General features: G+C 61.6%; 60 protein-coding genes and 2 pseudogenes (1 of these 62 cut by a window edge). 43 read left to right on the top strand and 19 right to left on the bottom strand.

Annotated elements, in window-relative coordinates:
- The first annotated feature begins 354 nt into the window (after positions 1–354).
- From FJ425_RS01175 to FJ425_RS01155, 6 genes are all read left to right on the top strand, one after another.
- Positions 355–1,023, top strand: coding sequence for a hypothetical protein (locus FJ425_RS01175; protein WP_246677843.1), 669 nt, complete (start codon positions 355–357; stop codon positions 1,021–1,023).
- Between the two features lie 131 nt (positions 1,024–1,154).
- On the top strand, positions 1,155–1,349 hold the full coding sequence (locus FJ425_RS01170; RefSeq protein ID WP_140547061.1) for a DUF6499 domain-containing protein: 195 nt from the start codon (positions 1,155–1,157) through the stop codon (positions 1,347–1,349).
- 10 nt (positions 1,350–1,359) lie between these two features.
- Positions 1,360–1,905, top strand: coding sequence for a DUF2285 domain-containing protein (locus FJ425_RS01165; protein WP_246677842.1), 546 nt, complete (start codon positions 1,360–1,362; stop codon positions 1,903–1,905).
- 265 nt (positions 1,906–2,170) lie between these two features.
- Positions 2,171–2,350: a hypothetical protein gene (locus tag FJ425_RS31445; RefSeq protein WP_181175747.1), complete on the top strand. Its 180-nt coding sequence runs from the start codon at positions 2,171–2,173 to the stop codon at positions 2,348–2,350.
- Between the two features lie 2 nt (positions 2,351–2,352).
- The gene (locus FJ425_RS01160) at positions 2,353–2,679 is read left to right on the top strand and encodes a DUF736 domain-containing protein (RefSeq protein ID WP_181175745.1); all 327 of its coding nucleotides are present in this window, start codon (positions 2,353–2,355) and stop codon (positions 2,677–2,679) included.
- A gap of 79 nt (positions 2,680–2,758) precedes the next feature.
- Positions 2,759–3,154, top strand: a complete 396-nt coding sequence (locus FJ425_RS01155) for a DUF2285 domain-containing protein (protein ID WP_348643146.1) — start codon at positions 2,759–2,761, stop codon at positions 3,152–3,154.
- Positions 3,155–3,339: 185 nt separating this feature from the next.
- Here the strand turns inward: FJ425_RS01155 and FJ425_RS01150 are convergent, their stop codons facing one another.
- The 4 genes from FJ425_RS01150 to FJ425_RS01135 all read right to left on the bottom strand — a co-directional run bounded on the left by FJ425_RS01150 (position 3,340) and on the right by FJ425_RS01135 (position 6,400).
- Positions 3,340–3,645 carry a hypothetical protein gene (locus tag FJ425_RS01150; RefSeq protein ID WP_140547060.1) on the bottom strand — a complete coding sequence of 102 codons (306 nt, stop codon included), beginning with the start codon at positions 3,643–3,645 and terminating at the stop codon, positions 3,340–3,342.
- Positions 3,646–4,360: 715 nt separating this feature from the next.
- A complete protein-coding gene (locus FJ425_RS01145; RefSeq protein ID WP_140547059.1) occupies positions 4,361–4,825 on the bottom strand; it encodes a hypothetical protein in 465 nt (154 codons plus the stop codon).
- Between the two features lie 180 nt (positions 4,826–5,005).
- A complete protein-coding gene (locus tag FJ425_RS01140) occupies positions 5,006–5,494 on the bottom strand; it encodes a hypothetical protein (RefSeq protein ID WP_181175743.1) in 489 nt (162 codons plus the stop codon).
- Between the two features lie 63 nt (positions 5,495–5,557).
- Positions 5,558–6,400, bottom strand: coding sequence for a PRC-barrel domain-containing protein (locus FJ425_RS01135; protein WP_140721124.1), 843 nt, complete (start codon positions 6,398–6,400; stop codon positions 5,558–5,560).
- Between the two features lie 755 nt (positions 6,401–7,155).
- Here FJ425_RS01135 and FJ425_RS01130 point away from each other — a divergent pair.
- The 9 genes and pseudogenes from FJ425_RS01130 to FJ425_RS01090 all read left to right on the top strand — a co-directional run.
- A complete protein-coding gene (locus FJ425_RS01130; protein WP_181175741.1) occupies positions 7,156–7,482 on the top strand; it encodes a DUF736 domain-containing protein in 327 nt (108 codons plus the stop codon).
- A 301-nt stretch (positions 7,483–7,783) separates the two neighbouring features.
- Positions 7,784–8,065: a helix-turn-helix domain-containing protein gene (locus FJ425_RS01125; protein ID WP_041002472.1), complete on the top strand. Its 282-nt coding sequence runs from the start codon at positions 7,784–7,786 to the stop codon at positions 8,063–8,065.
- Positions 8,066–8,082: 17 nt separating this feature from the next.
- A complete protein-coding gene (locus tag FJ425_RS01120; protein ID WP_140721121.1) occupies positions 8,083–9,138 on the top strand; it encodes a replication initiator protein A in 1,056 nt (351 codons plus the stop codon).
- Positions 9,135–9,626, top strand: a complete 492-nt coding sequence (locus tag FJ425_RS01115; protein ID WP_140721118.1) for a DUF2840 domain-containing protein — start codon at positions 9,135–9,137, stop codon at positions 9,624–9,626. Before FJ425_RS01120 ends, FJ425_RS01115 begins: the two co-directional genes overlap by 4 nt.
- Positions 9,623–10,168 carry a S26 family signal peptidase gene (locus FJ425_RS01110; protein ID WP_140721115.1) on the top strand — a complete coding sequence of 182 codons (546 nt, stop codon included), beginning with the start codon at positions 9,623–9,625 and terminating at the stop codon, positions 10,166–10,168. The genes FJ425_RS01115 and FJ425_RS01110 overlap by 4 nt, the downstream gene beginning before the upstream one ends.
- A gap of 36 nt (positions 10,169–10,204) precedes the next feature.
- Positions 10,205–10,534 (top strand): DUF736 family protein, encoded by a 330-nt coding sequence (locus FJ425_RS01105; protein WP_140721112.1) that lies wholly within the window; start codon positions 10,205–10,207, stop codon positions 10,532–10,534.
- Between the two features lie 110 nt (positions 10,535–10,644).
- Positions 10,645–11,307 (top strand): lytic transglycosylase domain-containing protein, encoded by a 663-nt coding sequence (locus FJ425_RS01100; protein ID WP_224628503.1) that lies wholly within the window; start codon positions 10,645–10,647, stop codon positions 11,305–11,307.
- A 243-nt stretch (positions 11,308–11,550) separates the two neighbouring features.
- Positions 11,551–13,290: a VirD2 family relaxase/mobilization nuclease gene (locus tag FJ425_RS01095; protein ID WP_140721106.1), complete on the top strand. Its 1,740-nt coding sequence runs from the start codon at positions 11,551–11,553 to the stop codon at positions 13,288–13,290.
- Positions 13,291–13,492: 202 nt separating this feature from the next.
- Positions 13,493–13,612, top strand: a pseudogene (locus tag FJ425_RS01090) (CopG family transcriptional regulator); the annotation flags it as partial.
- Positions 13,613–13,691: 79 nt separating this feature from the next.
- Here the strand turns inward: FJ425_RS01090 and FJ425_RS01085 are convergent.
- Together FJ425_RS01085 and FJ425_RS01080 are read right to left on the bottom strand one after the other, a co-directional pair.
- On the bottom strand, positions 13,692–15,002 hold the full coding sequence (locus tag FJ425_RS01085; RefSeq protein WP_140721103.1) for a type II toxin-antitoxin system HipA family toxin: 1,311 nt from the start codon (positions 15,000–15,002) through the stop codon (positions 13,692–13,694).
- Positions 15,002–15,256 (bottom strand): helix-turn-helix transcriptional regulator, encoded by a 255-nt coding sequence (locus FJ425_RS01080; protein ID WP_095769085.1) that lies wholly within the window; start codon positions 15,254–15,256, stop codon positions 15,002–15,004. Before FJ425_RS01080 ends, FJ425_RS01085 begins: the two co-directional genes overlap by 1 nt.
- Positions 15,257–15,548: 292 nt before the next feature.
- Here FJ425_RS01080 and FJ425_RS01075 point away from each other — a divergent pair, with 292 nt between their 5' ends.
- Positions 15,549–17,534, top strand: a complete 1,986-nt coding sequence (locus FJ425_RS01075; RefSeq protein ID WP_140721100.1) for a conjugal transfer protein TraG — start codon at positions 15,549–15,551, stop codon at positions 17,532–17,534.
- Positions 17,535–17,539: 5 nt separating this feature from the next.
- Positions 17,540–17,977, top strand: a complete 438-nt coding sequence (locus FJ425_RS01070) for a CopG family transcriptional regulator (RefSeq protein WP_140721097.1) — start codon at positions 17,540–17,542, stop codon at positions 17,975–17,977.
- A 94-nt stretch (positions 17,978–18,071) separates the two neighbouring features.
- Here FJ425_RS01070 and ehuB read toward each other — a convergent pair whose 3' ends face one another.
- A complete protein-coding gene (gene ehuB, locus FJ425_RS01065) occupies positions 18,072–18,944 on the bottom strand; it encodes an ectoine/hydroxyectoine ABC transporter substrate-binding protein EhuB (RefSeq protein WP_140721094.1) in 873 nt (290 codons plus the stop codon).
- A 326-nt stretch (positions 18,945–19,270) separates the two neighbouring features.
- Between ehuB and ligD the strand changes: the two genes are divergently transcribed.
- Both ligD and FJ425_RS01055 read left to right on the top strand, forming a co-directional pair.
- Entirely contained in the window at positions 19,271–21,040 is a 1,770-nt protein-coding gene (ligD, locus tag FJ425_RS01060; protein ID WP_140721090.1) for a DNA ligase D, read from the top strand.
- A gap of 222 nt (positions 21,041–21,262) precedes the next feature.
- Entirely contained in the window at positions 21,263–21,526 is a 264-nt protein-coding gene (locus FJ425_RS01055) for a hypothetical protein (protein ID WP_224547917.1), read from the top strand.
- A gap of 187 nt (positions 21,527–21,713) precedes the next feature.
- Here the strand turns inward: FJ425_RS01055 and FJ425_RS01050 are convergent, their stop codons facing one another.
- The 3 genes from FJ425_RS01050 to FJ425_RS31440 form a co-directional block, all read right to left on the bottom strand.
- Positions 21,714–21,998 (bottom strand): PilZ domain-containing protein, encoded by a 285-nt coding sequence (locus tag FJ425_RS01050; protein ID WP_140721087.1) that lies wholly within the window; start codon positions 21,996–21,998, stop codon positions 21,714–21,716.
- A gap of 1,219 nt (positions 21,999–23,217) precedes the next feature.
- Positions 23,218–24,477: a diguanylate cyclase gene (locus FJ425_RS01040; RefSeq protein WP_181175738.1), complete on the bottom strand. Its 1,260-nt coding sequence runs from the start codon at positions 24,475–24,477 to the stop codon at positions 23,218–23,220.
- Between the two features lie 594 nt (positions 24,478–25,071).
- A complete protein-coding gene (locus tag FJ425_RS31440; RefSeq protein ID WP_181175736.1) occupies positions 25,072–25,293 on the bottom strand; it encodes an RNA-binding protein in 222 nt (73 codons plus the stop codon).
- Between the two features lie 1,261 nt (positions 25,294–26,554).
- Here FJ425_RS31440 and FJ425_RS01025 point away from each other — a divergent pair.
- From FJ425_RS01025 to FJ425_RS01015, 3 genes are all read left to right on the top strand, one after another.
- Positions 26,555–26,794: a hypothetical protein gene (locus tag FJ425_RS01025; protein WP_140721078.1), complete on the top strand. Its 240-nt coding sequence runs from the start codon at positions 26,555–26,557 to the stop codon at positions 26,792–26,794.
- Between the two features lie 262 nt (positions 26,795–27,056).
- Positions 27,057–27,629, top strand: a complete 573-nt coding sequence (locus FJ425_RS01020) for a Crp/Fnr family transcriptional regulator (protein WP_246677858.1) — start codon at positions 27,057–27,059, stop codon at positions 27,627–27,629.
- Positions 27,630–27,644: 15 nt separating this feature from the next.
- Positions 27,645–27,884 (top strand): hypothetical protein, encoded by a 240-nt coding sequence (locus tag FJ425_RS01015; protein WP_140721073.1) that lies wholly within the window; start codon positions 27,645–27,647, stop codon positions 27,882–27,884.
- Between the two features lie 636 nt (positions 27,885–28,520).
- Here the strand turns inward: FJ425_RS01015 and FJ425_RS01010 are convergent.
- Positions 28,521–28,988 (bottom strand): Lrp/AsnC family transcriptional regulator, encoded by a 468-nt coding sequence (locus FJ425_RS01010; RefSeq protein ID WP_140721070.1) that lies wholly within the window; start codon positions 28,986–28,988, stop codon positions 28,521–28,523.
- Positions 28,989–29,114: 126 nt separating this feature from the next.
- Between FJ425_RS01010 and FJ425_RS01005 the strand changes: the two genes are divergently transcribed.
- The 3 genes from FJ425_RS01005 to FJ425_RS00995 all read left to right on the top strand — a co-directional run bounded on the left by FJ425_RS01005 (position 29,115) and on the right by FJ425_RS00995 (position 33,627).
- On the top strand, positions 29,115–31,496 hold the full coding sequence (locus FJ425_RS01005; RefSeq protein WP_140721067.1) for a transketolase: 2,382 nt from the start codon (positions 29,115–29,117) through the stop codon (positions 31,494–31,496).
- Positions 31,497–31,624: 128 nt separating this feature from the next.
- The gene (locus FJ425_RS01000) at positions 31,625–32,560 is read left to right on the top strand and encodes a kinase (protein ID WP_246677840.1); all 936 of its coding nucleotides are present in this window, start codon (positions 31,625–31,627) and stop codon (positions 32,558–32,560) included.
- A complete protein-coding gene (locus FJ425_RS00995) occupies positions 32,554–33,627 on the top strand; it encodes a PLP-dependent cysteine synthase family protein (protein ID WP_140721064.1) in 1,074 nt (357 codons plus the stop codon). The genes FJ425_RS01000 and FJ425_RS00995 overlap by 7 nt, the downstream gene beginning before the upstream one ends.
- Here FJ425_RS00995 and FJ425_RS00990 read toward each other — a convergent pair.
- Positions 33,622–34,950, bottom strand: coding sequence for a threonine synthase (locus FJ425_RS00990; RefSeq protein WP_246677839.1), 1,329 nt, complete (start codon positions 34,948–34,950; stop codon positions 33,622–33,624). The two genes, FJ425_RS00995 and FJ425_RS00990, sit on opposite strands and share 6 nt — an antisense overlap.
- 127 nt (positions 34,951–35,077) lie before the next feature.
- Here FJ425_RS00990 and FJ425_RS00985 point away from each other — a divergent pair, with 127 nt between their 5' ends.
- The 4 genes from FJ425_RS00985 to FJ425_RS00970 all read left to right on the top strand — a co-directional run bounded on the left by FJ425_RS00985 (position 35,078) and on the right by FJ425_RS00970 (position 37,728).
- Positions 35,078–35,344: a helix-turn-helix transcriptional regulator gene (locus FJ425_RS00985; RefSeq protein ID WP_140721061.1), complete on the top strand. Its 267-nt coding sequence runs from the start codon at positions 35,078–35,080 to the stop codon at positions 35,342–35,344.
- Positions 35,345–35,511: 167 nt separating this feature from the next.
- Positions 35,512–36,240, top strand: a complete 729-nt coding sequence (locus tag FJ425_RS00980) for a LuxR family transcriptional regulator (protein WP_140721058.1) — start codon at positions 35,512–35,514, stop codon at positions 36,238–36,240.
- Between the two features lie 67 nt (positions 36,241–36,307).
- On the top strand, positions 36,308–36,922 hold the full coding sequence (locus tag FJ425_RS00975; protein WP_140721055.1) for an acyl-homoserine-lactone synthase: 615 nt from the start codon (positions 36,308–36,310) through the stop codon (positions 36,920–36,922).
- A 107-nt stretch (positions 36,923–37,029) separates the two neighbouring features.
- Positions 37,030–37,728: a response regulator transcription factor gene (locus FJ425_RS00970; protein WP_140721052.1), complete on the top strand. Its 699-nt coding sequence runs from the start codon at positions 37,030–37,032 to the stop codon at positions 37,726–37,728.
- 86 nt (positions 37,729–37,814) lie between these two features.
- Here FJ425_RS00970 and FJ425_RS00965 read toward each other — a convergent pair whose 3' ends face one another.
- Genes FJ425_RS00965 through FJ425_RS00955 form a run of 3 tightly spaced genes read right to left on the bottom strand, consistent with a single transcriptional unit; the run spans position 37,815 to position 39,899 of the window.
- Positions 37,815–38,591: an amino acid ABC transporter ATP-binding protein gene (locus tag FJ425_RS00965; RefSeq protein WP_140721050.1), complete on the bottom strand. Its 777-nt coding sequence runs from the start codon at positions 38,589–38,591 to the stop codon at positions 37,815–37,817.
- The gene (ehuD, locus tag FJ425_RS00960) at positions 38,591–39,250 is read right to left on the bottom strand and encodes an ectoine/hydroxyectoine ABC transporter permease subunit EhuD (protein ID WP_140721047.1); all 660 of its coding nucleotides are present in this window, start codon (positions 39,248–39,250) and stop codon (positions 38,591–38,593) included. The genes FJ425_RS00965 and ehuD overlap by 1 nt, the downstream gene beginning before the upstream one ends.
- Positions 39,240–39,899, bottom strand: a complete 660-nt coding sequence (locus tag FJ425_RS00955; protein ID WP_140721044.1) for an amino acid ABC transporter permease — start codon at positions 39,897–39,899, stop codon at positions 39,240–39,242. The genes ehuD and FJ425_RS00955 overlap by 11 nt, the downstream gene beginning before the upstream one ends.
- Before the next feature lie 420 nt (positions 39,900–40,319).
- Here FJ425_RS00955 and trbB point away from each other — a divergent pair, with 420 nt between their 5' ends.
- From trbB to FJ425_RS00885, 14 genes and pseudogenes are all read left to right on the top strand, one after another.
- Positions 40,320–41,303 carry a P-type conjugative transfer ATPase TrbB gene (trbB, locus tag FJ425_RS00950; protein WP_140721042.1) on the top strand — a complete coding sequence of 328 codons (984 nt, stop codon included), beginning with the start codon at positions 40,320–40,322 and terminating at the stop codon, positions 41,301–41,303.
- Positions 41,300–41,632, top strand: coding sequence for a TrbC/VirB2 family protein (locus tag FJ425_RS00945; RefSeq protein WP_140721040.1), 333 nt, complete (start codon positions 41,300–41,302; stop codon positions 41,630–41,632). Before trbB ends, FJ425_RS00945 begins: the two co-directional genes overlap by 4 nt.
- A complete protein-coding gene (locus tag FJ425_RS00940) occupies positions 41,632–41,913 on the top strand; it encodes a VirB3 family type IV secretion system protein (RefSeq protein ID WP_140721038.1) in 282 nt (93 codons plus the stop codon). Before FJ425_RS00945 ends, FJ425_RS00940 begins: the two co-directional genes overlap by 1 nt.
- Before the next feature lie 10 nt (positions 41,914–41,923).
- A complete protein-coding gene (gene trbE, locus FJ425_RS00935; RefSeq protein WP_140721036.1) occupies positions 41,924–44,374 on the top strand; it encodes a conjugal transfer protein TrbE in 2,451 nt (816 codons plus the stop codon).
- On the top strand, positions 44,371–45,129 hold the full coding sequence (gene trbJ, locus FJ425_RS00930) for a P-type conjugative transfer protein TrbJ (protein ID WP_140721034.1): 759 nt from the start codon (positions 44,371–44,373) through the stop codon (positions 45,127–45,129). The genes trbE and trbJ overlap by 4 nt, the downstream gene beginning before the upstream one ends.
- 11 nt (positions 45,130–45,140) lie before the next feature.
- On the top strand, positions 45,141–45,467 hold the full coding sequence (trbK-alt, locus tag FJ425_RS00925) for a putative entry exclusion protein TrbK-alt (protein ID WP_140721031.1): 327 nt from the start codon (positions 45,141–45,143) through the stop codon (positions 45,465–45,467).
- Between the two features lie 2 nt (positions 45,468–45,469).
- Positions 45,470–46,840, top strand: coding sequence for a P-type conjugative transfer protein TrbL (gene trbL, locus FJ425_RS00920; RefSeq protein WP_140721028.1), 1,371 nt, complete (start codon positions 45,470–45,472; stop codon positions 46,838–46,840).
- A 3-nt stretch (positions 46,841–46,843) separates the two neighbouring features.
- Positions 46,844–47,533 carry a conjugal transfer protein TrbF gene (gene trbF, locus FJ425_RS00915; protein WP_140721025.1) on the top strand — a complete coding sequence of 230 codons (690 nt, stop codon included), beginning with the start codon at positions 46,844–46,846 and terminating at the stop codon, positions 47,531–47,533.
- Positions 47,530–48,585 carry a P-type conjugative transfer protein TrbG gene (gene trbG, locus FJ425_RS00910; protein ID WP_140721022.1) on the top strand — a complete coding sequence of 352 codons (1,056 nt, stop codon included), beginning with the start codon at positions 47,530–47,532 and terminating at the stop codon, positions 48,583–48,585. Before trbF ends, trbG begins: the two co-directional genes overlap by 4 nt.
- Positions 48,582–49,718: a TrbI/VirB10 family protein gene (locus FJ425_RS00905; RefSeq protein WP_140546206.1), complete on the top strand. Its 1,137-nt coding sequence runs from the start codon at positions 48,582–48,584 to the stop codon at positions 49,716–49,718. The genes trbG and FJ425_RS00905 overlap by 4 nt, the downstream gene beginning before the upstream one ends.
- A gap of 1 nt (position 49,719) precedes the next feature.
- Entirely contained in the window at positions 49,720–49,941 is a 222-nt protein-coding gene (locus FJ425_RS00900; protein WP_041002529.1) for a DUF2274 domain-containing protein, read from the top strand.
- A 147-nt stretch (positions 49,942–50,088) separates the two neighbouring features.
- Positions 50,089–50,295 (top strand): annotated as a pseudogene (locus FJ425_RS32445) (DUF3788 family protein); the annotation flags it as partial.
- A gap of 102 nt (positions 50,296–50,397) precedes the next feature.
- Complete coding sequence (locus tag FJ425_RS00890) at positions 50,398–51,315, top strand: NADP-dependent oxidoreductase (RefSeq protein WP_140546205.1); 918 nt, start codon at positions 50,398–50,400, stop codon at positions 51,313–51,315.
- Positions 51,316–51,577: 262 nt separating this feature from the next.
- Positions 51,578–51,835, top strand: coding sequence for a hypothetical protein (locus FJ425_RS00885; protein ID WP_140721019.1), 258 nt, complete (start codon positions 51,578–51,580; stop codon positions 51,833–51,835).
- On the opposite strand, the gene FJ425_RS00880 is transcribed toward FJ425_RS00885, so the two are convergent.
- The 4 genes from FJ425_RS00880 to FJ425_RS00860 form a co-directional block, all read right to left on the bottom strand.
- Positions 51,832–52,077 carry a hypothetical protein gene (locus FJ425_RS00880; RefSeq protein ID WP_140721016.1) on the bottom strand — a complete coding sequence of 82 codons (246 nt, stop codon included), beginning with the start codon at positions 52,075–52,077 and terminating at the stop codon, positions 51,832–51,834. The two genes, FJ425_RS00885 and FJ425_RS00880, sit on opposite strands and share 4 nt — an antisense overlap.
- A 970-nt stretch (positions 52,078–53,047) precedes the next feature.
- On the bottom strand, positions 53,048–53,230 hold the full coding sequence (locus tag FJ425_RS00870) for a hypothetical protein (protein ID WP_140546201.1): 183 nt from the start codon (positions 53,228–53,230) through the stop codon (positions 53,048–53,050).
- 205 nt (positions 53,231–53,435) lie between these two features.
- Positions 53,436–54,395, bottom strand: coding sequence for an ABC transporter permease (locus FJ425_RS00865; protein ID WP_140721585.1), 960 nt, complete (start codon positions 54,393–54,395; stop codon positions 53,436–53,438).
- Positions 54,379–55,261, bottom strand: partial view of an ABC transporter ATP-binding protein gene (locus FJ425_RS00860; protein ID WP_140546200.1) — the 3' portion only. It continues 59 nt past the right edge of the window; 883 of the gene's 942 nt are visible here — the last part of the coding sequence; its start codon lies off the right edge, out of view — the gene reads right to left on this strand; it ends in the stop codon at positions 54,379–54,381. Before FJ425_RS00860 ends, FJ425_RS00865 begins: the two co-directional genes overlap by 17 nt.

Genomic DNA, 55,261 nt, shown 5'->3' with positions numbered 1-55,261 from the left:
GCAACGCGTCAATGGTCACTCTGTTTGCACTTATTGGACCGGTTAGGGGCTCTAGTCGCTTGATTGTAGCGAGCGAGACCTTGGACCGCTCCGCAAGCGTCTTCTGATCCCATTGAAGCAAAGCACGTGCGGCTCGCATTTGTCCGCTTGTAATTTCATTCGTACTAAAAGTATCATTTGATGCCATAGGGCTTGATTTTTTGCCTGCGCTCACTTAAATCACCGCTAGTTGCCACCGCCTGCGGCTCACGAGAGATGATCTCCAGGTCGCTTGGGCGGCGGTGAAACGGTCGAGCAGGGTGCAGGAACACCTTGCCCGACCTGACCAAAGCCAAGCTGTGTGGAGCTCGGATCATGGCTGATTCCGACAATACCACGACTTTGCCTTCCGTCACGCTTGGACGGGAGATGCAATTTCCGTTGACCAAAAAGCGTGCCGGCCCGTCAGCCGAAGCTCGGTTGTCACCCGATCCCGCACTTCTCCTGTCCCTTGCCTGGATCGACGCCCATGTTGGTATGCTGGCATCCTGCGTCCGGGAGCAGCAGGAAGAGGAGGAGAGGCTCTTGGACCACGGCGCACCCTTGCCCACCGGCGCACTTATTGGCCGCGGGGAGGGGGCTAGCGCCGACTGCGGCGATCTCGATGCCCGGGAACAGGATGATGCCGAGAAGGCCGACACCTTACTGGCTGATCTCGTTTCGACGCCTGCTCAATCGCTGGCAGGCGTAATCGCCAAACTTGCGGTCGTGGTTCGGGAAGCGAAGGACAACACCGACATCTTCGAATTTCCGCTGCCGCACATCCGCTCCGCATTGGCCGACCTGCGGCGTCTCACGCAAGACGCGATTTGCGACCAGCCGGCCGGCTGGCCCGCAGGCGATCAGTCGATCGGAGCGCTGCTCGAGCAGCCTGCATCATCTTTCGCCGCCTGGCGCGCCTTCGATGCCTGGAGCCAAGGCGATGACGAGGCCTATCGCGCCTGGACGAACACATTCAAAACACTACACGGCGCAAGGCAGTAGCTCCCGCAAAAGTCCTAACCTGACCGCTGGGCGGTGAGATCTCCTCCTCGTCCATTCGTCAATGACGGAATCCAAGGATTTCGCTTAACACCGCGTCCCCCTATCAAATCCTTGAGAAGGGAAGGATGCGGATGAAGCCGGATACATCGCAGTGGCGTGACCCACAGGCATATGCGTTTATCAAAGGCGCCGCCGCCGATGAGATTGCCTGGGAATTCTTGCGACGCAATCCGCAATATCAGCAGGACTACGCAACCTCACGCTCGGCTAACGCGATGCGCGCATTACGCAAGCGCTGGGGTTTGCAGTTTCGCCGCCCGGCCTGACCAGTCCGCGGTGGAGCAACCCGTCTATTGGGCGCCTCAGATTAACCCTGGGGTCGTCAACCTTGTAGAGGCTCCGCCCGAACTGCGCACGGGCCAGGGCGGCACCTCCGGCGTCCAGCTGGCCACGGGCCGACGTGACGAGGCCGGCCTTCACATGCGCTCTTCGCCGGGCGGCACGCAACTGGCGCTCCTCGGCGACACCAAGCCAGGCGAACCGCTTGCCGCCATCATCCCGCTCGATGACATGGCGCACGACCGGCTGCAGGCAATCGAGCGGTTCATCCGCTCGATCCACAGGCAACACCTTCCCGACGCCCGCTTGACCGCGGCCCAGCGCCGGCGCCTTGCCCACATGCTGCGATGCCTCGATGGCCGGGAAGAGCAGGCATCCCATTTTGAAGTCGCGACCGCCTTGTTCGGTCGGCGACTGGTCAGCGCCGCCGACTGGCACGACTCGGCTTTTCGATATCAGACGCATCGCTTGGTGCGCGACGGCTTGAAGATGGTCGAGCGCGGCTATCGCCAATTGCTTCGTGCGCGACGGCGTCATTCCTGAGACGGTTCCGACACCGCCTGGTTCACTTATTGCGTGTCTGCAGGCCGAGGCCTACGATCTGGAGTGAACGGGGTTTTGATGCACTTTCTACGTCACCTGGAATCGGACATCCAGGTTAATCATAGGCGGTGGGCCTAGATTCGGTAGAATCTTTCGGCGTTGGAGCAAAGCACGGCGACGCGCTCAGATTCGGAGCGCACCAACGACCTCTCGAACGGGCTGATCTGGCCGAAGGACGGCTGAAGCCTCGACCGCCTATGCCGCAATGGCGCAACGCGCGTTTCTTCCCCTGGGCGAAGCCCATTCCTCGCGCAACCAAGAAACGCGCGCCTGCGCCATCCTGCGCTTCGCTGCGGTCGCAAGCGATGCAGCGGCGGTCGCCTCCGGCCTCACGATCGCCATCGAGGCCGCATGGTGCGGGCTCGGAAACGACAACGGAGACTGAAAATGGCTACCATCGGCACCTTCAAGAAGACCAATGCGAACGAGTTCACCGGCGAGATCGTCACCCTCAGCGTCCAGGCCAAGGGCGTGCGCATCGTCCCCGATACCCGGGCCAGCGGCGAGAACGCTCCAAGCCACCGTGTCGTGGTCGGCAAGGCCGAGATCGGCGCCGCCTGGTCCAAGCGCTCCAACGAGGGCCGCGACTATCTCGGGCTCAAGCTGGACGATCCGAGCTTCACCGCTCCCATCTACGCCAACCTCTTCGCCGACGAGGAAGGCGAGGGCCACAGCCTCATCTGGTCCCGGGCCAACCGCCGCAACGGCGAGTAACAGGTAGCAAGCCCGTTCGGCTTCGGCCGGACGGGCTTCGGCGCCTAAAACAAGGCTTCAGCGGTGAAGCCGCGATCAACTGCTCTTTCGCAACAGAATTCCATTATCGGGCCGTACTTCAATTCCAGCCTTTTCGATCGCATTCACAATTGCTCACAGGCAGCACCTTCCCGACGCCCGCTTGACCGCGGCCCAGCGCCGACGCCTTGGCCACATGCTGCGATGCCTCGATGACCAGGAAGAGCATGCATCCCATTTTGAAGTCGCGACCGCCTTGTTCGGTCGGCGACTGGTCAGCGCCGCCGACTGGCACGACTCGGCTTTTCAGTATCAGACGCATCGCTTAGTGCGCGACGGCTTGAAGATGGTCGAGCGCGGCTATCGCCAATTGCTTCGCGCGACGGCGCCTTTCCTGAGGGGGTCCCGACACCTGATTCACGTGGTTTGCAAGCCCTGGGTTACGATCCTGAATTGAACGGGAGCTTTGCGCCTTCATCTCGGCCATTGATGCAAACTTAGCTTCTGCCCGGACGCGGACATCGCAGGGTGACATGCTGGAGGTCGTCACGCGCCTGAAGCAGACGATGCGAACTGAATCCCCATCCGCATTGCGGGGGCCGGCGTCCAGCCAGTCTCCACGCCTGGTTCGCCGCCCACCAACTATTGGGCGCCGGGCGTCCATTCGGGCAACGGCGCCAGGCTTCGGTTGAACTGCTTCCACCACATGGTCTCATCAATCTCGCAGCAGGCGCGAAGCATGGCGTGCGCCTTCTCGAAAGCCTGGGTAGCGAGATCATCGAATGTCATACGCGCATCGTATGGCACCGATACCACAAGCTCCTGACCGGTCTGTGTGCCGCCTTCGTCAACCTGAAGATAAAGCCAAACGACGAAATGCGCGCCTTGGCCGCTTGCGTCCGCATTGCCGATCTTGATGCGGTCGATGCCTGCTGCGGTGACTTTCATGCAGGGGCCCCTTCATTCGAATTTATAATGAAGCCGAGAAGTCCGCTGCGGTCATGAAGGTTCCGAAGCCGTTGTAATTATGGTGAAGAGCTGGTTAGGCACTCCTCGACCTTTCTTATGAAATTCACAAAGGTTGGTGAAAATCAGGAATTGCTGAAAATCAGGCCGACTGATTGCATCTGGTGCCGGACCTCGGTCGACACCGTTGGTCCGTTCGTAATGAGCTGGTTATGCCGAAATCCACTTGGGCTCAACTTAGGCCGAGTGTCTCAATCAACCCCCGGCTTTCGGCCGCCGCATGCGAGGGGCCGCTTCTTGCCAATTATCCGTAGAGTCGACGATCCGCAGGCGGCACCTTGCCACGCCGCTTGACCGCGCCCCAGCGCCGGCGCCTTGGGCGCATCTTGCGAGAAGAGCAGGCACCCCATTTTGAAGTTCGCGACCGCCTTGTTCGGCCGACGGCGGATAGCAGTCAGTACGGACGGTATGTGAGCGCCACGACACCATGCGCGAAGCGGTGCGTGCGAACGAGGTACATAGTATCACCCTATGCTGGGGATCTGAGAGGATTACCTTCGAGGAGAGTGATCGCGGCCATCGGATGCAAAGAGAATACGGGCGACGCTCGCCCGTATTCTCATAATTAGCGATCTTCGGGCCCAGATGCATCTGCGTGGACTGTTCACTCGCTGCCTTTTCGCTTTCCGAGGCGACGTTACTCCCTCGCATGGGTCAAAATGCGAAATACCGGCCAATGGGTAATCGCTTCACGCAATCTGCTGAAAAGCTTTCCTTCGATGCCGATGGCAGACCGAACTTGAATGGCAGCCCATCCGGCTTTCATGGTCCCGCCGACATGGCAATGGCAGACAATAGCGTGCAACTGCCAATCCGTAAGCTCGAAGAAGCGTTTCGCTTCGCCATAGGTATCGTTCTTCAATCCCTGCGCGCGCAATATCGGATCAGCGAAAGCGACGCTGAGCGCGGAGTCCAGGGACCGCGCCTTGTCACGCACGTCCAAGGTCATGTATTCCGTCCCGGGAAAAGCGGCGAGGCGCCGCTCGGGATTTCGCTCGAGCAGCATGGCCCAATGTTCCAAACGCTGCCCTCGCGTCATAGCCGGAAAGGATACTTCGACTTCCGCGACCTCATGTAGTTCTTCAAGTGTCTGATGTTTCATGGCCGTCTCCTGTTGGCGAGGCGCTCTGCCTGCAGAATGCACAGGTCGGAATAGGCCTCAGTCGTCCCTATGCAGGCGAACCAGCAGTGCGTCGGGAAGTTCCAATGGCGAGAAGATTTGACAGTGTGCCTGCTTCAATCTCCCGCTGTCTCTGTGCCTTGGACCATCCCGCGCAACGAGCTACTGCGATGCTTCGACCAGCCGTCGGAGCAATGGGTAATCCTTCAGGTCCTTGTAAGGCGTGAGATCTAACTCCCCTGGCACGCACTGAAGCTGTTCTTCATCGATCGCTTTCTCGTGCCCCTTGATGACGCTTTGGTAGTGCCGCCAGGTCAGGCCAGCCCCTCTCACCGCATCTCTTTCGATGCGCGAGGCAATTTGGTGGGCGTGCAGATAATGAAGCCGCAACTCGTCCAAGAGAGCTTTTTCAACAATTTCGTGGCACACCAGAAATGGTTCGAGCCGCACGTCCTTGCCTCTCCACCTGATGGTGCGCGGCAGATGTCGGTCGATGTAAATCGTCCTTGCATCCGTGCTGTACCCAGCAACGTAGGGAATGTCGAACTCGTGGCTGACCCTAACTCGTCGATGAAGCGCAGAAACGACATCGGACAGGACGAGGTCGCTGATATCTTCAGAGCTATGACGGACCTCGTCGGCTAATTTCAAGTCCGCTCCTGCGTTTTCCAGCCGAAGCGCCCGCCACACGGGCGAGCGCTGCGCGATGATTTTTTATTTGTTGACGATGATGCGCTGCTTGTCCCGGTTTTGGGCGTAAGTGGCCTTGTCGTAGGCAGTCTGCGCCTCCAACTGGTCCTTGGTGAAGTTCGTGTAGAGGTAACGGTTGCCGTTCTTGTCGGTCATGAACTTGAGGTTCTCCATAGCGACCGCGACCTTCTTTTCGCCAATGCCCAGAAAGCCGCCTACATCAACGATTATTGCGTCGACCTTCTTGTCACCAGTCAGGATGACGTCGCCGATCTCGCCGACCTTCGCATCATCTGCTCCATAGACATTGGTTCCGATCAGATTTGCCGCACTGATTTTGTCTGACGGCATTTCGGTCAGGGACGACTTGTCGATCGAGGCTGTCGAGGTCGTATCGATTTTGCCATTAGCCGCTTGGCTGTTAGTCGTCTGCGCCGTGGGTGCTGCCGCGGTATCATAAGCCTTGGTATCGAAATTGGGTTGAGCTTTGAGCTCATCCTTCGTCGTCTTTGCGACTAACCAGCGATCGCCCTTCTTGTTGACCCATTCAAGCTTGCTGAAATCATAGGCTACGTTCTTTTCCCCCACGCCAAGGAATCCGCCGACGCCAATGACGACGAGTTTGGCCTTCCCGTCCTTGTCCAGGACGATGTCATTGACATCGCCTATCTTCGTCGCGTCGTCGGCGGTGCTGTCATAGACGGCGGCTCCCATGATCTTGGAGACGAGCTTGCCATCAGTGACCGGGGCAACAACCTCCGTCTGGGCAGCGGGGTTGCTGGTATTTGCGGCGTGAGCACCCGCCGTGCAGAGCGCCGTCGACATGAGAGCTGCCGTCGCGGCCGTAGCTAGTATCTTGCGGACCATTGTGAGTTTCCTCCTGTTTCCTGGTCGATGACGTCGGCATCTGCCATCCAACGGAAGGAACTGCCTTACGTTCCGGGTGGGGGCCAATGGTCGCAACCGGCGCCGGACTGAAGGCTCATGCAGAACCTGCACGGGTCTACCGCACCCCGTCACCAACGAGTGACGTGACCCGACCTGCGAACAGGATTAGAACTGCCGTCGATGCCAGGGACGTAGCCTAATTGTCCGAAGAGGACGTTCCGTTTTCGGCCGCAACGAGACGTCCGCAATCCAAGCCGCTCAACAGCAAAAGCCGGTATTTGGAGCGCATGTCTGGACCTGCTTCGACAGCAGCCAGCAACGGCACGACCCAGTCATGCACGCTGGATCCCGTCCGCGATCGCCAGCTGGATCCAGGCTCTGATGCACATGCCAGGCCGTGGTAACCTCAGCACTGGCGAAATGGTCCACATCAGGTCATTTACCCGCAGATGATCGCATCGTCCCGTCTTCCATTTCACAGAGCGCACCAGCGACCTCTCGAACGGGCTGATCTGGCCGAAGGACGGCTGAAGCCTCGACCGCCTATGCCGCAATGGCGCGTTGCGCGTTTCTTCCCCTGGGCGAAGCCCATTCCTCGCGCAACCAAGAAACGCGCGCCTCGCCATCCTGCGCTTTGCTGCGGTCGCAAGCGATGCGGCGGCGGTCGCCTCCGGCCTCACGATCGCCATCGAGGCCGCATGGTGCGGGCTCGGAAACGAGAACGGAGACTGAAAATGGCTACCATCGGCATCTTCAAGAAGACCAATGCGAACGAGTTCACCGGCGAGATCGTCACCCTCAGCGTCCAGGCCAAGGGCGTGCGCATCGTCCCCGATACCCGCGCCAGCGGCGAGAACGCTCCAAGCCACCGCGTGGTGGTCGGCAAGGCCGAAATCGGTGCCGCCTGGTCCAAGCGCTCCAACGAGGGCCGCGACTATCTCGGACTCAAGCTGGACGATCCGAGCTTCACCGCTCCGATCTACGCCAACCTCTTCGCCGACGAGGAAGGCGAGGGCCACAGCCTCATCTGGTCCCGTCCCAACCGCCGCAACGGCGAGTGAATCGGCAGACGCCTCGCCGGTACCGGGCGAGGCGCCTTCTGCCGGTGATCGCGCAAGCTCTCCGCGCCGCCGGCCACCACGACAGGCTTCCTGTCGTTGAATGCGTCGCTTGATGCGCGATGGCCTGGAAGATGGTTGAGCGCTGCTAGCGCCGGTCGTTGCAGGCGACGGCGCCACTTCCGAAGGCCTCCTAGCGGTGCGAAATAGCGCCCCTCAATTGCGCACCTGATCATCGTGCCCTTGCTCCTCCATCCTGGCCATCGATCGCCGTTCAACCGCAACGGCCGGAAGGAGAAACCTCATGAACGCCGACGCCGCGCCACTGCCGCCGCGCTACCTGCGCACTTCTGAAGCCGCGCATTTCCTCAGTCTCTCGGCGCGCACGCTTGAGAAACATCGCACCTACGGCACCGGGCCTGCCTATCGCAAACTTGGCGGCCGCGTCGTCTACGCCGTCGACGACCTCCAGCTCTGGGTTCAGCGCGGCGCGATGACATCGACGTCCGATCCGCATGGCTCGGTGCTGCCCGCCAAGCCTCAGGCCGCCCGCCTGATCCCTTATGCCGGGCGCGAACGGCGCTGAGCCCGCTGATTTCCCCCTTGTCGGCACGACTACGCCCACCGTTGGAGCGCGAACAGCTCGACCTGTTCCAGGCGCTGCCGGGCGTGGTCGCGCCACGCGATGCGCAGGACCTCATGGCCTATCCCTTCTTCTCCCTCGCCAAATCCAGGCGCATCGCGCCGATCGACTTTCACGCCGGCGATATCGCGATCCGTGTCGAAGCGATGCCCGGTCACGGCATGGCGACGATCTGGGATGCCGATATCCTGATCTGGGCCGCTAGCCAGATCGTCAGCGCGCGGGACGCCGGATTGCGCACATCCCGCCTGATGGCCGCGACGCCATACGAGATGCTTACCTTCATCGGCCGCGGTGTCTCCAAGCGAGACTACCTGCGCCTCAAGGCGGCGCTCGATCGCCTGCAGTCGACAAGCGTCGTCACCTCCATCCGCCAACCCGCCGAGGGCCGGCGTCATCGCTTCTCGTGGATCAATGAATGGCAGGAACGTTCGGGTCGAAACGGCCGCCCGCTTGGCGTCGAAATGATCCTGCCTGATTGGTTCTATCGCGCCGTCATGGACGACACGCTGATCCTGACGATAGACCGGGCCTATTTCGGGCTGACCGGCGGCCTGGAGCGTTGGCTCTATCGCCTGGTACGAAAGCATGGCGGGCGCCAGCGCGCCAGCTGGCGTTTCGACATCAGCCACCTGCATCGGAAATCCGGCAGCCTCTCGCCGCTCAAGCGCTTCGCCTTCGAGCTGCGTGACATCGTGCGTCGCCAGCCTTTGCCGGGATATCTACTGTTCACGGAGGTCGAAGCCAGCGGCCGTGTGTTGTTGGCTTTCGAACCGGTGCCGACGCCTGTTGACAGGATCGTGCCATCGGGAACCCGAACTATCGTGCCATCGGGAACCGCCTCCTCGTGCTTTCGGGAACCGCGATCGGCCTTAAGGAACGGACCCGAAACGAAAAATCGCGCTCTTAACTTGGAGTCTAATTCTCAATCTAACAGTCTTGCGGAGCAGCCGCGGATCGACGGCGGGGAGCAGAAGCCGCGATTTGTCGGCCGACGCGGTGGAGGCGACGCATGACGCGGTCTCCTCAATCGACGCCGCGCGCCGGCCTCACGACTGTGGAGCTGATCTGGATCGAGAAGCGGATCGAGCACCGGATCCGCTTCGGACGCCCTGCCGATCAGACGATCATCGACACGCGGCGTCGCGTCGTGGGATTTGCGCCGGGCAGTGTTTTTGCCTTCGTGCGCTGGGCGGCGAATGATTTTGGCACCGTCGTTTCGCGCATCGACATCGTGCGCGCCGTCTTGCCCTCAGAAGCGTACCAGACGCTGCCTTACGTCCGGCCAGGCGGCGAGATCCTGCTCAAGATCGCAGGCTGGGACAAGGTTGAGCGGGTTCTTCAACTGATCGATGCGATCGAGGCGATCGGCCTTGATCCGGCCGATGCCGCCCCTGACTATTGGTGTCAGACCCACAACCGACTGGTTGCCGGCGGAACGCCGCGTGTCTATTCGCTCGAGCAGCACCGGGCCTTTCTGTTGCGCAAGCGAGCGACATCATGAGCCGCGCCGCCTGCATGGCCGTGACGCTTGCAGCCGTTGCCGCGATCGTCGCTCCAGCTGCTGTGGAAATGCCGCCGCTGCTGCTATGGAACGCATCGGCCAGCGCACCCCTCGGGCTCTATGCGATCCGGAGAATGGCCGTTCCAACGGCCGGCGCGCTCGCCGTCATCGAACCGCCGGAGACCGTCGCTCGATTCGCCGCCGAACGCGGCTACCTTCCGCTCGGCGTGCCAATGCTGAAGCACATCGAAGGGCTTCCTGGACAGGAAGTTTGTCGCGTCGGCCGCGTCATCACGGTGAACGGGTTTGCCGTTGGCGCCGCGCTGGAGCGCGATCGCAAAGGACGCGCGCTGCCTGACTGGCAGGGCTGCCGCACCATCGCCGCCGACCAAATCTTCGCCATGAACCGGGATGTCCACGACAGTCTCGACGGCCGCTATTTCGGCCCGTTCCCGATGGGCTCGATCGTTGGACGCGCGATGCCGCTTTGGACCGACGAGAGGGGCGATGGCCACTACACCTGGCTTGCTCCCGCGAACTGAAATTCAGCACAGCCAACAAAAGGAAGGAGATTGTCCATGGCCGAGATCGGCGTCTTCCAGGAAACGGAATCCGGTTACTCCGGACGCATTCGAACACTGCTCGTGGACGTCGCGCTGGTGCTTGTCCCGATCAGGACGTCCAACGGCAATGCGCCGGATTTTCGCATCCACATCGGCGATGGCAGCGGCCCGGAGGTCGGCGCGGCCTGGAAGGAAAACGGGCAGACGGCTGGCGACTATTTGTCCTGCCGACTGGAGGATCCGCTGTTTGGTCGACGCTTCCGCGCCGGTCTCTTCCGCTCCGATGACGGTTCCTGGTCGCTGCGCTGGATCCGGCCGAAATCGCTGCCGGAGCGTGCTCGATGAGTGCGCCATCGGCGCCGAAATATGCGCACGAAAGCCGCCCCGTCAGTTGGTTGCCTGGTCGGAGGCAAGCACGTTGGCTTATCGCTGGCATGCTGATTTTTTGTCACGCGATGACGGAGGCCGTCGCACAGAGCGCCCCGGGGCCACGTATGCCTGCGGACGATCCATATGCCACCCATATCGCCGAGGCGTCGCATCGCTTCCGTATTCCTCAGCTCTGGATACGGGCAGTCATGCACATCGAGAGCGCCCGCGACCCACGCGCCGTGTCGCGCAAGGGTGCAGTGGGTCTGATGCAGATCATGCCCGCAACCTGGGCCGAACTGCGTCTTCGTCACCAACTCGGCAGCGATCCCTACGATCCGCACGACAACATCCTTGCCGGCACCGCCTATCTTCGCGAGCTCTATGATCGATACGGTTCACCGGGCTTCCTGGCCGCCTACAATGCGGGGCCGGGGCGCTACGAAGCCTCCTTGAAGGGCCTCCCGCTGCCGGCAGAAACCCGGGCCTATGTTGCGAAGCTTCGCCCTTTGTGGCGCGGCGGTGATGCGCCCGGCGCGCTCACCGCCGGTCATGCCAAGGCCATCACTTGGAACCTCGCGCCGCTGTTCATAGTGCGGTCCGGGTCCTTGACCGATTCCGGTCTCTCGTCCGGCGAGCACGCTTCTGTCGAGGTCTCATCGTCACTGTTGGTGCGCAAACTTTTTGCGGCCAGTTCGCAGCCGCGCCGACTGTTCACCGGGTCTTACGTCCGGACATCGCGGCGATGATGAAGTCTCCGCCAAATCGCGCCCCGGCGCCTCTTTGGGCGTCGTGGCCTTTGAGGCGCATAGGGTACAAGGCAACAACCGAAGGATGGCAAGATAAAAGGGCGCACATTGTGCTGCGGTCGGTTGGTTGCATTTATTGGGTTTTTTGCCGTTTCTCGCACATTGCGGCGCCTCGGCGCAATGTGCTGAGAACATGCAAATTATTGTATTTGCTGTACTTATGGCAAGGTGAGGGCGGGCGCCGTGTCTGATGAGCACGAGTTCCGTATCCGTCCAGGCCGCATTCGCTCGACGCGAGCTCAATCGTCGCGGCCCTTCATCGCCCAGGCGCTTGCGGCAGCGCAAAAGGCTGGCGGCAGCGTGTCCCGGTCAGGCCGGATCGGGACAGGCAAGCGCTCGCAGTTCGGACGCGGCAGGGCAGCGAGCGTTCAAGCCAATCGCTTCCTCACCGGCCGCTCCCGCCTCGCCACGATCAAGACCCGCGTGGTTCGCCATTCGAAACGTGGCGCGCCGCTGGCGACCCACCTCAATTATTTGCGCCGCGAGGGCGTCACACGCGACGACACGAAAGCCCGAATGTTCGGACCGGAGGTCGACGATGCGTCGACTGCGGATTTCGTCGATCGCTGCAAGGACGACCGGCATCATTTCCGCTTCATCGTCTCGCCCGAGGATGCCGCCGACATCGCCGACCTGAAATCCTTCACCCGTGATCTCATGGGTCGCATGCAGGAGGATCTCGGCACGTCGCTCGACTGGGTCGCGGTGGACCATTGGAACACCGACAATCCCCATGTCCACGTCATCCTGCGCGGCCGGGCCGACGACGGCCAGGACCTGGTCATCTCGCGCGACTATATCAGCCGTGGCATGCGCGATCGCGCCAGTGACCTCGTCACGCAGGAGCTCGGCCCCCGGTCGGATCTTGAGATCCGCCGGCACGTCGAGCGGCAGGTCGAGGCCGAGCGGTGGACCGGGCTCGACCGCCAGTTGCTCCGCGACGCGCGCGACAACGGTGTCATAGATCTGGCGCCACATGCGGATCGCCAGCCTGATGAATTCATGGCGCCAAAGATCGGGCGGCTGCGCAGGCTGGAAACGCTCGGCCTCGCCGAGCAACTCGGTCCTGGCCAATGGATCCTCAGCGACAGAGCCGAGGCGACGCTGCGCGCGATGGGTGAGCGCGGCGATATCATCAAACGCATGCATCGCGCATTCTCGGTCCGCGATATCGAACGCGCGAGCGCCAGCTATGTGCTTGCCGCTGAGAGCATCGGTGAGACGATTAGCGGCCGTCTGATCGAGCGCGGACTGGATGACGAACTGAGCGGCAGTGCCTATGCGGTCATCGATGGCGTCGACGGCCGGTGTCATCACGTGCGGCTCGCCGATATCGAGGCGGCGGGCGACGGTGTGCCGGGCGCAATCGTCGAACTGCGCACATTCGAGGACGCTCAGGGTCGGCGGCGGCTGGCGCTTGCCGTGCGCTCCGATCTCGACATCGACAGACAGGTGGTTGCGGAGGGGGCGACCTGGCTCGACCGGCAGGCGCTTGCCGGTCCTGCGGCGGCTCTTTCCGATGGCGGCTTCGGCGCCGAGGTGCGCCAGGCGCTCGATCGGCGCGTCGAGCATCTGGTCGGGCTGGGGCTGGCCGAGCGGCAGCCGGGCGGGACTGTCTTTGCCGGCAACTTGATCGACACACTGCGCCGAAGGGAGCTCGAGGCGCTGGGCGGCAGGATCGCGGCCCAATCCGGCCGTTCCTTCAACCGTGCCGCACCTGGCGAATCCGTGTCCGGTACCTACAGCCAGCGCTTTGCGCTTGCGTCCGGCCGTTTCGCGATGATCGACGATGGCCTCGGGTTCCAGCTCGTGCCCTGGACGCCTTCGCTGGAAAAGCGCCTCGGCCAGCATGTCACCGGCAGCACTCGCGGCGACGGCGGTGTCGATTGGAGCTTTGCCCGCAAACGCGGGCTAGGTCTCTAGCAGCTGAAAGGATGGATCCTGCCATGTCGGCCGCGAAAGCCCTTGCGAGCAGATGCTCACGGTTTTCCTGAGCCGTGGTGCTGACGACTTGGACGGCGACACAATCGCGGCATGCAGACTTGGTGTTCGGCGGCACCTCGGGCCACGCTGGTCGATCGCGCCGGCTTGCCCGTCAACTTATGCGCCTGCGCGCGTGCAGGTGGCGGGCGAACGCTACGAGGCCTTCGTCACGGCGCGCGACAGCCTGGCGGTAGGCGCGAAGCTGCGCCAAGAGATTTCCGAAGATAGCGATCCGGTGGGTGCCGAGAAGAGGCAGCCTTAGCTGCGCCGCAGGGGATGTCGATATCGAATGTCCAGGTTGGGTGGCCCTGAATTCTTGTCCGGCCGCCCTCCGAGCTTGATCAGCGTGTCTCGGCGAGGATTGTCGCGCGCCTGATTATCGCCGATCTGACCGACTCGACGAGCTGCGCGGGAAAGTAACGTGGCAGCGAAGAAATCACGGCCTCGGTCCACCTCTCGGCATTTCCGGAGATGTCTTCGAAAATCTTGCGCATCAGGGGCGCCCCCACGCCGGAAATGTCGGCGGTCTGCACGAAATGGCGGGGCACAATTTCATGTATGGAATAATGCCGGCTCTTGCCGGCAGACATCGCCAGCTTGAATTTCTTGCGAGGGATCTGCCCAGCATCAAGGCTGGGCTGTGCGCTCAGCACGTCATAGAGCGGCGTCATCCGAAACCGCCCGCCGGGCCCGAGAAAAATGCTGAAGTTCTTGGCGTGGCCGTCGGTCGCGCCAATGAGCCAGAATATTATGCAAGCACGCAAAAACAGCGAGACGTCGTCTTCGGGCCTGTCACTGCCCTTAAGCAGCTCGATGATCGACGGCATGCCGGGACCGCCCTCTGACTGGTACTTGCGTGTCGGCGGGACCGACAGTGCTTGACACATATCCTCCTGTGGTAGGCGCATGAGACGGCCATCCGCGGCCCACAACCGGTCGAACCGCTCGACGATCAGCGTACGGCGCTCGCCGAAGTCGGCGATCTCAGTTCTGGCGGCGGGAACGCCGAAAGCATCGATCAGCTTAAGGCACAGATATTCGTTCTCAACGCTGTTGGAGAGGTCGATGCCGTTCGGCAACCTGCCGATCTGCGGTTTCAGGATGTGGGTGGTCGCCGCCGTGCCGACGGGCTTATACCAGCGTCCGTCCTTGCGTAGCAGCGCCGTCTTTTCCTGGGCGCCGGCGATCGAGATGCGGAAATCTTCATCCTCGCCGACGCCAAGCGGGGCGACAGCGAGGTTTGCGATTATCCCGGCGATATCCTTTTTGCTGACCGGCTTGCCTTCGCTGCTACCAGGACTGCCGGGATCGGCGCCATCAGGCAGGAATTGCAGTGCGCCGACGCAGTCATGGCCGAGGGCGGCAAGCATGCTGTAGGCATCGGCACCATCCGCCCCGACACGTTCGGCAATACGCTTGCGGATGGCGTCATTGTCGGGAAGCAGGTTGTCGAAGACGTTGACTACAGGCGCGCCGATATAGCGGTCCTCCCGCAAGGGAAGCGAAAGCGAGACAGGGAAGGTACCGTGCCAGTCCAGCCATTCGCGGGCATATTGAAAGTCCACGGCGCCGGTGGATTGCCTGCGCAGCACGCCCACCAGCCGACCGTTCACGAAGACGTTTAGCGGCGTGTGAGCCGGCCTCCGCGCCATCAGAACAGGTCCGCGATCTCGGTCGCGCTGCTTTTGCTGCGCGGGCGAACGACGAGTTCAAGGTCGAGGGCGGAGAGTGCAGCCATCAACGTACTGAGCTGCACTGCCGGCTCGCCGGCTTCAAGGCGAGACACGGTGGCCTGACGCAGGTGGATCCGGCTGCCAAGCGTCTCTTGCGTGAGATCGGCTTGCCTGCGGGCGCGACGCAGAATGGCGCCGAGTTGCTTTTCGTTGCGAGCGATCTGGTCGGTCATGGTCGTCTCCTGGAGCGTATATACGCGATCGCGTATGGCTTTGCAATATACGTGACCGCGTATAAATCTGTCGCATACGCAAATGCGTATAGAACTCAGATATACGCGGTCGCGTATGACGTCTGCTAATCAATGCCTAGTCCAAGAGGACAGCGCCCTCGCTCGCGCCCCGGGCTCTTGGGCTTCCCGATTCCCTGTCTTCCTTGCCGATGGCACGATGCGATGCGATCGGCGTCAGACGGCTGTTGCATCTCGCGTCACCTTGCTGACCTCTCGCCACAAGGAGAAGCGAATGTCGGGAACGAAAGTCCTTTGGGGACAGATTGTCGTGGTCTTCCTGATCGTGCTCCTCACGATCTGGGCCTCGACGCAATGGTCGGCCTGGCAGCTGGGCTATCAGGAGCGGCTTGGAACGCCTTGGTTCGTCATCGGCGGCATGCCAGTCTATTACCCGCCCGCAATCTTCTGGTGGTGGTATTTCTACGACGCCTATGCGCCGGCCATCTTCGCGCGTGGGGGTCTGATTGCCGCCTCGGGCGGCTTCATCGCGATCGCCGTAGCGATCGGCATGTCGCTGTGGCGTGCTCGCGAGGCGACGAAGGTCGCGACCTATGGCTCCGCGCGCTGGGCCGAAAGGAGCGAGGTGCAGGCGGCAGGCCTGCTTGCCCCCGACGGCGTGGTGCTGGGGCGCTATGGAACTCACTATCTGCGCCACGACGGGCCTGAGCATGTGCTTTGCTTTGCGCCGACGCGTTCGGGAAAGGGTGTCGGGCTTGTTGTGCCGTCGCTGCTGACCTGGCCTGGCTCGGCGATCGTGCATGACATCAAGGGCGAGAACTGGGGTCTGACCGCCGGCTTCCGCGCCCGCCACGGCCGTGTGCTGCTGTTTGATCCGACGAATGCACGGTCGGACGCATACAACCCTTTGCTCGAGGTTCGCCGCGGTGAATGGGAAGTCCGTGACGTGCAAAACATCGCCGACATCCTGGTCGATCCGGAAGGCTCGCTTGAACGGCGCAATCATTGGGAAAAGACGAGCCACGCGCTCCTGGTCGGCGCAATCCTGCATGTGCTCTATGCCGGACCGGACAAGACGCTTGCCGGCGTCGCGGCATTCCTGTCCGATCCGAAGCGGCCGATCGAATCGACCTTGGCCGCGATGATGACGACGCAGCATCTGGGGCAGGGCGGTCCGCACCCGGTCATCGCCAGCGCTGCCCGTGAGTTGTTGAACAAGTCCGACAACGAACGCTCCGGCGTGCTCTCGACCGCGATGTCCTTCCTTGGACTCTATCGCGATCCGGTGGTGGCACAGGTGACGCGCGCATGCGGCTGGCGCATCGCCGACGTTGTCGCCAATCCTCGTCCGGCAACGCTTTATCTCGTCGTTCCACCCTCCGACATCAGTCGCACCAAGCCGCTGATCCGTCTCATCCTCAACCAGATCGGCCGCCGTCTGACAGAGGATTTGCAGGCCAGGACGGATCGCCATCGATTGCTTCTGATGCTGGACGAGTTCCCGGCGCTCGGACGGCTCGACTTCTTCGAATCCGCGCTCGCTTTCATGGCCGGCTATGGATTGAAAAGCTTCCTGATCGCGCAGTCGCTCAACCAGATCGAGAAGGCCTACGGCCCAAACAATTCTATTTTGGACAACTGTCATGTACGGGTCAGCTTCGCGACCAATGACGAGCGCACCGCCAAGCGCGTCTCCGATGCACTGGGCACCGCGACCGAGCTGAAGGCGATGAAGAACTATGCCGGTCACCGGCTCTCGCCCTGGCTCGGTCATCTCATGGTGTCGCGCTCGGAGACGGCGCGACCATTGCTGACGCCCGGCGAGATCATGCAACTGCCGGCAGGCGACGAGATCGTCATGCTGGCCGGCACGCCGCCGATCCGGGCGAAGAAGGCGCGCTATTTCGAAGACCCACGCTTGCGGAAGCGCATTTTGCCGCCACCGGCTGTCACGGCTCGAGCCGAGCCGGAGCCTGACGATTGGACGGCGCTTCCGTTGCCGCTCCCCCCATCTGGTATGGCAGCGGCAACTGCCGTGGCGAAAGTTCAGGAGGAATCGACCGAGTCCGAATTGCGACGTCAGCCCGAGCTCGATCGACTTCTCCCGGCTGCAGCGGAGCTGCCGCCCGTCAACGAATTCGAGATCGAAGCGCCTGACGAGACGGATGATCTCGCATCGAGCAGCACCCGGATGGCTCGCCTTGTTCGGGGCGTGGCACGTCAGATCGCGCTCGATCCGGACGACGGCATGGAGCTGTGAAGGTCGTGACAGCAAGAAAGAAGAAGGTCCAAATTTCCGTCTATCTCGACCCTGCCGTGATGGCCTTGCTGGTCGATTATGCCGCCCGGCGCGATCGCTCGCAGTCGCTCATCGCTGAAGCGGCGATCGCCTCGTTCCTCTCTCCGGATGCCGACGCGCAACGGGAGGCGGCGATCTCCAAACGTCTCGACCGGATCGATCGCCGGATCGCGCGGTTGGAGCGCGACGTCGGCATCTCGGTTGAAACCCATGCGGTATTCGTCCGCTTCTGGCTTGCCACCACTCCGGCCTTGCCTGAGCCGATGGCCCAGGCAGCGCGCGCCAAGGCAAGCGAGCGTTATGAAGCTTTCGTCTCCGCGCTTGGCAGGCGGCTGGCCAAGGGGCCGAGCTTGCGGCAGGAAATCCCCGAGGACATCGCGCCACCCGGCGATCCCGAGCGATAGTGATGTGAGGGCCCGCGGGCGAAGGCGCCGGCGGAGTTCGCGCGGCGCCTTCAGGTCCTGTTGATTGCTGTACGTCTTCCCGTTGCCGACCCGGTCAGTTGGCGGCTCCGCACAACTGTGAGGTCGTCAATCCTGGCGGCACGTTTTCCGTGGGGCCAAATCCGTACTTCGCCATGATGCTGGCAATCGTGCCATTCGACATGACCTTGGCCAGCCCCTGATTGTAAAGGTCGCGCAGGTCGCCATCATCCTTCCTGAACGCGATCGCGACGTAGCTGATCGACTTCTCGTCGGTCGTGAATGGGTTGGCGCGCTCCAGATCGGGGCTCTTTTTGCCGGCCAGCAGCCCGATCGCAGTCGGGGACGAAAATACCGCGGCGTCGATGCGGCCGGCGCGCAGTGCCGCGATGTTGGTCTCGATGTCGGGAAACTGCAGGATGCGATCTTGAGGGACGCCCTCGGCGATGGCGTTCTGGATGACGTTGCTGCCGCGGCCGCCGCCCATGATCGTGTCGGATTTCTTGGCAAGATCAGCATAGCTATGGATCGCCTTGGGGTTGCCGGCGAGTACGATCGCCGCGTCGTCCTGCCTCAGGTCGGGAGCGCCGAAGGCGACCTGCTGGCATCGCGGCGGCGTTATCGACAAGCCGGACGCCACGGCATCGAAACGCCCGGCCATCAAGCCAGGGATCAACGCGCCGAACTCCGTGACCTGGAAGTCGATCTGCTTGACGCCGAGGTCGGCGAACGCGGCTCTGAGCAGGTCCGGATGCCAGCCGAGCAACTCGCCGGTTTCCTCCTTCTTGTAGCCCCATGGCGAGCGGTTGTGGATGCCGATCACGATCCTGCCCTCTCTCAAGACGCGTTCCTTAGTTGTTTCCGCCGTGGCCGGCAGCACGGATCCAACGATCGCGGCATAGGCGATGCAGGCCAGGCCAATGGCGGCCGATCGGGCTCGAAATTTCATCGTGCAGTCCTCCCGTGAGATTAAGTTGCGCGCAGGGGTTCGGCCCCAGCCCTTCAACGCTACGTTGAGGGCCGCCAATGCGTCAATATAGATATACAAGATATGTACAAAATATTGCCGACGCGAGGCAGCGAGAGGCGGCTCACCGCTGGATTGGCCGTTGAGCGGATAAGGCTCAGCGCACGATCATCGCCTACAAGGTTTCTAAGAACTTCCAGAGGTAGCAGCGAACCGCGCCGGCGGCGGGGATCATATTCAATTTTGCTAAAATCTTCGGAACCGATTGCTCCGGCCCGGTTTGAATCCCGGTTCAGGAGTTCGAGTGCATGCGTAAATTGACCGGTCACCTCGCCTTCATCGAGTTCCAATCACCGACGCTGGTCGAGAGCGCTCCTGCCGATACGGACTGGCTGCACGAAATCAAATACGATGGCTACCGGACCGAGCTTATCGTTGAAGGTGGCGCGGCACGTGCCTTCACCCGTCGGGGCTATGACTGGTCGCATCGGTACAAACGGATCGTCCAGGCGGCGGCGAACCTATCGGTCAAATCCGCAATCCTCGACGGCGAAGCGGTCGTCCTCGGCAAGACTGGCTTGCCGGATTTCCAGGCTCTCGAGCGGGAGCTGGCAAACCCGAGCTCGCCGAAGCTCATGTTCTTTGCGTTTGATCTTTTGTACCTCAACGGCCGAGACATTCGACAGCAGCCGCTGATTGAGCGCAAAGCTGCTCTGCACAGGCTCCTGCAGGAAACGGCTCCAACGCTGACCTTTGTCGAACACCTGGACATTAGCGGCAAGGACGTGTTCGACCATGCCTGCCGCATGGGCCTGGAGGGGGTGGTCTCAAAGCGGGCTGACTCTCCCTACCGTTCCGGTGTCCAAACGAGCTGGCTCAAGGTGAAGTGCGTCAAGAGCGACACGTTCCCGATTGTGGCTTTCGTCGAAAAGCTTGGCGCGCAGCCGCGCCGCGTTGCTTCCCTGTATATCGGCAGATGGGAGGGCGAGCGGCTGCTTTATGCTGGAAAAGCGCAAAGCGGCTATACGCTGGAGGCAGCCCGGCGAGTTCGCGAGCGGCTCGATCCGCTCATCATCAGCAAATCGCCTCTTTCGGAACCCATCAAAAAGCCTAAAGCAACTTGGGTGCGGCCGGAGGTGCCGGCTGAGGTGCAATTCAGTGGCGTGACCGACCGGGGTATCTTGCGCGAGGCGGTGTTCAAGGGATTGCGCGAGGATCTCGCTGTGATCCCAGCGAAGCCGCCGTCGCCCTCCAAGCGCAGGTTGGAGAGCCAACATGGCGTTCCTGGCGAGAACATTCTCCAGCTGCTACCCGATGCGGTTGCACCTTCCAGGGAAGAGCTTTTGGGCTACTGGCGGCGGGTGGCCGACCGAGCGTTGATTCATCTGGGCCGAAGACCATTGAAGCTGGTTCGCCATGCGTACGGGGCCACCTTCTATCACAAGGGGCCGCTGCCGCCGATCCCTGCGTCGGTGCACCAGCTGCGGGTGCAAAAACGCGAAGGTGGCGAAGGTGTCCGGGTTTGGGTGGATGACCTTGACGGACTGCTCGGCTTGATCGAAATGGATGTCATCGAGCTTCATCCTTGGAATGCCACGATTGACGACATTGAACATGCCGACCGGCTTGTCCTGGACCTCGACCCTGGCGAGGGCGTCTCCTGGGATGCGGTGATCGAAGCCGCGCTGTCGCTACGCGCGATCTTGGAAGCAACTGGCTTGGACAGCTGGCCGAAGCTCACCGGCGGCAAAGGTATTCACTTAATGGCACCGCTCGCCGCGAAGATGACTCATGACAGGGCGCGGCAATTGGCCAAATCGCTGGCCCAATGTCTCGTTGATGCCGATCCTGACCGGTACCTGTTGTCAGCCGACCCGGCAGCGCGGAGAGGCCACATTTTTCTAGATTACCTTCGCAACGGCCGAGGCAATACCGCAGTTGGTGCGTTCTCACCTCGATCGCGGCCCGGCTTTCCGATTGCGCATCCAGTTACATGGAAACAGGTTGAAGTCGGCATTAGGCCGGACGTTTTCACCATGAGCCATCCGTTTAGAGCCGCTGCTCAAACGGCGGCTTGACTGTAAGAAAGAGCACGGCAGGGTCCTGTCGATGACGTCCGCGTCGCATTCGAGGCTGCGGCGCGCTAGGAAGGGATGGTTTTCGATCGAAAGAAAAGCCCGTCGCAGCTAATGAGCGTAAGCGACGGGCTTTCCGGGACGAAAGAGCAGCTACACCTCGGCGGATCGACTGCTTCGCTTAAATCATCAAATCGTGAATGCGTTCTATGATGGGACACTTTTTTGTTCGATGCCTTGGGAACCAAATCCGAGTTTGAAAGTTGCGGCCGCTGGGGGAAAAGAGATTCCCAGCCAATGTCAGACAAAAACCAGACGATACCGATCGTCCAAAAGCTCGTTCAAGAAACCGGTATTGCTGAGGCGCAGGCCTACGAGCTTGCCCTCCTAATTGGTATGAATTGGAACTCGCTCGTGCGAGAGGCGAAGCTCATTCGCGCTGCGGCAAGGGCCGAGGTCGCCCAGGACGGGCCGCCTGTCGAGAATTGACGCGCTAGGAACCGAAATATTTTTCCTGACCACCAGTCCGCCGGTCACGTAGAGGCTTAGAATCTGATCAGCCCATTGTGCTGGAGGACATACGGAAGGATCAGGACCATTCCGATCCCACATACCCATAGGATGGCTTTGTTCATTCCGATATCCGTTGAAGGCCACGCCGAACATTATCGATCCGTCAGCCATAGTGAAGCTTCGGCTTGCTTTCGGTGCCGGTAAATTGAACGCCGATCCTGTCGTTCTTCCGCCAGCGCATCACGCATCGATAGGCGATCCCATCAACCGGCACGTAGAGTAGAAATTCTGACGGGACCCTTGTTTCGGCCGGCACTGTCAATTCTGCTCCATCCGCGTGTTGATTGCGGATCGTGCAGGTGGTTTCCGAGTTCGTTATGCTGGTGATGATCGTCGCGCCCTTGAGGACGCGCTTCCGATGTTCGCCACGGAGTTCCCTGTTCGACAACGTAGATTCCTCCGGGCGCAATCAGCGCCGATCGACCCCGAAGCCGCTCGCTTCTTATCACGAAAACATCACAGAACGAACCGCGGATGGCGAAAAGCCCGCCGCTTAGCTGCAGCGGACTTCCAACCGGCTGGAGGAAGGAGAGTGTCACAACGGGCCTCCTGCCTGTTCACACTTCCGTCCTGCAGGCCAGACTATCGGCGCGAAATCATCAGGCACAGTTGGCGCAGGTCCCGATCGTAGCTGTCCTGACTGCCCAGCACTTCGACACAACGCTTTTTCATCCGAGCCAATTGAGTGCCGGACAAGCCAGAGACAGCGCTGGCCACCTTTGGAGGCGTCGGGTTAACCGGGCTTGTCAGGCCGCTCGGATTGGTTCCTACCCCGACTCCGGCAGTAACGCCGTCGCCGACCCCAACACCAACTCCGATGCCCGTCCCACTGGTGCCGCCTACCGTAGCGCCTAAGCCAGCCGTGACGCCGCTCGCACCGCCCACTGTCGCCCCAGCGCCTGCGTTCACCCCATTAGAGCCGCCTACGGAAGCACCAGCTCCGGCATTGGCACCACTTGATCCGCCAATGGAGGCACCGAGCCCGGCGTTCACCCCGTTGGAGCCGGCCAAGGAGGCCCCAGCCCCGGCATTAACACCTCCACTGCCGCCGACTGATGCGCTGACGCCAATTCCGGCTGCATTTGCCGACACGCACATAATCGCGATGACAGCACCACCCGCGAAAGTTTTAGCAAGTTTTCCGAAGACGCTGGCCATAACATTCTCCTGTCGTTGCTTTGAGCACCTGCAACAAGCCATTTGCCGTTACTCAAATTAGTACGCCCCGAGGTACGGAGGGTTTCCGCGCAGAAGCATGAGCCGCAAGATATGGTTTCTCAGCGGTTAACAATATACCCGGAGTTTTAATGTCCTCGTCGTACTACCGCTGCCAAGCCGTTGTCCTCCGATGTTGGCTTGTCGGCATGACGGGGAGGGTTGGTGAGATTGCGAGCCTGACGAACCCAAACTGCGGCGGCCGACGGCGTGGAGATCAGGGGAATCGCTAACCTTCGAATGGCGAGTCATGTTCGCCAATGCTGCGAGCCGCGCGTTGCAGGTCACCGAGCGGCGCTTGGCTTAGCCATGATGAATACGCACATTCAACTCACTTAGATTGAAATGCCAACATATTCCGGAACGGCCCACCGCGGACCCGATCGAGAGCATCACCGTGTCGAGCGAATATGTTTACGTCCCGCTGGGTCGGGTGTGTGGAGCAGCACTCGGTTTCGGCCGGTTTGCTTGGCCAAATAGAGTGCGGCGTCCGCTTTACCCTGTAGCTGCTCCGGTGAAATGGCTTCGTCAGCGGTCTGAACTGCAACTCCAATGCTGAGAGTGACGCTGCGCGAGACGCGCGATCCTGGGTTGGGCAAAGCGGCGGCCTCAACGCTCTTACGAACCCGTTCAGCCACTGAGACAGCCTCTTCCTCTGTCACCCCGGGCAGCAGCACGAGGAACTCTTCCCCACCGTAGCGGGCAACATGATCTCGATCGCGCCTGACGTTTTCCTGGATAATGTTGGCGACCTCCACCAGACAGCGATCGCCCTCGGCATGGCCGAGGTGATCGTTCAGCTTCTTGAAGTGATCAATGTCGCACATCAGCATCGCGGCCCCGTCGAGGCAGCGTTGCTCGGTTCCCCACAGATGGTCGAGCGTTTCCGTCATCCAGCGCCGGTTGGCGATGCCCGTGAGCGGATCGGTCTTCGCCAGCAGTTCCAGCCGATCGTTCGCCTTGGCCAATTCGGCGGCCCTGCGGCGGTCGCGCAACTCAAACAGGAAAGTCTTTTGAGCGAGAATTGTCATGATGCGACGGGCTGCAACCGTCGCGAACAGACCGCTGGCGAAGAACAGCGTTCCATCGATCGCGCTGCCATGCTCAATGGCCGGATTCTGCACCTGAAACACGAGATACAGTCCGAGCGCCAGCGCCGCAATCGCGACTGTCCAGACGAGCGGGATGCCAAAGATGATGATAGCTGTAATGGCTACGAACAGCATGACGTTCAATTGCCGTTCATAGAACTCGCCGCCAGCGGCTACGCCGACCAAGGCCACGGACAGCAAAATCAGGAACATACCTGTAATCAGCGACCCCCCTTCGAGCCAGGAAGGGCGCGGCTTCCGCCATATGAGCACCACTGCGATGACGGCAGGCGGTATAATGGCTCCAGGCAGGAGCATAGATTGCGCGGTTGCGGTTGGGAGCACCAGCATGTTGAGCGCCAGCGTTAGCACATCCAGCACGGCCACCCAGATCATCCAGGCACGGATGATCTTCGCCGTTTGCGACCAGACCCGTGCCCGAAACAGACGCCTGACCTCACCTTTGAGGCGGATGTCGCGCGTTCGGCGCGCCAGAAGCCGGTCGACTTCAGCAATTAAGGCAGGATCATCCTGCACATCGATGTGCGTAAGATCTGACACAGTCGAGAGGCCTTACGCTTTCTCCTGACCACCCATTCGGACCCCACCCGGAGTTCCGTACAGCCCAAGCGTGTCAAACTATCCTGAAGATTTCATTTCCAGGCGTGGTGTGTTCCAAGAACCTGGGCTGCAGCCAAGGACGTGGGCATCCGGCTGGAAGCCTGACCGGCGCACCGTGCTCTGCGCGAGATCAACTCTTGGATTTTGGTGTCTCGCGTTCGAGAGTCCCTCGGTCGTTCGTGTTCTGAGATGGCGCGTAGCCGCGCCTTAGGTTTCCGCCGGGGTTTTTTGCTTTGCGTCAAAACATCAAATGAGATTAGTTTCTCATGTATTCCGCTCAGGGAGCTCTGCATACCGATTCCTCAAGGAGCTAACCAAGCTGGCGTGTTCAGTTCGGCCGAGATCGCCTTGTTGGCACGCGTGCTCGAAGATTGAAACCGATGGTCAATCGCTTCAGCGACGTGAAGCGCTCGCGTCTCGCGTTATAGCAAGCTATCAGGCAGGCATTAGAGACGAGGAAGAACTGGCGTCGGAAGCTACCGCTCGGACGCTAATGGCCATACCTAGGCGGCCAAATATTGGCAGGTGCCTAGACTAGGCCTTCTTGGCAATTCGGAGCTTTGAAAGCAATTTCCACAATTCCGTCTCGTCAGTGATTCCCTTATCGAAGGCTGCGATAACTTCGCACGCAAGGCATTCCCTCTGCTCCTCGTCTTTGAGGGCCAGACGTCGCTCTCTGCACAGTTGGTCGAATACCCTCTGAAGGATGTCGAGATCGCAAGGCGCGTATACGCCGCTGTATTTCTTGAAGGCCACTGCGCTTCTGTCCCCCCGGACCCGAGCAAACTGAACTCTAGATTATTGCGCTCCGTGCCAAACTTGGGCGCTAGTAATCGCATGCCGCGCAATCCGAACGAGTGGCGATATTTGGCCCTTCTGCCGCCTATCGGAACCGCTCCAAATCTGGACCCGAGAGCATGCTTTTATTGCGCTCAACCGCTCTAGCGATTGCGGCATCGATCTCGTGGCGTATTGGGCCTGATTGCAGCGTTGCGCCAAAATTTCATATCTTCAGCGAGTTGAATGATCCACGTCGAATTCACGCGGCCTCCCTCGTCCACACGTGACCGCCAGAAAGCCGCTGGAGCGACTGGCCATGCCGTCGAGCCAGGTTCCTCTCGGCGTCAAGCAACTCGTGCTCCCCAGTCAAGCCGTTCATAAAAAGCTTGAGCAAATGGGACGCTAAGCGTTCCCCTTGTTCCGAAGCGGATAAAATGCCGCGCTCAGCGCAGATCGCCCGAAGAACCCGAGCTAGCATCTCGATTTCGCTCGCCTCCAAAAACCGACCTGGATACAGCATGACGTCCGCTCCCGAAAAGCCCGTTGATCCGGCGTTTACGCGACGTCAGGTGCGGCACGCGATTACCTATGATAGTCTCATTCATTTTTTTCCGATCTAATGCCGCCAAGACTCCTGTTCCGGGCGAGAGGCCGTTGGAGCAGGATCAATTCTGTCCATGCACGCAAACCGCGATGCAAAGGTTCCGGGTGCACAAACTATCGGTGACGAGACGATGATGCCTTCTAGAGCTCACGAAAACTCCCTTGAGCAGGGAGGCGGCGCAGCTCTCGCCAAGACTCGACTTCAGCAATTTCAGTGGTGCGCAAGCTTAGAACAGTTTCTTCATGCCCCGATAACATGTGTTATTCGGCGGGAACAGGTCACGGCCTAGCTTGGAGGTTCAGCAAAGGCATAGTGGCATGCGGGGAGGCACCATGAATTTCGTGAGAAATAGCGTCGGTCCGTTTGAGGCCGCCATGGTCGCGGTCATGACCTTAGCGGCGATCGGAATCATACTCGTCATTGTCCTAGGGATTTACTGAATTTCCCTCCGTCCGTTCATCGTCAGATCACGAATGCCCGCCAGTCACGCCAACGCAACAGCTCGATCCCACCCGCACAATCAAAGAAGATCAGGACGTGAAGGATCGCGTCTGTGCGCTCCGGCACCCGCCTACATGGATTGGCAGCCGCCAGGGGGCGGTGCAAGCGCGAACGCCGCTTAGAAACCAACGGATGAGCGGAACGAATATCGAACGACGTCGTTACCTGTCGTTGCGATCATGGCTCTTTGGAACCACGCTTATGCCGATTACCTCGGGCCGCGACCTCGTGCATGGGCTTCTGGAAGAAACCAGCATTACCGAGGCACAAGCGCGAGAGTTGGTCTCTCTACTCGGCACGAATTGGTCTTCGCTCGTCCGAGAGGCCAAAGCCATCACCAACAAGCCGAGGCCGCCGGGACTGCGCTCGTAAGACATTCCAAGCTCGCGCTTGGCAGCAAAGCCGCCCGCCAAATGGAACATTAGCGCCTGATCCAAGTTCGGTACGCAACTCAACCCGGTCATCCAACTTGGCACATGTCCTTTCCCCGAACGTTTTGATCCGTAAGCTTCAGAACATCTCCGATCTGACCCAGTCAGATATAGCTATTTTAGAAGGCATTCCGCTTTCAAAGAGGGACTATCATGCAAACGAGGATATTGTACGCGAGGGCGATCGACCTACTCATTCATTTGTGGTCTTGGAGGGCTTGGTGGGATCCACCAAGCTTACCGGCGACGGCAAACGGCAGATCACGTCCTTCTTTGTTCCGGGAGATATTCCCGATCTGCACGGTATGCATCTCTCGGTTCTGGACTGCACCTTTTCATCGCTCGCGCGCGCCAGTCTGGGCTTCATGCGGCATGATGCTATGCGAGCCATCTGCGACCGACATGCCTCCATAGCCGCTATATTTTGGCGCTCGACGCTGATCGACGCAGCGATATACCGAGAATGGGTTACCAACGTTGGAAGGCGCGACGCCTATACCCGTATGGCTCACATATTGTGCGAACTGATCGTCCGCCTTCACTCGATGGGGATTATCAAAGATCATGTAGCCAATCTCCCGGTCACGCAGGCAGCCCTTGCCGACGCGTTGGGCCTGTCGACTGTCCACGTGAACCGAGTGCTTCAGGAGCTGCGACGCAACGGGCTCATATTTACCGAGGGCACCCGATTCCATGCTGTTGATTGGGCCGGGCTCGTCCGAGCCGGAGATTTTGACGCCACCTACTTGCATCAAAGGACCGCAACAACATTCTGATGGCGAGCTGGTGCGATGGCGAGATACTTCTTTGATAGCGGTGATCGCGACGTTGTCCTCAAGGATGAGGTAGGCATCGGATGCGATGGGATCGGGAGCGCGCGTCATCAGGCCATAGAAGGTCTGGTAGACCTGACGAGAGAATTCCTTAAGGACCTCAATGGCCAGGAGTTGTTCATCGAAATCCGCAACGAGCATGGAGAAAAGCTGGCAAAGTTGAGCCTATCTCTGCATGCGCAACCGAGCGCTCAATGAAGGTTAGGGATTTCCGTGACTGGCGGCGGTCTTTGCCGCTTGGACGCAGACCACGCTTCATGATCGCTGACCGCCTATGTCGCCCGTAATGAGCATATCGCGACGCCAGAAATTGACAGTCGGCATCACCGCAAGCAAAGCAATTCGACCGCTTGTCAATTTGGAAAGCGCTTGGATTGCTTTGCGTTCCTGTACAACCCGCGGTGGCGGAGAACAAAGCGGCGTGGACATGATCCCAGTCCCAGTGGGACAACACTTGCACCGGCTTCTCCGATGAATCAGATCGGAAGAGTTTCGGAAACGTGAGTCGATTGGAAGCCTACGTCCAAGTGAAGAAGCGCTTTCCCGTTCTTATCGAGCAGCGAAATAAAGCTTGCTTGGCCGACGTCCCTTACAGCCACGGCAGCCGGAATCTTGATGGTGCCCAGCGTAGCTGAACGTCGGATAACGGAGTACCTGTCGGCACTTGGCAAATTTGTTTGACATGTGTCGGCAAGGCCGAAATAGGGATTGCCGCAGCTCTCGCGTGTGGCACGAGGGGAATGCATCTGTGGGTGAAATACTATCGGGTAGGTGACGGGTGCCCAGCCTCGCTTCAGTTGCCGCCGTCAGGGCCGTCGCAGAATACTTGCTCGTTCAAATGGGCAGCACTTCCGAGCGCTTGACCTGGCCCAGGGCAAAGCTGCTTTCGATCGAAGCGATGTTGTCCAGCCGCGTCAGCTTGTCCTTGATGAACCGCTCATAGGCCTCGAGGTCGCGCACCACGATGCGCATCAGGTAATCGCGCTGGCCGGTCATCAGATAGCAGTCGACGACCTCCGGCCAGCGCAGCACGGCTTGCGAGAAACGGTCGAGATCGTCCTCGCGTTGCCGTTCAAGCTTGATCGACGCGAAAGCGCTGATCGGCAGGCCGAGCTTCTTCTGGTCGACGACCACGGTGTAGCCCTTGATGACGCCGGCGCTCTCCAGGAGCCTGACGCGCCGCGCGCAAGGCGAGGGCGACAGACCGACGGCTTCGGCGAGGTCGTTCGAAGTCGCCTTGGCGTTCTTCTGCAGCGCGGCGATGATCTTCAGGTCGATTGCGTCGAGCGCTGGATTTGGCATGCTTGCCTCGTTCGGGCGCCGTAATTGGCTGGATCAGCCAATATCATCGATCGGTTTGCGCAAGAATAGTCACATTCGGAAGATCGACGCAGGTATCGTTGAGCCGCGATTTCACAGGAGCCGACGATGACGATCCTTTCCGAGCTTGAGCGCAAGGTTCTCTGGCTGGCCGTCTGGATGATCCATCACGCAAATCATCTTCGGGCGTCGGCGGACGGCCTCAAGGTCGGCGGCCACCAGGCGTCATCGGCGTCCGCCGCGACTTTGATGACGGCGCTCTATTTCCAGATCCTGAGGCCGCAGGACCGCGTCGCCGTCAAGCCGCATGCCAGCCCGGTTTTCCATGCCATCCAATATCTGTTCGGCAAGCAGACGCTTGAGCAGCTGCGGAATTTTCGTGGCTATCGCGGCGCGCAATCCTATCCGTCCCGAACCAAGGACATTGACGATGTCGATTTCTCGACCGGGTCGGTTGGACTGGGCGTGGCACAGACCCTGTTCTCCTCCCTGGTCCAGGATTATGTCAGGGCAAAAGGCTGGAAGACTGACCAGCCGGAAGGCCGGATGATCGCCCTGCTCGGCGACGCCGAAATGGATGAAGGCAATATCTTCGAGGCGCTTCTCGAGGGCTGGAAGCACGGCCTGCGCAACACGTGGTGGGTCGTCGATTACAACAGGCAGAGCCTCGACGCGGTAGTGCGCGAAGGCCTGTGGCAGCGTTTCGAATCCATCTTTCGCAACTTCGGCTGGGATGTGGTGATCCTGAAACATGGGACGTTGCAACAGGCCGCCTTCGAGGAAGAGGGCGGCGAAAAGCTGCGGACCTGGATCGATGCATGCCCCAATCAGCTCTATTCCGCGCTGACCTTCCAGGGCGGCGCTGCCTGGCGCAGGCGCCTGCTGGACGATCTGGGCGATCAAGGACCGGTCAGCCGTCTGATCGAGAAGCGCAGCGACGATGAGCTTGCGGCCCTGATGGCAAATCTCGGCGGCCACGATCTGGCGAGCATCATCGATGCCTTCGAGGAAGCGCGCGGACATGATCGTCCGACCTGCTTCATCGCCTATACGATCAAGGGCTTTGGCCTGCCGCTCGCCGGCCACAAAGACAACCACGCCGGACTGATGACACCGGCGCAGGTCGACGTGCTGCGGCAACGCATGGGAGTCCGCGAGGGCCGCGAATGGGACATGTTCGAGGGCCTTGCCTATGACGAGGCTGCGATACGATCCTTCCTCGCGTCGTCGCCTTTTGCGCAGCCAGCCCCGCGTCGTCACAAAGCCCCAGCTGTTCCGGTGCCAGCGCGCATCGGCTTCGGCGCTCAGCCGGCCATGTCGACACAACAAGGTTTCGGGCTTTTGATGCACGAGATCGCAAAATCGGACAGCGAGTTTGCAAGCCGTGTCGTCACGACATCCCCCGACGTCACCGTCTCGACCAATCTCGGCGCCTGGGTAAACAAGCGGGGTCTGTTCGCGCGCGGCGACCAGGCGGACATTTTCCGCCAGGAGCGCATTCCCTCCACCTTCAACTGGACGTTTGCGCCGTCGGGACAGCATATCGAACTGGGCATTTCGGAGATGAACCTTTTCACGATGCTTTCGGCGCTCGGGCTATCGCACTCGCTTCACGGCGAGCGCCTGCTTCCCGTCGGCACGCTCTACGATCCCTTCATCGAGCGCGGTCTCGATGCGCTCAACTATGCCTGTTATCAGGACGCCCGCTTTATCCTAGCGGCGACGCCCTCCGGCGTGACGCTGGCTCCCGAAGGCGGAGCGCATCAGTCGATCGCCACGCCGCTGATCGGCATGGCGCAGGACGGTCTGGCGACGTTCGAGCCTGCCTATGTCGATGAACTGGCAATCATTCTGTGTTGGGCATTCGACTACATGCAGCGTACCGGCGAAGCCGAGCCTGACGACCATACCTGGCTGCGCGATCAGACCGGAGGTTCGGTCTACTTGAGGCTCTCTACGCGCTCGATCGAGCAGCCGACACGCCCGATGCAAAGTAAGCTGGCGCGCGACATCGTCGATGGCGCCTACTGGCTGCGCGCGCCCGGGCCAAACGCCGACCTGGTGATAGCTTATTCCGGCGCAGTCGGGCCGGAAGCGGTACAGGCGCTGGGATTGATGGCCGGCAACCGGCGCGATGTCGGGCTTCTGGCCGTGACCTCGGCCGATCGGCTGAACGCCGGCTGGTCAGCCGCGGCCCGGGCGCGCCAGTACGGCCATCCGCGTGCTTCAAGTCATGTCGAGCGCCTTTTTGCCGGTCTTCCGGCGTCCTGCGCCATCGTGACGGTGTTGGACGGGCACCCCGCGACGCTCGCCTGGCTGGGGTCGGTCCATGGCCACCGCACGCGCGCTTTGGGCGTCGAGCATTTCGGCCAGACTGGTACGATCGCTGATCTCTACCGGCATTACGGGATCGATGCGCAAGGGATCATGGCTGCAGCGCAGGCGGTTTCGGTTGGCCGGCCGCTGAGGCACCTCGGCTCCGCCGCCTGACAATCGATCACGCGCCTCCCGGCCGGCTCGTTCGATAGGAAGCCGTCAATACCGGAATTCCTTGAGAGCGGGTGTCAGCCGTCGGCGCCATTTTCCTCCGCTGCGAGAAAACCGTGGGGGGAATGGAAATGGCTGGCGGCGATCTTATGAGCCGTGAAACGCTGCGGTCTTCGATCGGGACGGGAGCGGCGATCGCGCATCACGGCGAGCTCATCCAAGGCGTCTTCAAGGATGATGGCGGGCGCCTTCATCGCGGGCTCGTCACGCTGCCGATCGCCGGTCTGAGGTCCGAGGCGACCTTTGCCAGAACCGACGGCGATGCGGTCATTGTCCACCCCGATCATAAGATCAAGGCGTCGGCAGCCGCGCGGCTCACGCTCGATTTCTTGAATGTGACCGGTGGTGGCGTGCTGACACTTCAAAGCTCGATTCCCGTGGGGCACGGCTACGGCTCATCGACCGCGGACGTCGTCGCTTCCATTCGCGCTGTGGCCGCAGCCCTCAAGGTCCAGTTGCGGCCCTCGAGCATCGGGCGTCTCGCCGTTGCCGCCGAGCGCGCCAGCGACGCGATCGCATTCGATGAGCATGCGGTCCTGTTCGCGCAACGCGAGGGCACGGTGATCGAGAATTTCGGCGGCTCGCTGCCGCCGCTGCTACTGGTCGGGTTCAAGGCGAATGGCGGCGTCCCGGTCGACACATTGCAGCTGCCGCCAGCGCGCTACGACAGTGCCGAAATCCAGGAATTCGGCGTGCTTCGGGCGCTGGTGGCGCGCGCGGTTTACCGTCAGGACCCAAATCTTCTCGGACGCGCCGCCTCGGCCAGCGCCTTGATCAGTCAACGGCACTTGCCGAAACAGGGCTTCGACGAGATCGCCGAAATCGCCAGGCGAGCCGGGGCGTGCGGGGTGCAAGTCGCCCATAGCGGCTCGTTGTCTGGTCTGATTTTCGATCTTTTCGCATCGAATCTGAAGCGACGGGCAGCTTTGGCCGCACAACAGATAAGACGCGCCGGCTTCCAGGACGTCGAGGTCCATCTGGTCAATGCGGAGGGCTGGACATGGTGACCGTGGCAGTTGACTATTTCAGGGATCTCGAGACCCCACGCCTTGCTCGCTTGGCGCCAAATCTGGTGGCGGCGGCTTTTCCGTTGATGAAGCTGATGCCGGCCCGCTACATTCTGGATCGGGCAGAGTCGAATGGCGAATTGAAGGCAGGCTCCCACATTGTCGAGACGACGTCAGGCACGTTCGGCATGGCAGTGGCGCTGCTCGCGGCGGCGCGTGACTATCGCCTTACCCTCGTCACCGCTTCGACCCTTATCGACGCCAAATACAAAGCCCGGCTGGAGCGCATCGGCGCCACGGTCATCGCACTTGACGATCCCCGCGGTGACGGCAATCAGCCTGGCCGGCTTGAGCGCCTGCAGGAAATCCTGGGCAAGGAGCCGGATGGCTTCTGGACCCAGCAATACGACAGTCCGGGAAACTGGCTCGCCTATGCGCGGCTGGCTGAACTTTTCATCCGGACAATGGGAAAGGTTGATTGTCTGGTCGGCTGCGTCGGGACGGGCGGCTCGCTATGCGGCACCGCGTCCTTTCTGCGAACGGTCTTTCCCCATCTGACGGTGTTTGCCGTCGATACCCATTGCAGCATTCTGTTCGGGCAGCCCGTCGGCAAACGTATGCTGCGGGGCCTGGGCAACAGCGTTCTGCCGAAAAACGTCAGGCATGAGCTTGTCGACGAGATCCATTGGGTCGGCGCCTATCCGGCGTATCTGAGCGTGCACCGTTTGTTGCGCGAGCACGGCATCTTCATGGGGCCAACCAGCGGCGCCGCTGCGTTGGTGGCGCGGTGGGTTGCAACGACCCTTCCGGACGCACAGGTCGCGGTCATCATGCCTGACGAAGGCCATCGCCATGCCGAGACTGTCTACAATGACGACTGGCTTGCAACCCTGCCTGGCTGGCCCTGCAAGGAACCGTCTGAGCCGAGGATGCTGACGACAATCGCACCGGCGGCAGAGACGCAATGGACGCGCTTTCTTTGGCTGCGGCGCAGTCTCGACGATGTGCTCAAAAGCCAGGCAGCAAGTGCGGTGCCGTCGGCTATTGGTGCGGTGGAGAATCTATGAGGCGAGATCCAGCCCGCTTTTGTCGAGCCAGCGCCAGGCGTCTTGCGTCGTCTGGAAGATTCGATCGTGTTCGTTCGATCCAGTCGATCGATCGAGGTCGCTGGCGGTCACAACGGCCACGACGCGGTCGGTGGCTGCGATGACCCCTTGGTCCTTCAACGTCGATATGGCGATCAGCGGCGTAACCGATGCCAGTTCGGCAAAGATTCCTTCGTCGCGCGCAAGGCGTTCCTGCATCGCGATCAGGCCATGATTGTCGACGGGGACGGCGTGCCCGCCCGATTCGCGCAGAGCCTTCAGAGCCTGAAAGGTGCTGCGCGGCGTGCCGATCGATACGGCAAGGCTGTCGAAGAGCATCTTGCGTTCACTCAAGGCATCGGCGCCGCTGGCAAGCGCGTCCGCCAACGACCCATGCACCTCCGCAGCGACGAGACGGGGCAGCTGCGTGATGGTCCCTTGCGTGTACAACTCGCAAAAACCCGCCCACACGCCGGACAACGCATCGCCATAGCAGACCGGCAGGACGCACCAGTCCGGCGCCTTACCATCCGATTGCTCGACGATCTCGTAGGCGATCGTCTTGTAGCCCTCGATGCCGAGTGGATGGCTGCCGACGACCGGACCGTGATAGGGCGAAGCGATGAACCAGTCATAGCGGGCAGCCGCCTGTTCCAGCAGCGACCACCGGTCCATTTTGTTGACCAAGGGCAGCACCGTCGCGCCATATTTTCGGATCTGCGCCAGCATCGCGCCGGCCGACCCGGCGAAAGTCGTGACAACGCACTTCAGCCCGGCTCTGGAAGCGTAGGCCGCCAGCGAGGCGCCGGCGTTGCCAGAAGACGCGGTCGCGACGGTCTTCGCGCCACGTGCGCGCGCCACGCTGACCGCGACGGTCGAGAAGCGGTCCTTATGCGACCAGGTCGGGTTCCGGCCTTCGTCCTTGATTGCGAGGTTGGGCACGCCGAGAAGCGCGCCGATGCGAGGCGCCGCAAGCAACGGTGTCAAACCCTCGCCAAGGCTTACTGCATCCGCGGCTGTGCAAGGCAGCATATGCGCAAAACGCCATAGCGAGCGCGAGGCGGTGGCGCCGTCCAGGGGATGAGGGGGAGCATCCGCATAAACCGGCCGCAGATTTGCGGGTGCCGTCCCCTGACATCGCACGCACCCCTTGGAGTCGATGGTGATATCGGCGGGGTAGGCGGCATCGCATCGGATGCAGACGAATTCCAGAACCCGGCTTTCTTCCGTTCCGGGTCGGCTAATCTCGCCTGAGGAATGCACGGAACTGTTGTGCGCGAGGTCGCGAAACGGCCGGCTCGGCATGGCTATTCCTGTGTCAGGAAACGATGAATTCGCTGGTTGTTTCAAACAGCCAACAGCACCGCTGTCAATGCGGAATGTGCACTATAGTGTGTCGCACCATAGTGCGCGTCGTAGCATCCGTTGTTTGATGAAACTTCGCGGCGTTTTTGGTCTGAACGTGCAGCGGCTTCGGAGAGAAAGAAAACTTTCTCAGGAGCAGTTGTCCTTCGTTTCGGGCCGCACGCGAGCCTATATCAGCAGCGTCGAGGCCGGTCGGCGCAACGCCACGCTGGATACAGTCGAGATCCTGGCGAAGGCCTTGGATGTCGAGCCGCAAGAGTTGATCACGGCCGTTCCGTCGAATCGGCGAGCAGTCCGCGGGACAAAGCAGACGACGCCAAAGTCAGCGGAATGAAGCGCGGCCTGTTCACCTAACATTGATCCGGCTTTCAGGTCCTTTATCTTTGCGCCGGCCAATTGACTCCTGAAGTGTACATTCGGCGCAAGTCCCATTGAATATATCGCATTTGTGACCGTAAGTTCTTCGCAGGGATGGGGCCTGACTCCTGTCGAGGTCTGCCGATGGAGATCGATAGTCTTGTTGGGTTGTTTGCAGCGATCTCAAGGATCGATGCCGCGTGCTCGGTGGATGACGTCCTCCAAGAGTTCCGCTCTGCCATTGAGCGTTACGGCCTGCGTTATTTTCTGATCACCGGGCTACCCGTGCCGCACGACACCGACTGGAGGCGAGAGATCCTGGTCGATGGTTGGCCGGCCGAATGGTACCTTCGCTACATGGCAGAGGATTATTTTTCGCATGATCCCTGCGTCGCGCAGTGCCGGCATTCGCCGAAGCCATTCCTGTGGCACGAGCTTCCGCCGGCAAAGCTTTTTGCGCGCGCAAAGCTGGTGATGGATGAAGCGGCGGACTTCGGAATGGGCCAAGGTCTCTGTGTTCCCGTCCACGTGCCGCTGGCAGGCCCCGGCGTCGTCTCGGCAGCGGGCGATCGGATTGAAATAGCGCCGAGCGTCGTGCCATTCATCGAGACGCTTTGCGTGCACACGTTTCGACGCCTGTCAGGGCTGGAAGAATCCGCCCAGGGCGTTGAGGCCGCGCCCTTGACGCCGCGCGAGCGCGAACTCCTGGAGTGGAGCGCCGAAGGCAAATCGAACGAAGACATCGCCTGCATCCTGTGCGTCACAAGGAACACGGTTGAAAGCCATCAGCGCAACATTCGAGGCAAGCTCGATGCAGCCAATGTCTCGCATGCCATCGTCAAAGCTCTGCGACGACAGGAAATCCAGATTTAGCAATACCTGAATACCACCATACGGGCACGAAGCATGTTTTCCTACGACCTCCATTTTTGGAGGCGACATGGTCCGTATTCATCTGGTCACCTGGGAAAACAGGAAACAGTATAGAAAAGTGCTGGAGCGCTATTTTCGCATCCGGTACGACATTTACGTCAAGCATAGACGATGGCGCGCCGTCGCCCGCCCCATCAACATCGAGATCGACGCCTTCGACAACGAGCATGCGCTTTATGTTCTGGCGCTCGACACCAACGGCAAGATCGTCGGCGGCTCCCGTCTTGTACCGACGCTGGAGCCGCATCTGATGAGCGAGGTCTTCCCCGTTCTCGCCGGCGGCACGCCTCCGAGAGCGGCTGAAATTTTCGAATGGACGCGTTTTTTTGTCGTCCCATCGCTTCGCACGCACGGAGCGTCGTCGCCGATCGCCGGCTTTGTCCTGTGCGGTCTTCTTGAGACGGCGCAAAGTCTGGGGATTCGACAGATCAGCGTGGTGTGCGAAACATTCTGGCCGAAACGCCTGCGTGCGCTTGGCTGGACGCTTTTCGAACTCGGCAACGCTCTCGAGCATCCGGATGGCGACATCATCGCGCTGCTGATCGATGTCACGCCTGAGGCTATTGAGCAGACGCGCCGCGCTTATGGCATCAGCGGCGTCATACTTGCGGATAAAATCTAGGCTGATTGTCACCGGCAGCTGAAGGTTCGCCCGCCTGGGGATATTGTCATCGCGCCCATTTGCGCGGTAGTCAGCCCTATGATGCACCGCATTTGGTTGATGGACTCATGACGCCGCTGGTCCTGATCTCTTCGAAGGACCCGGATTTCTTTCTGGTTTTCGGGCACATCCTTTCCGTAGCCGGATTCGAAACCCGCCTGATCACGGCGGACAAGGAGATTGCACGGACCATTAAGGCCGAAACGCCGCTTGCCGTTATCCTGGACTGTCATCCGGGCGACCGCGCAATCGCCAAGCAATGCCTGTCGCTGAAGTCGTCCGAGGCGACAAGAGCAACGCCCCTTGCAGGTTTGGTCGCGCCTCGTTCCGGCAAACTGCACCTGGACCTTATCAAGGCGGGCGTCGACGAGATATTTTCGCGACCGTTCGCGCCCGAGCAGCTTCTGAGTTGGCTGCATGGCAAAGCAGGTGTCGCGAAGCGTTCGCGCGAAACCAAGACAGGCGATCTGGTGCAGGGCGATTTCCGGTTGGAGCGACAGACCCACCGGACATTCTTCAAGCAAAAAGAAATCGTTATGCCGCCGATCGAATTCAAGCTCTTGCGCAGCCTTCTGGCGCAACCTGGCAAGGTGTTCAGCCGGGAGGAACTGGTCGCGACCGCATGGCCTGAACACGCTACCGCAACCGATGTGCGCGGTGTTGACGTTCATATTGCCAGGTTGCGAAAAAGGCTTCGGGCATCTGTGGGCAATGATGTGATCCGGACCGTCCGCTCTGCTGGTTATGCATTCGCGCCGGACTGGTAGTTCGCGCGGCGATTTCGGCACCGGTCCGATCGTCATGTTGCCGATCGCGCCGCCGTTGCGTGCGCGACGTTCACAGGTATCAGCTCTCAATGGCTCAGGATGGTGTCCAGGAACAGCCTGGCGCGCGGGTGTGCGGCTCTAGAGAAAAAATCGCTGGAAGATGCGTGCTCGACGATGCTGCCTTGGTCCATGAACACGATCTCATCCGCGACTTCGCGGGCAAAACCCATTTCATGCGTCACGCAGACCATGGTCACACCGGTTTTCGCGAGCGCAATCATGACGTCGAGCACTTCCTTGATCATTTCCGGGTCGAGAGCCGAGGTGGGTTCATCGAACAGCATGATGCGGGGATCGAGGCACAGAGCGCGCGCGATCGCCGCTCGCTGTTGTTGACCGCCCGACAGCTGGGCCGGATAGGCCTGCGCCTTTTCGGGGATGTGCACCGCCGTCAGATGCCGCATGGCGATCTCTTCGGCCTCGTGCGCAGATTTCAAGAGGACCCGGCGCAGCGCCAGCGTGCAGTTGGCAAGCACGGTGAGGTGAGGGAAGAGATTGAAGCTTTGGAACACCATGCCTGTCAGGCGGCGCGCCATCGCGGCATCGCGATCGCTTTTTCCCAGACTTCTGCCTTCAAACTCTATCGTCCCCTTTTGGAAACGCTCAAGACCGTTGATGCAGCGTATCAATGTCGACTTGCCGGACCCGGAGGGTCCGCAGACGACGACGCGCGCACCTGGCCGTAAGGTCAGATCTATGTTTTGCAAAACGTGCAGGGCACCGAACCACTTGTTGAGACCGTCGATCCGCACGAGCGGGAAGGGCTGAAGTGTCGAAGTCGGAAGCGCGCGCCGGTCGAGCATCAGCGGCGCCCGCTTGCAAGCAGGAGCTTCTCGATGCGCTTCACTCCATAAGAAACGATCAGCGCCAGGGCGAGAAACAGAACGCCGGCGATCGTCAGCGGCTCCGCGTAGCGATAGGTCTCGGAAGCGATATCGAAGGCGCGCCCGAGCATTTCGGGCACGGCCAGGATCGCGAGATAAGGCGTCGCCTTAAGGATCGAAACCAGGTAGTTGCCCAGGGGCGCGGCGATGTTGCGCAGCATTTGCGGTGCGATGACGAAGATGACGGTGTCGCGGCGGGTGAGCGACAAGGCTCTGGCTGCTTCCTGCTGGCCCCTCGGAATAGCGTCGATGCCCGCCTTGAACACCTCCGCCAGATAACCGCTGTAGTACAGGCTTAGCCCCAATATGCCCACCGTCATGGCGCCAAGCCGGATCCCGTAGAAGGGCAGGACGAAATACAGGAAATAAAGCCAGGCCAAGACCGGCGTCGAGCGGATGAAGTCGATCAGGAAGCGCACGGCGAGGCCCGGCGCACCACCCCCGCGGCGGATCATTTCGAAAGTGAAGCCAAGCGCCGACGCACCGAGGCAACTCAAGACCGTTGCGAGCAGGGTAGTCCCGATCGCACCGATTATGATCGGGATGGTCGAGAGCGCGAAATCGAGGTTAAATCCCACGAGGCGCTCCTCTTTCGGGATTGACCCGCGCCTCGAGCCAGCGGCCGGCGAGCGCGATCGGATAACAGACGACGAAGAAGGCTAGCAGCAACGCCGAATATATCGCGACCGGGTCGTATTCGGTCTGCGAGATTTCCTTGGCGCGGAAGGTCATGTCCGTCAACGTGACCAAGGAGACGAGGGAAGTCGCCTTGACGAGCTGAATAAGGTTGTTGACGAATGTGGGACTCATGGCGACCAACGCTTGGGGAAGCTCGATCAGAAGCAGGATCGCCGGGCGCGAGAGGCCGAGCGCCATTCCAGCCTCGCGTTGGCCGGCAGGAAGAGATTGGAGCCCGGCCCGCACCGCTTGGCTGGCGTAGCCGCCGCTATTGAGGCCGAGCACCAACGCACTGACGGTCATCGCCGACAGAGTGATCCCCATGACCGGCAGAACGTAGTAGAAGACGAAGAGCAGGACGACGACCGCCGAACTGCGCCAGAATTCGATCACTGCCGTGACCAGAAAACGCGTCAAGCCGGTGGTCACAAACTGCGCGACGCCGAAAACAAGCGCGAAGGGCACCGCGAAGACCAAGCCATAGGCGGTGACCGCCGCCGTTATGCGCAGCCCTTGCAGGATCCCAAGCCAGATGTCGAGCATGCTCATAAGGCTTCGCCGCCCTTTGCCGGCAAGGGGAGCGGCGAAGCGAGCGTCGGGGCGTTTCGAGCATGTTTTGAAACGCCTGATTGGCGCCGCGAAACCGAGCCCTCGGGACCGAACCGCATGACAATCCTCCGCGCCGTGGAAAGGACGATCGCCGCCACTGCCAGGCCATTTCATAAACCCGGTGGGAGTCTTGTGTCAATAAACATGTACGTACCATTGCGATAGTTCGCATTCTGCCGATGTCGGAACGCCGCAATAGGCTGGCCTTAAAGCTTCCTGAGCTCGGCGCCGCCGTTCGCCGGTTTTTGCTCGCTGCGCTACGACGGCGGTCGAAAGCTGTTGAATCGGGCTGCTCCAGGCCTCTTTTGCTCATCCCGACCGGGAACTGCTCGATGAGTTCCCGGGCCAAACGGGGACAGCATGGCTATCTTGCATATCGATACCGAAGCACGTTCGCGCAGCTCGCGTATGCTGCGCACCGCGCTCGGGCCCGCCATCGGCCGGTTCCTGGACGATCCCGCCATCGTCGAGGTCATGCTGAATCCGGATGGCCGCATCTGGGTCGATCGGCTCACGGAGGGCCTGGCCGACACGGGGCAAACGCTCGCGCCTGCCGCTGGCGAGCGGATTGTGCGCCTGGTCGCCCATCATGTCGGCGCCGAGGTCCATTCCCGTTCCCCGCGCGTCTCGGCCGAGTTGCCGCAAACCGGTGAGCGTTTCGAGGGCCTGCTGCCGCCCGTGGTCGCCGCGCCGGCCTTCGCGATCCGCAAACCCGCGGTCGCCGTGTTCACGCTCGATGACTATGTCGCGGCGGGCATCATGACTTGTGGCCACGCCGCTATGTTGCGCGCCGCGGTTGCTGGCCGGGCAAACATCCTCGTTGCCGGCGGCACGTCGACGGGCAAGACCACCCTGACCAACGCGCTGCTCGCCGAAGTGGCGAAAGGGACGGACCGGGTCGTCATCATCGAGGACACCCGCGAACTGCAGTGCGCGGCCCCCAATCTCGTCGCGATGCGCACCAAGGATGGCGTCGCCACGCTTTCGGACCTGGTTCGTTCCTCGCTGCGCCTGCGGCCCGATCGCATTCCGATCGGCGAGGTGCGCGGCGCCGAAGCGCTGGACCTCTTGAAGGCATGGGGCACTGGGCATCCCGGTGGCATCGGCACCCTCCATGCGGGCTCCGGTATTGGCGCTCTGCGCCGACTTGAACAACTGATCCAGGAGGCCGTCGTCACTGTCCCGCGTGCGCTGATCGCCGACACCATCGGCCTTGTCGCCGTGCTCGCCGGACGCGGCGCCGCGCGACGGCTTGTCGAACTGGTCAGGGTCGAAGGTCTGGGCCCCGATGGCGACTATCGCATCGCTGAAGCCTCACCGATCAACACAGGAGACATTTCATGATCCGCCTGCTTTCGCGCTGCCAAGCCAGCCTGGCCGCGGTCGGCGCCGCCATTGCCTTCAATCTCATAGTCGCGCCGGTCGCCCTTGCGTCAGGCTCCTCGATGCCGTGGGAACAGCCGCTCGAGAAGATCCTGCAGTCGGTCGAAGGACCGGTATCCAAGATCATCGCCGTCATCATCATCATCGTCACCGGCCTGACGCTGGCCTTCGGCGACAGTTCGGGTGGCTTCAGGCGGCTGATCCAGATCGTTTTCGGCCTTTCGATCGCCTTCGCGGCGTCAAGCTTTTTCCTTTCGTTCTTCTCGTTTGGCGGCGGAGCGTTGATCTGATGACAACCGCTTTTGAACAGCTCGACGCAGTGCCGGGGTGGACGGTGCCCGTGCACCGGGCGTTGACCGAGCAGATCCTGCTCGGGGGCGCGCCGCGTGCAATCGCGATCCTGAATGGCACGCTGGCGGGCGCTGTCGGTCTTGGGCTGCGGCTCTGGCTGGTCGGTCTTCTCATATGGGCAATCGGACATTTTACGGCGGTATGGGCTGCCAGGCGCGATCCGCTTTTTTTCGAAGTCGCACGCCGGCACCTGCGGCTGCCCGGGCATCTGTCGGTTTGAGGGCGCCGCTATGATGAGCCTTGCCGAATACCGCCGGACTGCTGCTCGCCTTGCCGACTTTCTACCTTGGGCGGCACTCGTCGCCCCCGGGATCGTGCTCAACAAGGACGGCAGCTTTCAGCGCACCGCGAGGTTTCGCGGACCCGATCTCGACTCCGCCGTAGCGGCGGAACTTGTTGCGATGGCGTCGCGCATCAACAATGCCTTTCGCCGCCTCGGCTCGGGCTGGAGCATCTTCGTCGAAGCGCAGCGGCACGAAGCGGCTTCCTATCCCGAAAGCCAGTTTCCCAATGCGGCCTCCGGCCTGCTCGATGCCGAGCGCAAAGCCGACTTTGATGAGGAGGGGGTTCATTTCGTATCGAGCTACTTTCTCACATTCCTGTTCCTGCCGCCTCCCGAAGACGCCACGCGCGCCGAGGGCTGGCTTTATGAAGGTCGCGACCAATCGGGCGCAGATCCGGGCGAGATCGTCCGCGCTTTTGTCGACCGCACTGAGCGTGTGCTGTCCCTGCTCGACGGCTTCATGCCTGAATGCCACTGGCTCGATGACGGCCAAACGCTGACCTACCTGCATTCGACCATCTCGACCAAGCGCCATCGGGTGCGCGTCCCCGAGATCCCGATCTATCTCGATGCGCTGCTGGCCGACGAGCCGCTCGCCGGCGGGCTCGAACCGCGGCTTGGCGACAAGCATCTTCGCGTGCTCACCATCGTCGGCTTCCCGACCGCCACGACACCCGGCCTGCTTGATGACCTCAACAGGCTGGCCTTCCCGTACCGTTGGTCGACGCGCGCGATCCTGCTCGACAAGGTCGACGCTGTCCGCCTTTTGACCAGGATACGACGGCAATGGTTCGCCAAGCGCAAGAGCATCGCCTCGATCCTGAAGGAGGTGATGACCAACGAGGCATCAGCACTCCTCGACACTGACGCCGCCAACAAGGCGGCCGACGCCGACACGGCGTTGCAGGAGCTCGGCGCCGACATGGCTGGCATGGCCTATGTCACCGCCACCGTCGCCATATGGGATTGCGACCCGCGCGTGGCCGACGAGAAACTGCGGCTTGTCGAGAAAATCATCCAGGGCCGCGACTTCACGGCCATTGTCGAGACCGTCAACGCCGTCGACGCCTGGCTCGGCTCATTGCCCGGGCACGCCTATGCCAATGTCCGTCAGCCGCCTATCTCGACGCTCAATCTCGCCCACATGATCCCCCTTTCTGCCGTGTGGGCGGGGCCCGAACGGGACGAGCATCTGGTCAGTCCTCCCTTGCTTTACGGCAAGACCGAAGGTTCGACCCCGTTCCGGTTGGTTCTTCATGTCGGCGACGTCGGTCACACGCTGGTCGTCGGCCCGACCGGTGCCGGCAAGTCGGTGCTGCTGGCGTTGATGGCGCTGCAATTCTGCCGCTACCGCAAGGCTCAGATCTTCGCCTTCGACTTCGGCGGCTCGATCCGCGCGGCGACGCTCGCCATGGGCGGCGACTGGCACGATCTCGGGGGTCATCTCACCGAAGGCCTGGACGCTGCCGTTGCGCTGCAGCCGCTCGCCCGCGTTCATGACACGTACGAGCGCGCCTGGGCGGCCGACTGGATCCTCGCGATCCTGACGCGAGAAGGCATCCAGATCACGCCGGACGCAAAGGAGCATATCTGGGCGGCGTTGACCTCGCTCGCCTCGGCCCCGGTCGAGGAGCGCACCATCACGGGGCTCAGCGTGCTTCTGCAGGCCAATGACCTGAAACAGGCGCTTCGCCCTTACTGTGTTGGTGGCCCGAACGGCCGGCTCCTCGACGCAGAGGCCGAACACCTCGGCCAGGCATCCGTGCAGGCGTTCGAAATCGAAGGCCTGGTGGGCACGCCGGCCGCGCCGGCCGTTCTGTCCTATCTGTTTCATCGCATCGGCGACCGGCTCGACGGTCGTCCGACACTGCTCGTCATCGACGAAGGCTGGCTTGCGCTCGACGATGACGCGTTCGCCGGGCAGTTGCGCGAATGGCTGAAGACGCTCCGCAAGAAGAATGCCAGCGTCGTCTTCGCCACCCAGTCGCTATCCGACATCGACAATTCGGGTATCGCGCCGGCGATCATCGAAAGCTGTCCAACCCGGCTTTTGTTGCCCAATGAACGCGCGATCGAGCCGCAAATTACTGCGATCTACCGCCGCTTTGGCCTGAACGACCGCCAGATCGAGATCCTGGCGCGAGCCACACCCAAGCGCGATTATTACTGCCAGTCCCGTCGCGGCAACCGTCTCTTCGAGCTCGGCCTGTCCGAGGTCGGGCTTGCGCTTTGCGCCGCGTCCTCCAAGAGCGATCAGGCCCTGATCGGCAGCATCATCGCCGAGCATGGCCGCGACGGCTTCCTGTCGGTCTGGCTGCGTGCCCGCGACGTCGGCTGGGCCGCCGACCTCGTTCCCAATCTCACCGTTCCCGAACCTGAAAAGGATCCCCAATCATGACTATTCGTCAATGCCGCCGGCGCGTCCTTCTTCTGGTCGCGGCGACGCTCGCCGCGCCGGTTGCGATCTCGCCGATGATGACTGCGCCAGCGCATGCCTTCATCGTGTTTGATCCATCGAACTATTCGCAGAATGTCCTGACGGCCGCGCGTTCGCTGCAGCAGATCACGAACCAGATCACCTCGCTGCAGAACCAGGCCCAGATGCTGATCAACCAGGCGCGCAACCTGGCGAGCCTGCCTTTGTCCTCACTGCAGCAACTGCAACAGTCGGTGCAGCGCACGCAACAGCTTCTCGGCGAAGCACAGAACATCGCCTTCGACGTCCAGCAGGTCGATAAGGCATTTCAGCAGCAATACAGCAGCATCTCGCTTTCTGCTTCCGACCAGCAACTCGTCGCGGATGCGCGCTCGCGCTGGCAAAACACAGTGGGCGGCCTCCAGGACGCAATGCGCGTCCAGGCGGGCGTCGTCTCAAACATCGACACCGGCCGCGCGCAGATGTCGGCATTGGTCGGCGCCAGCCAATCGGCGACCGGTGCGCTGCAGGCGACGCAAGCTGGCAACCAGTTGCTTGCGCTTCAGGGTCAGCAGCTTGCGGACCTGACAGCCCTGGTCGCCGCCAATGGTCGCGCCCAGGCGCTGACCGAAGCCGAACGTGCCGCGGCGGTCGATCAGGGTCGCGAGCAACGCCGACGCTTCCTGGCGGCTAGATCCGGCTACCAGGCCGGCTCGGTCCAGATGTTCAACCGCTGAGGTCGATCGCCATGGACGGCAAAACCTTCGCTCGCGTTGTGGCCGTCGTCTTCGTCGCCGTCGCCATGGCGGCGACGGCGCTCGAGATGAGCCGGAAGGAAGACAAGCCGGCGGGGGAGGGGCCGCACATACCGGCGGCCCCGGTGCCGCATCCGCTTCGCGATGGCCTGCGCCGCTGCCAGGTCCTCGGCGAGGCTGCCCTGCGTGACGAAGGATGCGCGCGGCTGTGGGCCGCACAGCGTGATCGCTTCCTCGGTCTCGAAAAGCCCTCGCGGAGTTCGACAAGCGAGCCGGCCGCTTCGCGGTCGCCGGATGCTGGCCTGCACGAGGCCCGATAGACATGGGCAATACCGGCGTTATCGACCAATTCCTGGCCACCTTCACCCGCTATATCGACAGCGGCTTCGGCCTGCTCGGCGGCGAGGTCGCTTTCGTCGCCACCACGCTGATCGTCATTGACGTGACGCTTGCCGCGCTCTTCTGGAGCTGGGGCGCCGATGACGACGTCCTCGCGCGGCTCGTCAAGAAGACGCTCTTCGTCGGTGTCTTCGCCTATCTGATTTCGAACTGGAATGGCCTCGCCCAAATCGTCTTCGAGAGTTTCTCCGGTCTTGGTCTCAAGGCGAGTGGAACCGGCTTCTCGGCACAGGACCTGCTGCACCCGGGCAAGGTGGCGCAAACCGGCCTCGACGCCGGACGACCATTGCTTGAGGCGATCTCCGGTTTGATGGGTTACATCTCCTTCTTTGAAAACTTCATCCAGATCGCTTGCCTGCTCTTTGCGTGGGCGCTCGTCCTGCTCGCCTTCTTCATCCTGGCGGTGCAGCTCTTTGTGACGCTGATCGAGTTCAAGCTGGCGACGCTGGCCGGCTTCGTGCTGATCCCCTTCGGCCTCTTCGGCAAGACGGCCTTCATGGCCGAACGCGTGCTCGGCAACGTCATCTCGTCCGGCATCAAGGTTCTGGTGCTTGCCGTGGTCATCGGCATCGGATCCACGCTCTTCGGCGAATTCACCCAAGGCTTCGGCGGCGAGAACCCCACCATCGACCAGGCCATGGCGATCGTCCTGGCGGCGCTGTCGCTGCTTGGCCTCGGAATCTTCGGTCCCGGCATTGCCAACGGCCTCGTCGCGGGTGGACCGCAGCTCGGCGCCGGTGCGGCCGTCGGGACTGGCCTTGCCGCCGGCGGCATCGCAGTTGCAGGCTACGGAGCAGGCGGCCTCGCGGCACGAGGCGCGACAGCCGCATTCGCGGGGGCGGCGTCAACCGTGCGTGGGGGGACATCACTCGCTGGTGGAGGTTCGGCCGCTTACAGGCTTGGCGCCGCCGGCCAGTCGGGCGTGGCAGGCGTCGCCTCAGGCTTGGGCGGCATTGCGCGCGCTGGCGCTTCGGCGGCAGCCTCTCCGCTCAAGCGCGCCGCCGCAAACACCGGTCAATCGCTCAAGTCAAACTTTGCCTCTGGCGCCGGTTCGGCCGCTGAAATCACCGGCGGTTCGCCGACCATGGGAACGATCGGCGGCGCTGCGGCGTCAACGGCGGCGGCTGCTTCCGGCGCGGGCAAGCCATCCAGCGCCCAAGGAGAGCCCGAATGGGCCAGACGCCTGCATCGTTCCCAGCGCCTCGCCCACGGCGCCCAGACCGCCGCCCACGCGGTGCGCGCCGGCGACAGCCATGGCGGCGGAGCCTCGATTTCTCTTTCAGAAGGCGAATGACCGATGAACATCTTTAGGCGCCCCGCCGTCCACTACGGCAAGAGCCCTCGACCGGAAACTCCCTATCAAAAGGCGGAGCAGATATGGGATGAACGCATCGGCTCCGCACGCGTGCAGGCACGCAACTGGCGCGCCATGGCGTTCGGGTCGCTCATCCTGTCGGCGGGGCTCGCCACGTCACTGGTCTGGCAGTCGGGCCGCAGCACTGTCGTGCCCTGGGTCGTGCAGGTCGATAAGCTGGGGCAGGCTCAAGCGATCGAGCCCGCAACCGCCGGCTATAAGCCGACCGATCCGCAGATCGCGTGGCATCTCGCCCGCTTTGTCGAGCAGGTACGCTCCATCCCCGCTGACCCAATCATCCTGCGCCAGGACTGGCTGCGGGCCTATGAGTGGACCACCGATCAGGGCGCGGCGGCGCTCAACGACTATGCTCGCGCTGCGGATCCTTTCTCCAAGGTAGGCAAGCAGCAGGTCGCGGTGGACGTTTCTTCGGTGATCAGAGCCTCGCCGGGCTCCTTTCGTGTCGCCTGGATGGAGCACCACTACGAAAACGGTCAGCTTTCAGGCACCGAGCGCTGGACCGCGATCCTAACAATCGTGACGCAGATGCCAAGCGACGCCGAACGGCTTCGCGCCAATCCCCTCGGCATTTACGTCAACGCCATCAACTGGTCGCGGGAGATGAGCCAATGAGCCCGACATCGCGTCTTGTTTCCGGCACGACTTTCTCGAGATATCTTCTATCGGCCATGCTGGGGACGACGCTGCTTGCGGCTTGCGCCACGCCTGCGAAGAAGCCGCCGAAATTCAGCTACGATACCTATGTTCCGCCGTTGCCGCCGGCTCCGGCCGCCGCGACCGACCAAAGGCCGAAACCTCTTCGCGTGCCACCAGGCTGGGCGCCCGCGCGGGGCGGCGCCATCGGGCAAACGCCGGCAGCCCGTGTCGAGAACGCAAACGCCGCGGCGCGCGTGGAACCGCGCCGTGAGGGCTACTATAACGCGATTCAGATCTACCCATGGAGCGAAGGAGCGCTCTATCGGGTCTACGCGTCACCTGGCCAGATAACGGACATCGCGCTTGAGCCGGGCGAGAGCCTGACCGGAGACGGTCCGATCGCGGCTGGTGATACCGCGCGCTGGATCATCGGCGACACCGAAAGCGGGTCCGGCATTGCCCGACGCGTCCACGTCCTGGTGAAACCCTCGCGGGCGGACATCACAACGAACCTTATCATCGCCACGGACCGGCGCAGCTATATGCTTGAGTTACGGGCAGGCGTGAAGCCCTACATGCCCGCCGTTGCGTGGTCCTACCCAGCTCTGAAAGAGAGCCTTCTGCAAACGGTCGCCACAACACCGGTCATACCGGACGTTACAGTCCGAAACTATCGCTACGGCCTCACCGGCGACAGCCCGCCCTGGAAGCCGGTGAACGCCTACGACGACGGCCGCAGGGTATACATCGAGTTTCCACGCGGCATCGTGCAAGGCGAGATGCCGCCGATTTTCGTTATCGGCGCGGACGGCGAGGCTGAAATCACCAACAGCCGCGTCTATCAAAACATCCTCATCGTCGATCGCCTTTTTGGTGCGGCCGAACTGCGTCTTGGCGCCGGCAAACGGCAGCAGGCGGTCAGGATCGTGCGTGTCGATAGAAGAACCGATGGGCTGCGGCGGGGCCCAAGCGACAGCGCCGCGTCAAAGCTGCCGAACGCAACGCACACGGGAGCGCCGCAGCCATGAACGAGAAGAACATGGCCGTCGAACCCATGCGGCTTCGCGCCGACCCGCCGCGTGTGACGCGTCTGTCGCGCAAGATGCTCGCAGGCATCGGCTTCGTCGCCTCGCTCGGTGTCGGCGGTGCGCTGATTTACGCTCTGCAGGATGCCAACACGCTCAAGCAGGGCGAGGAGCTCTACCCAACCTCCAATCGGCCGCCCGCCGATGGACTGGCAACACTGCCGCGCGACTATGCCGGCCCGATCCTTGGGCCGCCGCTGCCTGGCGATCTCGGCAGGCCGATCCTCGATGCTCAGAACAACGGGCAGGCGGTCGTGCCGCCCTCAATCGCAAGCCCCGCGATTGACGAAGCCGAGCAGCGCCGACGAGCCGATGAGGAAGCGGCCAGAACCTCGCGCGTCTTCTTCCAGACAGGGCAAGGAGATCCCAGGCCCGCCGAAGCGTCCGCTCCTGCTGTTAACGACTTTGCCGATCAGTACGGTCAGCCAAGTGCGCAGGATCGCCAGCTTTCCTTCCTGTCCGCCGCCGCTGACCGGCGGACCGTGGCCCCGGATCACATCACGCCGCCCGCGTCACCCTATGTGCTTCAAGCCGGTGCCGTGATCCCGGCCGCGCTCATTACCGGCATCCGCTCGGACCTTCCCGGACAGATCAGCGCTCAGGTGACCGAAAATGTCTATGATAGTCCCACCGGCCGCTCGCTGCTCGTCCCGCAAGGCGCTCGTATCATTGGGCAGTACGACAGCGGAATTGGTTCCGGGCAGCGCCGCGTGCTGCTTGTCTGGAACAGGCTGATCTTTCCCGACGGGCGCTCCGTCGTGCTGGAGCGGCAGCCCGGCGCGGAAGCCCAGGGCTATGCCGGCCTGGAGGATGGCGTTGACTATCACTGGGGCGAGTTGTTCAAGGCCGCGGCGTTGTCGACCATTCTGAGCATAGGCGCACAAGCCGGTTCTTCCGATCAAGACAGCGATATCGTGCGCGCTCTGCGAAGCGGCGCTTCCGATAGCGTCAGCCAGGTAGGCCAGCAGGTGGTTCAGCGGCAACTCGCTATGGCACCGACGCTCACGATCGGGCCGGGGTTTCCCGTTCGCGTCCTTGTCACCCGCGACCTTGCCCTTGAACCATACGGAGGTTGACATGGCCAAGTTGAAACTCGCAACGATTGCTGACGACAAGCCAGTGAAGATTACGGTGGAACTGCCGGCGCCCCTGCATCGCGATTTGGTGAAATACGCAGAGATACTCGGGCGCGAGACCGGGCGGCCATCTGCCGATCCATCGCGCTTGATTGCGCCGATGCTTGAACGGTTCATCGCAACGGACCGCGGCTTCGCGAAAGCGAAGAAGGAGCAGGCTTGAACCGAGCTTTCCGATGGCCCATGACCGGCGAGCGTTGAGCCGAGACGCCGATAGGATGCTCTTCTGCGATGGTTACATCCTGCGCGTCAGTCGCACGATAATCCGACGCCGGTCGGAAAGGTGGGAATGCCGTCGATTTTCTGCTGTGTGGGTGGGGCGGAATGAGAGAAGTTTAAGGAGCGGCGCTATGTCTGGCTCTCGCAATTGGTCAAGCTCGACGATGAAGCCAGAACATACATCGACGGGAAATGGCTGCGGTTGTCGTCTCATCGACAGATGAGCTGCATGATGTGATGGAGTCTGACTATGAAGCGCCCGCCGCCGTCGCACTGCAATTCGACATCAAGCCCGTAGCGGAAGGCGCCGAGGCGCTAGTCTAGCCACTGCCTGAGAACCGAAAGAGCGTCACGCCTGCAATTTACCCCGAGCCAACAAATATCTGAGGAGGCAATTCCAATGAAAGCAATCGTTGTTGGAGACCAGACGGCGGGAACAGCCGGAATGAAGCTTGTGGAGCGGCCCGAGCCGCAAGCCGCGATAAACGACGTTGTCGTTCAGGTGCACGCGGCGGGCTTCGTCAACACCGAACTGGAGTGGCCTTCGACCTGGGCGGATCGGGGCTTTCGTGACCGGACACCATCGATCCTCGGCCATGAATTGGCCGGTGTGGTTACCGCGCTTGGCTACGGTACCACGGGGCTGTCGATCGGTCAGCGAGTGTTCGGCCTGTCGGACTGGCATCGCGACGGCACGCTCGCCGAGTACGTCGCAATGGAGGCACGCAACCTTGCGCCACTGCCCGGCGATGTCGACTTCACGGTGGGCGCAAGCCTGCCGATCTCGGGCTTGACTGCATGGCAGGGGCTGTTCCAGCACGGCCGCCTTCAGGCGGGGCAGAGCGTGCTTGCGCATGGCGCGGCCGGTGCCGTCGGTTCGATCGTGGCGCAGCTCGCACGGGAAGCCGGAGCCTATGTCATCGGCACCGGACGCGCCGCCGACCGCCAGAAGGCTCTCGACTTCGGTGCACACGAATTCGTCGACCTCGGGAACGACAGTCTGGAGGACATCGGCGGCGTCGATCTGGTGTTCGATGTCATCGGCGGGGGTGTCCAGAAGCGGTCGGCAGCGCTGATCCGGGCAGGGGGAACACTGGTGACCGTCGTCGGCCCGACGGATGTTCGACCTTCAGAAGGCCTGACGATCGACTTCGTCGTCGAGTCCGATCGCGCCCAACTGGGTGAGATCGTCCAGCGGGTGCGCGACGGACGGCTGCGGACGAACATCGGCAAGGTCTCGAGCCTGGATGATGCCGTTGCAATCTTCAACGCAAGCGAGCGGCGCACCGGAAAGACGGTCATCCGCATTCGTCCGTAAAAGCTCGGGAGGGCGGCCGAAACCCTAACCTGAGGCCGTGCTGCTGAACCAGCCGGGAAGGCTTGGAGAACTCCCTCACCCTGCTGCAGCGCGCGACGCCCCGTTAGTGCCAAGTGACTACGAACCACAAGCGATTTGACGGCCTGAACGCGGGTGATGTCTCATACGAATGTGCGTCCTGAAGGGCCGCTGGTACGACATCCAGACGAGCGAAGCAGGTCATCGAAGAGGACGAGACCGGCGACGACGTGAGCCGGGAGACGTGCCCCGCTTCATGCAGCCGGACGAGACGGTGGCGAAGACCGGCGCCAATTCCGATCGCGTCGACGGCGCGTGCAGCGGGTTCTGGCTCGGTCACCCATACAAAGAGAGCCGCTTTGCGATCATAGGCCTGCGGGCCGGCGTCAATGGCGGCTACACCATCGCACCGATCACCAACACGCTCGACCGAGGCAGCGGCTACACCAGCCAGACCTCGCTGGGCAATCCGCAAGGCTCGGCCGGGGCGGACAGCCGCTAGTCCGAGAGCAGTTTCACCATCGTCAGGCGCATGCTTGCCAGTCTTCGTGCCGAACTATGAAATGCCTCCCGCTCGGCTTCGAGCAGAAATTCAAGCGTCATCACGTCAAGCAGGAATTCATCCACCGCTTCAGCCAGTTCGTGCGACTTGCCTTTGATTTGAGCAAGCAGCGCGCGTGACTCCGCGACCAGGTTGGCGCCGCCGTCCTCGATCAGCCCCTCAAGCTTACTGAAGCAGTCCAAATCTGAAGTCCCCTGCGGCGACCCTCAATCGCCGACGAGCCGGAAAGTTCCCAAGCGAAACAAAAATTCGATGACCGCATCTCGCGAGCAGGGATCGCTCGACGAGCTCTTCGAAATCTAGACCGCCAGTATCGAGCACCCATGGCTAGTGCGGATGCCTAAGGCGATCGCAGGTGACAGTGGACATCCGCGCACTGGCAATGACGGGACTATGCTCGCCCGCTGCGCGGCGAACATCTTCGGAAGATGTTTCCCGGTCCCGCCTTATGAGTTGCCCGGCAAGACCTTTGTCTCGGGAGTAGTGCGACTGAGGAGTGAGGCTCAGTTATTTCGGGAACGACACACGCGCTTTGTTGTTTTGTGATCGGCCTGCCGCGTACGTTGCACTTTGCGCACCCAGGCTACTCCAGCACCTGCCCGTCGGCCTCTGCCGGCGGGCTTTTTCTTTTCTTGACAAGGGGCGCAACCAAAGGCGAGTTTGACCGCATTTGAGGGATCATCCGATTTGGGAGGGTCTCGTGCCAATTCGTCAAAGAGCCCGAGAAGCTGGCATCTTCAGTTCTTCGGACCTGGAGTTGCTCGGTCGCGTGTTCGACAAATTGAAGGTCGAACATCAGTCTCCCGAGCGACGCGAAGCTCTCGCGTCTCGCCTTCTGGCCAACTACCTGGCAGGGATCAGGGAGGAGGCTGAACTGCTGTCAGTGTCAAAACTGCCACTCGGTCGCTAGTTTAGGCTGACCGTCCCGGGAAGAGGAGCAAAAGCAGTTTGAGGAAGATGGCCCGTCGGCTCGGTCGGCGGGCTTTCTCGCTTTCTGCTACGCCTGATCCTCACCCGAGACCTTCCCGCTCACAACCAGTTCGGCGCGATGCATGGAGTTTCCGATGTGTCGCAAAGGAAGAGACGACAAGAAAGACCTGCCTGATCCATAGGCTCGGCGGACGGGCGTTTCCAAAGACCCAGCCCGAGAGCTTATTGACAGACGACAGACCCGTCGACCATCTGCGGGGCTTCGACGCGCACGGCATCGGCCAGCACGGGCGCGGTGCCGGTGGCAAGCGCGCTGGCGCCGACCGTGCCGACAACGGCCAGGGAAGCGACGGCGGCCATCAGGCGCTTGCGGGTGCTGGAAGATATGCTGGGGGAATTTTTCATGATCTCGTATCCTCTTCAAGATTGTGCCCTGAAGGGCGTCCTGTTTAAGAAGAATAGAGAGGGGAACATTACGATGTCATATCCAGTGCATGAATCTTTAGTAAGGTTTGGCCGTACAGTACAGACTTTAAAATGGTCTGGTTGCGGCCATCCATGTAGGGACCGGAAGCTTCGATCTCAGACAAAGCCCGTTCATCAGCGGCTCTTACGCTCTAATCTCCTGCCTCTGGAATGAAACGTAGGCGATGGTGAACAGCACCAGAAGTGCTGCGATCATGCCGGCGAGCTGCGGCCAGATGAGGGCGACGCTCAGCGAAAAGGGCAGGGGGGCGCCCATCAGTGCCCCGCTCAACTGATCGGTAAACAGCAGACCGAGCGAACGCGTTGCCGGATTGAGCAGGGCCAGCGTGGTTTCTCCGTAGAGGGTGTTGGGCGAGATGCGTGCGATGGCCTGCTGAACATCGATCTGATGAACTGCCGTCAAGGGATCGAGCGGGTCGACCGGCGCGACGGCTCCGGCAATGAGCGGCGCCAGCATGGGCCAGAACACCGTGAACAGCAGCCATGCCGTGAGCGCGCAAAGCGCCGACGTTGCCGGCGATTTGACGATTGTGGAGAAGGCCATCGCTACCGCCAGCCAGACGCCGGCGTAAACGAATGAGGCGAACAGGAAGGCAAGACCGCGGGTGATCTCCTCACTGCTCGGTGGCAGCCCCAGCAGGAGCATGCCAAGACCGGTCACTAGCAGCCAGAGAGCCAGCAAGCATATGGCGATCACCAACAAACCGCCCATGAACTTGCCGGTAAGAAGCGCGTCACGATAGATCGGCTGTGACAGGACGCGCGACAGCGTACGGCGATTGTATTCGCCATTGATGGCGTCAAAGCCAAGCGCAATAGCCACCAGAGGCACCAGGAAGCCGAGGAAGAATACGAAGGATGGCAATGGTTGTTGCGCGGTGGTGAAAAGGCGCAGGAAGAGGAACTGGTCCTCACCGACTGTGGCCTTGATCTGCCCGATCGCGGCATAGACCGAGCCGATGGCGGTGAGGAGCACCAGGACCATCACCAGATGAATGCGAATGCTGTTCATATGATCGGCTGCTTCCTTGAGCGCGATCGTCGACAGGCCGGCAAACGGCGATCCTTCACGCCGCGACGTCATGGTTTTCTCCCTCGAAAAAGCGAACATAGACCTCGTCGAGAGTGGCCTTGCGCATGGATATGGAATGAAGTACTCCGCCGGCGCCAACGATATGATGCGCAACGTCCGCCCTCACATCCGCGTCGGCGTCGATGCGCCATCGGCGGTCCTGCAAGGGCGTCAGGCCGGACACGTGCCGCACCCCGGCCAGGACCTTCACCAGATCCGCATTCTCGGTTTCGACTTCGATCCTGAACGTGCCGCCGAGGACGTTGGCGGTGAGCTCTTCGACCCGGCCGACGAGGCCGACTTGGCCCCTACGGAAAAGGGCCACCCGGTCGCAGATCGTCTGCATCATCGCGAGTTGATGGGAGGACAGCACGAACGTCACGCCCTCGCCCGCAAGCTCGCGGATCAAGTCCAGCAGCTCCTGGGTCGACTGGGGGTCGAGACCGGAAGTCGGCTCGTCGAGAATGGCGATCTCCGCCTTTTTGACCAGCACCTCCGCCAGCCCGAGCCGCTGGCGCATGCCGCGCGAGAAAGTCGCGACGCGGCGATTGGCGACCTCCTCGAGCCGCACCCTCCCGAGGGCGCCGGCGATGCGCCCGTCGGCCTCTTTCGATATGACGCCCGCAAGCCTTGCGGTGTAGGCGAGATTTTCCCATGCAGTCAGATGATCATAAAAGCCGATCTGGTCCGGCAGGTAGCCGACCCGCGTTTTGACGGCCAGCGGCTGGCGCAACGGATCGAGTCCGAGCACACTGATCGAGCCCGCAGTCGGTTCCGTGAGACCGAGAAGCAAGAGGATGGTGGTGGTCTTTCCTGAGCCATTAGGGCCTAGCAGGCCGAACACCTCGCCCTTCTCGACCGCGAGGTCGATGCCATCA

It is taken from the genome of Mesorhizobium sp. B2-7-2 (genome assembly GCF_006440775.1).
Taxonomy (GTDB): domain Bacteria; phylum Pseudomonadota; class Alphaproteobacteria; order Rhizobiales; family Rhizobiaceae; genus Mesorhizobium.
Note: the sequence above shows the minus strand (reverse complement) of the source record. Positions and strands in the feature narration are given on the sequence as shown.

What these genes read in the sequence shown, in the direction of transcription:
- FJ425_RS01175 (WP_246677843.1), top strand. Translation starts at nt 355, where the DNA reads ATGGCTGATTCCGACAATACCACGACTTTGCCTTCCGTCACGCTTGGA.
- FJ425_RS01170 (WP_140547061.1), top strand. Translation starts at nt 1,155, where the DNA reads ATGAAGCCGGATACATCGCAGTGGCGTGACCCACAGGCATATGCGTTT.
- FJ425_RS31445 (WP_181175747.1), top strand. Translation starts at nt 2,171, where the DNA reads ATGGCGCAACGCGCGTTTCTTCCCCTGGGCGAAGCCCATTCCTCGCGC.
- FJ425_RS01160 (WP_181175745.1), top strand. Translation starts at nt 2,353, where the DNA reads ATGGCTACCATCGGCACCTTCAAGAAGACCAATGCGAACGAGTTCACC.
- FJ425_RS01150 (WP_140547060.1), bottom strand. Translation starts at nt 3,645, where the DNA reads ATGAAAGTCACCGCAGCAGGCATCGACCGCATCAAGATCGGCAATGCG.
- FJ425_RS01145 (WP_140547059.1), bottom strand. Translation starts at nt 4,825, where the DNA reads ATGAAACATCAGACACTTGAAGAACTACATGAGGTCGCGGAAGTCGAA.
- FJ425_RS01135 (WP_140721124.1), bottom strand. Translation starts at nt 6,400, where the DNA reads ATGGTCCGCAAGATACTAGCTACGGCCGCGACGGCAGCTCTCATGTCG.
- FJ425_RS01130 (WP_181175741.1), top strand. Translation starts at nt 7,156, where the DNA reads ATGGCTACCATCGGCATCTTCAAGAAGACCAATGCGAACGAGTTCACC.
- FJ425_RS01125 (WP_041002472.1), top strand. Translation starts at nt 7,784, where the DNA reads ATGAACGCCGACGCCGCGCCACTGCCGCCGCGCTACCTGCGCACTTCT.
- FJ425_RS01115 (WP_140721118.1), top strand. Translation starts at nt 9,135, where the DNA reads ATGACGCGGTCTCCTCAATCGACGCCGCGCGCCGGCCTCACGACTGTG.
- FJ425_RS01110 (WP_140721115.1), top strand. Translation starts at nt 9,623, where the DNA reads ATGAGCCGCGCCGCCTGCATGGCCGTGACGCTTGCAGCCGTTGCCGCG.
- FJ425_RS01105 (WP_140721112.1), top strand. Translation starts at nt 10,205, where the DNA reads ATGGCCGAGATCGGCGTCTTCCAGGAAACGGAATCCGGTTACTCCGGA.
- FJ425_RS01100 (WP_224628503.1), top strand. Translation starts at nt 10,645, where the DNA reads ATGACGGAGGCCGTCGCACAGAGCGCCCCGGGGCCACGTATGCCTGCG.
- FJ425_RS01085 (WP_140721103.1), bottom strand. Translation starts at nt 15,002, where the DNA reads ATGGCGCGGAGGCCGGCTCACACGCCGCTAAACGTCTTCGTGAACGGT.
- FJ425_RS01080 (WP_095769085.1), bottom strand. Translation starts at nt 15,256, where the DNA reads ATGACCGACCAGATCGCTCGCAACGAAAAGCAACTCGGCGCCATTCTG.
- FJ425_RS01075 (WP_140721100.1), top strand. Translation starts at nt 15,549, where the DNA reads ATGTCGGGAACGAAAGTCCTTTGGGGACAGATTGTCGTGGTCTTCCTG.
- ehuB (WP_140721094.1), bottom strand. Translation starts at nt 18,944, where the DNA reads ATGAAATTTCGAGCCCGATCGGCCGCCATTGGCCTGGCCTGCATCGCC.
- ligD (WP_140721090.1), top strand. Translation starts at nt 19,271, where the DNA reads ATGCGTAAATTGACCGGTCACCTCGCCTTCATCGAGTTCCAATCACCG.
- FJ425_RS01025 (WP_140721078.1), top strand. Translation starts at nt 26,555, where the DNA reads ATGAGCGGAACGAATATCGAACGACGTCGTTACCTGTCGTTGCGATCA.
- FJ425_RS01015 (WP_140721073.1), top strand. Translation starts at nt 27,645, where the DNA reads ATGGCGAGATACTTCTTTGATAGCGGTGATCGCGACGTTGTCCTCAAG.
- FJ425_RS01010 (WP_140721070.1), bottom strand. Translation starts at nt 28,988, where the DNA reads ATGCCAAATCCAGCGCTCGACGCAATCGACCTGAAGATCATCGCCGCG.
- FJ425_RS01005 (WP_140721067.1), top strand. Translation starts at nt 29,115, where the DNA reads ATGACGATCCTTTCCGAGCTTGAGCGCAAGGTTCTCTGGCTGGCCGTC.
- FJ425_RS01000 (WP_246677840.1), top strand. Translation starts at nt 31,625, where the DNA reads ATGGCTGGCGGCGATCTTATGAGCCGTGAAACGCTGCGGTCTTCGATC.
- FJ425_RS00995 (WP_140721064.1), top strand. Translation starts at nt 32,554, where the DNA reads ATGGTGACCGTGGCAGTTGACTATTTCAGGGATCTCGAGACCCCACGC.
- FJ425_RS00990 (WP_246677839.1), bottom strand. Translation starts at nt 34,950, where the DNA reads ATGCCGAGCCGGCCGTTTCGCGACCTCGCGCACAACAGTTCCGTGCAT.
- FJ425_RS00985 (WP_140721061.1), top strand. Translation starts at nt 35,078, where the DNA reads ATGAAACTTCGCGGCGTTTTTGGTCTGAACGTGCAGCGGCTTCGGAGA.
- FJ425_RS00980 (WP_140721058.1), top strand. Translation starts at nt 35,512, where the DNA reads ATGGAGATCGATAGTCTTGTTGGGTTGTTTGCAGCGATCTCAAGGATC.
- FJ425_RS00975 (WP_140721055.1), top strand. Translation starts at nt 36,308, where the DNA reads ATGGTCCGTATTCATCTGGTCACCTGGGAAAACAGGAAACAGTATAGA.
- FJ425_RS00970 (WP_140721052.1), top strand. Translation starts at nt 37,030, where the DNA reads ATGACGCCGCTGGTCCTGATCTCTTCGAAGGACCCGGATTTCTTTCTG.
- FJ425_RS00965 (WP_140721050.1), bottom strand. Translation starts at nt 38,591, where the DNA reads ATGCTCGACCGGCGCGCGCTTCCGACTTCGACACTTCAGCCCTTCCCG.
- FJ425_RS00955 (WP_140721044.1), bottom strand. Translation starts at nt 39,899, where the DNA reads ATGAGCATGCTCGACATCTGGCTTGGGATCCTGCAAGGGCTGCGCATA.
- trbB (WP_140721042.1), top strand. Translation starts at nt 40,320, where the DNA reads ATGGCTATCTTGCATATCGATACCGAAGCACGTTCGCGCAGCTCGCGT.
- FJ425_RS00945 (WP_140721040.1), top strand. Translation starts at nt 41,300, where the DNA reads ATGATCCGCCTGCTTTCGCGCTGCCAAGCCAGCCTGGCCGCGGTCGGC.
- FJ425_RS00940 (WP_140721038.1), top strand. Translation starts at nt 41,632, where the DNA reads ATGACAACCGCTTTTGAACAGCTCGACGCAGTGCCGGGGTGGACGGTG.
- trbE (WP_140721036.1), top strand. Translation starts at nt 41,924, where the DNA reads ATGATGAGCCTTGCCGAATACCGCCGGACTGCTGCTCGCCTTGCCGAC.
- trbJ (WP_140721034.1), top strand. Translation starts at nt 44,371, where the DNA reads ATGACTATTCGTCAATGCCGCCGGCGCGTCCTTCTTCTGGTCGCGGCG.
- trbK-alt (WP_140721031.1), top strand. Translation starts at nt 45,141, where the DNA reads ATGGACGGCAAAACCTTCGCTCGCGTTGTGGCCGTCGTCTTCGTCGCC.
- trbL (WP_140721028.1), top strand. Translation starts at nt 45,470, where the DNA reads ATGGGCAATACCGGCGTTATCGACCAATTCCTGGCCACCTTCACCCGC.
- trbF (WP_140721025.1), top strand. Translation starts at nt 46,844, where the DNA reads ATGAACATCTTTAGGCGCCCCGCCGTCCACTACGGCAAGAGCCCTCGA.
- trbG (WP_140721022.1), top strand. Translation starts at nt 47,530, where the DNA reads ATGAGCCCGACATCGCGTCTTGTTTCCGGCACGACTTTCTCGAGATAT.
- FJ425_RS00905 (WP_140546206.1), top strand. Translation starts at nt 48,582, where the DNA reads ATGAACGAGAAGAACATGGCCGTCGAACCCATGCGGCTTCGCGCCGAC.
- FJ425_RS00900 (WP_041002529.1), top strand. Translation starts at nt 49,720, where the DNA reads ATGGCCAAGTTGAAACTCGCAACGATTGCTGACGACAAGCCAGTGAAG.
- FJ425_RS00890 (WP_140546205.1), top strand. Translation starts at nt 50,398, where the DNA reads ATGAAAGCAATCGTTGTTGGAGACCAGACGGCGGGAACAGCCGGAATG.
- FJ425_RS00870 (WP_140546201.1), bottom strand. Translation starts at nt 53,230, where the DNA reads ATGAAAAATTCCCCCAGCATATCTTCCAGCACCCGCAAGCGCCTGATG.
- FJ425_RS00865 (WP_140721585.1), bottom strand. Translation starts at nt 54,395, where the DNA reads ATGACGTCGCGGCGTGAAGGATCGCCGTTTGCCGGCCTGTCGACGATC.